The 57,122-nt window shown below is 64.8% G+C and carries 50 protein-coding genes, 1 tRNA gene and 1 rRNA gene (1 of these 52 running past the window's edge); 36 read left to right on the forward strand and 16 right to left on the reverse strand.

Going from position 1 to position 57,122, the window contains the following annotated elements; all coding sequences use genetic code 11:
* A 5S ribosomal RNA gene (rrf, locus tag CAG41_RS03650) occupies positions 1–89 on the forward strand; the annotation flags it as partial.
* Between the two features lie 577 nt (positions 90–666).
* Here rrf and CAG41_RS03655 read toward each other — a convergent pair.
* Positions 667–751 (reverse strand) — tRNA-Leu (locus CAG41_RS03655).
* A gap of 108 nt (positions 752–859) precedes the next feature.
* On the opposite strand from CAG41_RS03655, the gene queA reads away from it, so the two are divergent.
* The 6 genes from queA to CAG41_RS03685 all read left to right on the forward strand — a co-directional run bounded on the left by queA (position 860) and on the right by CAG41_RS03685 (position 6,945).
* A complete protein-coding gene (queA, locus tag CAG41_RS03660) occupies positions 860–1,909 on the forward strand; it encodes a tRNA preQ1(34) S-adenosylmethionine ribosyltransferase-isomerase QueA (RefSeq protein WP_085655963.1) in 1,050 nt (349 codons plus the stop codon).
* A 14-nt stretch (positions 1,910–1,923) separates the two neighbouring features.
* On the forward strand, positions 1,924–3,039 hold the full coding sequence (tgt, locus tag CAG41_RS03665) for a tRNA guanosine(34) transglycosylase Tgt (RefSeq protein WP_170930080.1): 1,116 nt from the start codon (positions 1,924–1,926) through the stop codon (positions 3,037–3,039).
* Positions 3,040–3,084: 45 nt separating this feature from the next.
* A complete protein-coding gene (gene yajC / locus CAG41_RS03670) occupies positions 3,085–3,420 on the forward strand; it encodes a preprotein translocase subunit YajC (RefSeq protein WP_085586631.1) in 336 nt (111 codons plus the stop codon).
* A 63-nt stretch (positions 3,421–3,483) separates the two neighbouring features.
* Positions 3,484–5,352 carry a protein translocase subunit SecD gene (gene secD, locus CAG41_RS03675; RefSeq protein ID WP_085586632.1) on the forward strand — a complete coding sequence of 623 codons (1,869 nt, stop codon included), beginning with the start codon at positions 3,484–3,486 and terminating at the stop codon, positions 5,350–5,352.
* 9 nt (positions 5,353–5,361) lie between these two features.
* Complete coding sequence (gene secF / locus CAG41_RS03680; protein WP_085586633.1) at positions 5,362–6,276, forward strand: protein translocase subunit SecF; 915 nt, start codon at positions 5,362–5,364, stop codon at positions 6,274–6,276.
* 120 nt (positions 6,277–6,396) lie between these two features.
* Positions 6,397–6,945 (forward strand): glycine zipper 2TM domain-containing protein, encoded by a 549-nt coding sequence (locus CAG41_RS03685; protein ID WP_085706713.1) that lies wholly within the window; start codon positions 6,397–6,399, stop codon positions 6,943–6,945.
* Between the two features lie 188 nt (positions 6,946–7,133).
* Here CAG41_RS03685 and suhB read toward each other — a convergent pair whose 3' ends face one another.
* On the reverse strand, positions 7,134–7,952 hold the full coding sequence (suhB, locus tag CAG41_RS03690; RefSeq protein ID WP_085586635.1) for an inositol-phosphate phosphatase: 819 nt from the start codon (positions 7,950–7,952) through the stop codon (positions 7,134–7,136).
* Between the two features lie 145 nt (positions 7,953–8,097).
* Between suhB and trmJ the strand changes: the two genes are divergently transcribed.
* From trmJ to CAG41_RS03795, 21 genes are all read left to right on the forward strand, one after another.
* Positions 8,098–8,868 carry a tRNA (cytosine(32)/uridine(32)-2'-O)-methyltransferase TrmJ gene (trmJ, locus tag CAG41_RS03695; protein WP_085586636.1) on the forward strand — a complete coding sequence of 257 codons (771 nt, stop codon included), beginning with the start codon at positions 8,098–8,100 and terminating at the stop codon, positions 8,866–8,868.
* Between the two features lie 2 nt (positions 8,869–8,870).
* Positions 8,871–9,647 carry a serine O-acetyltransferase gene (gene cysE, locus CAG41_RS03700; RefSeq protein WP_085641064.1) on the forward strand — a complete coding sequence of 259 codons (777 nt, stop codon included), beginning with the start codon at positions 8,871–8,873 and terminating at the stop codon, positions 9,645–9,647.
* A gap of 215 nt (positions 9,648–9,862) precedes the next feature.
* Positions 9,863–10,354, forward strand: a complete 492-nt coding sequence (gene iscR / locus CAG41_RS03705) for a Fe-S cluster assembly transcriptional regulator IscR (RefSeq protein ID WP_007956690.1) — start codon at positions 9,863–9,865, stop codon at positions 10,352–10,354.
* A gap of 50 nt (positions 10,355–10,404) precedes the next feature.
* Positions 10,405–11,619 carry an IscS subfamily cysteine desulfurase gene (locus tag CAG41_RS03710; RefSeq protein ID WP_085586638.1) on the forward strand — a complete coding sequence of 405 codons (1,215 nt, stop codon included), beginning with the start codon at positions 10,405–10,407 and terminating at the stop codon, positions 11,617–11,619.
* Between the two features lie 83 nt (positions 11,620–11,702).
* Positions 11,703–12,089: a Fe-S cluster assembly scaffold IscU gene (gene iscU, locus CAG41_RS03715; RefSeq protein ID WP_002552476.1), complete on the forward strand. Its 387-nt coding sequence runs from the start codon at positions 11,703–11,705 to the stop codon at positions 12,087–12,089.
* A gap of 31 nt (positions 12,090–12,120) precedes the next feature.
* Positions 12,121–12,444, forward strand: a complete 324-nt coding sequence (gene iscA / locus CAG41_RS03720) for an iron-sulfur cluster assembly protein IscA (protein ID WP_085586639.1) — start codon at positions 12,121–12,123, stop codon at positions 12,442–12,444.
* 8 nt (positions 12,445–12,452) lie between these two features.
* On the forward strand, positions 12,453–12,974 hold the full coding sequence (gene hscB, locus CAG41_RS03725; protein ID WP_085586640.1) for a co-chaperone HscB: 522 nt from the start codon (positions 12,453–12,455) through the stop codon (positions 12,972–12,974).
* A gap of 51 nt (positions 12,975–13,025) precedes the next feature.
* Entirely contained in the window at positions 13,026–14,891 is a 1,866-nt protein-coding gene (gene hscA, locus CAG41_RS03730) for a Fe-S protein assembly chaperone HscA (RefSeq protein ID WP_085706714.1), read from the forward strand.
* Positions 14,891–15,232: an ISC system 2Fe-2S type ferredoxin gene (fdx, locus tag CAG41_RS03735; protein WP_085641068.1), complete on the forward strand. Its 342-nt coding sequence runs from the start codon at positions 14,891–14,893 to the stop codon at positions 15,230–15,232. The genes hscA and fdx overlap by 1 nt, the downstream gene beginning before the upstream one ends.
* A 14-nt stretch (positions 15,233–15,246) precedes the next feature.
* Positions 15,247–15,447 (forward strand): Fe-S cluster assembly protein IscX, encoded by a 201-nt coding sequence (gene iscX / locus CAG41_RS03740; RefSeq protein ID WP_085641070.1) that lies wholly within the window; start codon positions 15,247–15,249, stop codon positions 15,445–15,447.
* 88 nt (positions 15,448–15,535) lie between these two features.
* A complete protein-coding gene (ndk, locus tag CAG41_RS03745) occupies positions 15,536–15,961 on the forward strand; it encodes a nucleoside-diphosphate kinase (RefSeq protein ID WP_003227894.1) in 426 nt (141 codons plus the stop codon).
* 29 nt (positions 15,962–15,990) lie between these two features.
* Positions 15,991–17,139: a 23S rRNA (adenine(2503)-C(2))-methyltransferase RlmN gene (gene rlmN, locus CAG41_RS03750; protein ID WP_085586644.1), complete on the forward strand. Its 1,149-nt coding sequence runs from the start codon at positions 15,991–15,993 to the stop codon at positions 17,137–17,139.
* Positions 17,140–17,151: 12 nt separating this feature from the next.
* Complete coding sequence (pilW, locus tag CAG41_RS03755; protein WP_085586645.1) at positions 17,152–17,910, forward strand: type IV pilus biogenesis/stability protein PilW; 759 nt, start codon at positions 17,152–17,154, stop codon at positions 17,908–17,910.
* Positions 17,910–18,968, forward strand: coding sequence for a RodZ family helix-turn-helix domain-containing protein (locus CAG41_RS03760; protein WP_085634019.1), 1,059 nt, complete (start codon positions 17,910–17,912; stop codon positions 18,966–18,968). The genes pilW and CAG41_RS03760 overlap by 1 nt, the downstream gene beginning before the upstream one ends.
* Positions 18,969–18,971: 3 nt before the next feature.
* Positions 18,972–20,081, forward strand: coding sequence for a flavodoxin-dependent (E)-4-hydroxy-3-methylbut-2-enyl-diphosphate synthase (gene ispG / locus CAG41_RS03765; RefSeq protein ID WP_007956680.1), 1,110 nt, complete (start codon positions 18,972–18,974; stop codon positions 20,079–20,081).
* Positions 20,082–20,103: 22 nt separating this feature from the next.
* The gene (gene hisS, locus CAG41_RS03770) at positions 20,104–21,393 is read left to right on the forward strand and encodes a histidine--tRNA ligase (protein ID WP_085586647.1); all 1,290 of its coding nucleotides are present in this window, start codon (positions 20,104–20,106) and stop codon (positions 21,391–21,393) included.
* A gap of 41 nt (positions 21,394–21,434) precedes the next feature.
* A complete protein-coding gene (locus CAG41_RS03775) occupies positions 21,435–22,076 on the forward strand; it encodes a tetratricopeptide repeat protein (RefSeq protein ID WP_085586648.1) in 642 nt (213 codons plus the stop codon).
* Positions 22,069–23,220, forward strand: coding sequence for an outer membrane protein assembly factor BamB (bamB, locus tag CAG41_RS03780; RefSeq protein ID WP_085586649.1), 1,152 nt, complete (start codon positions 22,069–22,071; stop codon positions 23,218–23,220). The genes CAG41_RS03775 and bamB overlap by 8 nt, the downstream gene beginning before the upstream one ends.
* A 194-nt stretch (positions 23,221–23,414) precedes the next feature.
* Positions 23,415–24,887, forward strand: a complete 1,473-nt coding sequence (der, locus tag CAG41_RS03785; RefSeq protein ID WP_085586650.1) for a ribosome biogenesis GTPase Der — start codon at positions 23,415–23,417, stop codon at positions 24,885–24,887.
* A 134-nt stretch (positions 24,888–25,021) separates the two neighbouring features.
* A complete protein-coding gene (locus CAG41_RS03790) occupies positions 25,022–26,170 on the forward strand; it encodes a pyridoxal phosphate-dependent aminotransferase (protein ID WP_085586651.1) in 1,149 nt (382 codons plus the stop codon).
* Positions 26,158–26,949: an amidohydrolase gene (locus CAG41_RS03795; RefSeq protein ID WP_085586669.1), complete on the forward strand. Its 792-nt coding sequence runs from the start codon at positions 26,158–26,160 to the stop codon at positions 26,947–26,949. The genes CAG41_RS03790 and CAG41_RS03795 overlap by 13 nt, the downstream gene beginning before the upstream one ends.
* Before the next feature lie 80 nt (positions 26,950–27,029).
* Here CAG41_RS03795 and leuA read toward each other — a convergent pair whose 3' ends face one another.
* From leuA to CAG41_RS03820, 4 genes are all read right to left on the reverse strand, one after another.
* The gene (gene leuA, locus CAG41_RS03800; RefSeq protein WP_085586652.1) at positions 27,030–28,709 is read right to left on the reverse strand and encodes a 2-isopropylmalate synthase; all 1,680 of its coding nucleotides are present in this window, start codon (positions 28,707–28,709) and stop codon (positions 27,030–27,032) included.
* Between the two features lie 486 nt (positions 28,710–29,195).
* Positions 29,196–30,017: a peptidoglycan DD-metalloendopeptidase family protein gene (locus CAG41_RS03810; RefSeq protein ID WP_085586653.1), complete on the reverse strand. Its 822-nt coding sequence runs from the start codon at positions 30,015–30,017 to the stop codon at positions 29,196–29,198.
* Between the two features lie 3 nt (positions 30,018–30,020).
* Positions 30,021–31,400: an exodeoxyribonuclease VII large subunit gene (gene xseA / locus CAG41_RS03815; protein WP_085586654.1), complete on the reverse strand. Its 1,380-nt coding sequence runs from the start codon at positions 31,398–31,400 to the stop codon at positions 30,021–30,023.
* Positions 31,401–31,480: 80 nt separating this feature from the next.
* Positions 31,481–32,413: a LysR family transcriptional regulator gene (locus CAG41_RS03820; RefSeq protein WP_085655965.1), complete on the reverse strand. Its 933-nt coding sequence runs from the start codon at positions 32,411–32,413 to the stop codon at positions 31,481–31,483.
* A gap of 101 nt (positions 32,414–32,514) precedes the next feature.
* Here CAG41_RS03820 and CAG41_RS03825 point away from each other — a divergent pair, with 101 nt between their 5' ends.
* From CAG41_RS03825 to guaA, 4 genes are all read left to right on the forward strand, one after another.
* Positions 32,515–33,282 (forward strand): sulfite exporter TauE/SafE family protein, encoded by a 768-nt coding sequence (locus CAG41_RS03825; protein WP_085586656.1) that lies wholly within the window; start codon positions 32,515–32,517, stop codon positions 33,280–33,282.
* 163 nt (positions 33,283–33,445) lie between these two features.
* Complete coding sequence (locus CAG41_RS03830) at positions 33,446–33,994, forward strand: sugar ABC transporter ATPase (RefSeq protein WP_085586657.1); 549 nt, start codon at positions 33,446–33,448, stop codon at positions 33,992–33,994.
* Positions 33,995–34,109: 115 nt separating this feature from the next.
* Positions 34,110–35,579: an IMP dehydrogenase gene (gene guaB / locus CAG41_RS03835; RefSeq protein ID WP_085586658.1), complete on the forward strand. Its 1,470-nt coding sequence runs from the start codon at positions 34,110–34,112 to the stop codon at positions 35,577–35,579.
* Between the two features lie 96 nt (positions 35,580–35,675).
* Positions 35,676–37,253 carry a glutamine-hydrolyzing GMP synthase gene (guaA, locus tag CAG41_RS03840; protein WP_085586659.1) on the forward strand — a complete coding sequence of 526 codons (1,578 nt, stop codon included), beginning with the start codon at positions 35,676–35,678 and terminating at the stop codon, positions 37,251–37,253.
* A 94-nt stretch (positions 37,254–37,347) separates the two neighbouring features.
* Here the strand turns inward: guaA and CAG41_RS03845 are convergent, their stop codons facing one another.
* On the reverse strand, positions 37,348–41,973 hold the full coding sequence (locus CAG41_RS03845; protein WP_085706715.1) for a membrane-targeted effector domain-containing toxin: 4,626 nt from the start codon (positions 41,971–41,973) through the stop codon (positions 37,348–37,350).
* 184 nt (positions 41,974–42,157) lie between these two features.
* On the opposite strand from CAG41_RS03845, the gene CAG41_RS03850 reads away from it, so the two are divergent.
* Positions 42,158–43,534 carry a multicopper oxidase family protein gene (locus CAG41_RS03850; RefSeq protein WP_085586661.1) on the forward strand — a complete coding sequence of 459 codons (1,377 nt, stop codon included), beginning with the start codon at positions 42,158–42,160 and terminating at the stop codon, positions 43,532–43,534.
* Positions 43,534–44,031: a tRNA adenosine(34) deaminase TadA gene (tadA, locus tag CAG41_RS03855; protein WP_085586662.1), complete on the forward strand. Its 498-nt coding sequence runs from the start codon at positions 43,534–43,536 to the stop codon at positions 44,029–44,031. Before CAG41_RS03850 ends, tadA begins: the two co-directional genes overlap by 1 nt.
* A 153-nt stretch (positions 44,032–44,184) precedes the next feature.
* Here the strand turns inward: tadA and cmoB are convergent, their stop codons facing one another.
* From cmoB to CAG41_RS03890, 7 genes are all read right to left on the reverse strand, one after another.
* Positions 44,185–45,141, reverse strand: coding sequence for a tRNA 5-methoxyuridine(34)/uridine 5-oxyacetic acid(34) synthase CmoB (gene cmoB / locus CAG41_RS03860; protein WP_085634022.1), 957 nt, complete (start codon positions 45,139–45,141; stop codon positions 44,185–44,187).
* On the reverse strand, positions 45,138–45,845 hold the full coding sequence (gene cmoA / locus CAG41_RS03865; protein WP_225927287.1) for a carboxy-S-adenosyl-L-methionine synthase CmoA: 708 nt from the start codon (positions 45,843–45,845) through the stop codon (positions 45,138–45,140). The genes cmoB and cmoA overlap by 4 nt, the downstream gene beginning before the upstream one ends.
* A gap of 222 nt (positions 45,846–46,067) precedes the next feature.
* Positions 46,068–46,703, reverse strand: a complete 636-nt coding sequence (locus tag CAG41_RS03870) for a lysoplasmalogenase (RefSeq protein WP_085706716.1) — start codon at positions 46,701–46,703, stop codon at positions 46,068–46,070.
* 1 nt (position 46,704) lies between these two features.
* On the reverse strand, positions 46,705–47,097 hold the full coding sequence (locus CAG41_RS03875; RefSeq protein ID WP_085586666.1) for a protease inhibitor I42 family protein: 393 nt from the start codon (positions 47,095–47,097) through the stop codon (positions 46,705–46,707).
* Positions 47,098–47,451: 354 nt separating this feature from the next.
* Entirely contained in the window at positions 47,452–49,869 is a 2,418-nt protein-coding gene (lon, locus tag CAG41_RS03880) for an endopeptidase La (protein ID WP_085634025.1), read from the reverse strand.
* A gap of 782 nt (positions 49,870–50,651) precedes the next feature.
* Positions 50,652–53,063, reverse strand: coding sequence for a glucose/quinate/shikimate family membrane-bound PQQ-dependent dehydrogenase (locus tag CAG41_RS03885; RefSeq protein WP_085580114.1), 2,412 nt, complete (start codon positions 53,061–53,063; stop codon positions 50,652–50,654).
* A gap of 173 nt (positions 53,064–53,236) precedes the next feature.
* Positions 53,237–54,598, reverse strand: coding sequence for a carbohydrate porin (locus CAG41_RS03890; protein ID WP_085580116.1), 1,362 nt, complete (start codon positions 54,596–54,598; stop codon positions 53,237–53,239).
* Between the two features lie 278 nt (positions 54,599–54,876).
* Between CAG41_RS03890 and CAG41_RS03895 the strand changes: the two genes are divergently transcribed.
* Entirely contained in the window at positions 54,877–55,107 is a 231-nt protein-coding gene (locus tag CAG41_RS03895) for a VF530 family DNA-binding protein (RefSeq protein WP_085580118.1), read from the forward strand.
* A gap of 1 nt (position 55,108) precedes the next feature.
* Positions 55,109–55,759, forward strand: a complete 651-nt coding sequence (locus CAG41_RS03900) for a Pr6Pr family membrane protein (RefSeq protein WP_085580120.1) — start codon at positions 55,109–55,111, stop codon at positions 55,757–55,759.
* Between the two features lie 155 nt (positions 55,760–55,914).
* Here CAG41_RS03900 and CAG41_RS03905 read toward each other — a convergent pair whose 3' ends face one another.
* Together CAG41_RS03905 and CAG41_RS03910 are read right to left on the reverse strand one after the other, a co-directional pair.
* Positions 55,915–56,697 carry a siderophore-interacting protein gene (locus CAG41_RS03905; RefSeq protein WP_085636512.1) on the reverse strand — a complete coding sequence of 261 codons (783 nt, stop codon included), beginning with the start codon at positions 56,695–56,697 and terminating at the stop codon, positions 55,915–55,917.
* Positions 56,694–57,122, reverse strand: the 3' portion of a protein-coding gene (locus CAG41_RS03910) for a PadR family transcriptional regulator (protein WP_085580124.1). It continues 147 nt past the right edge of the window; 429 of the gene's 576 nt are visible here — the last part of the coding sequence; its start codon lies off the right edge, out of view — the gene reads right to left on this strand; its stop codon occupies positions 56,694–56,696. The genes CAG41_RS03905 and CAG41_RS03910 overlap by 4 nt, the downstream gene beginning before the upstream one ends.

The following is a 57,122-nucleotide window of genomic DNA, read 5'->3' on the forward strand; positions in this document are numbered from 1 at the left end:
CCTGATCCCATCCCGAACTCAGAAGTGAAACGATGCATCGCCGATGGTAGTGTGGGGTTTCCCCATGTGAGAGTAGGTCATCGTCAAGATTAAATTCCGGAACCCCAACTGCGAAAGCGGTTGGGGTTTTGTTTTGCCCGCAGGAAAGTTCCTACGTCGAGTTTCCTGGTGGGGGGGCACTCGCAGGGGGCATGGCTGATGATTGCCGTGCAGAAGAGGGGTGTGGGGCTGTTCAGGATGGCCTCTCGCAAACGCAAGCGATTGTTTGCGCCCCACTGCAATGGTGGCAGCACGTGGCTGTGATGACCGCAGAGAGAGGCTGTGCCGCGCCCTGGAGGCGCCCAGCGACGGGCATTGGTACGTTGCACTCCCCATGCCTTGCCTCGGCTTGATCGCCGCGCAGCGCGGACCTGGTCGAGCTGGCGCCGTGCAATTGATCATGCCGCAGTGGCGATGACGAGTTTCTTGCCATTGCTGATGGCGGGACATTGCTCGCCACTATCCGGAAACGGGCAGTGGCAGCGCCCAATGCATGGGCGCATGCCTGATCAGATTCGCGATCGGTGGGGGAAGGGGTGAGAGATAAACCCCAAAAACAAAAAAGCCCGCTGTTAGCGGGCTCTAGAGATGTTACGTAGACGTTGGTAGTCGTCTATGTGTTGCATATGGTGCCCCGAGGGAGACTCGAACTCCCACTCCTTTCGAAAACGGATTTTGAATCCGCCGCGTCTACCAATTCCGCCATCAGGGCTTAATGGCGGCGAAGTATAGAGAGGCGACTACCGTTGGTCAATCACGTTTCATGGTCAATTTTTGATATTTCCGCTAGACTTTCCGGCCCTGCCAGACGAACCCCATCATGCGTGTTGCTGACTTTACCTTCGAGCTTCCTGATTCGCTGATCGCCCGCCATCCGTTGGCCGAGCGACGCGGTAGCCGGCTGTTGACCCTGGACGGGGTCAGCGGTGCCCTGGCACACCGTCAATTCACTGATTTGCTTGAGCATTTGCGCCCTGGCGATCTGATGGTGTTCAACAATACCCGGGTGATTCCGGCGCGGTTGTTCGGGCAGAAGGCGTCCGGCGGCAAGCTGGAGATCCTCATCGAACGGGTGCTCGACACGCACCGCGTGCTGGCCCATGTGCGCTCCAGCAAGTCGCCCAAGCCGGGTTCGAAGATCCTCATCGAGGGTGGCGGCGAGGCCGAGATGCTGGCCCGTCACGACGCGCTGTTCGAGCTGGGGTTCGCCGAAGAGGTGCTGCCGTTGCTCGACCGCGTCGGGCACATGCCGTTGCCTCCTTATATTGACCGTCCTGACGAAGGCGCCGACCGCGAGCGTTACCAGACCGTGTACGCCGAGCGCCTCGGCGCGGTGGCGGCACCGACCGCCGGCCTGCATTTCGACCAGACCCTGATGGAGGCGATCGCCGCCAAGGGCGTCGAGACCGCGTTCGTCACGCTGCACGTCGGCGCGGGCACGTTCCAGCCGGTGCGGGTCGAGAAGATCGAAGACCATCACATGCACAGCGAATGGCTGGAAGTCGGCCAGGACGTGGTCGATGCCGTCGCCGCCTGCCGTGCGCGGGGTGGGCGGGTGATCGCGGTGGGCACCACCAGCGTGCGTTCGCTGGAGAGCGCCGCCCGCGACGGCGTGCTCAAGCCGTTCAGCGGCGACACCGACATCTTCATCTACCCGGGCCGGCCGTTCCATGTGGTCGACGCCTTGGTCACCAACTTCCATTTGCCCGAATCCACGCTGTTGATGCTGGTTTCGGCGTTCGCCGGTTATCCGGAGACCATGGCGGCCTACAAGGCTGCGGTCGACAACGGTTACCGCTTTTTCAGCTACGGTGATGCGATGTTCATCACCCGCAACCCCGCTCCACGCGGCCCAGAGGAAACAGTATGAGTCGCACCTGTCGCATGTCGTTCGAGTTGCTCGCCACCGACGGCAAGGCCCGCCGTGGCCGCCTGACCTTCCCGCGCGGCACCGTCGAGACCCCGGCGTTCATGCCGGTGGGCACCTACGGCACCGTCAAGGGCATGTTGCCGCGGGACATCGAGGCGATCGGCGCAGAGATCATCCTGGGCAACACCTTCCACCTGTGGCTGCGTCCGGGCATGGAAGTGATCAAGAAGCACGGCGACCTGCATGACTTCATGCAGTGGAAAGGCCCGATCCTGACCGACTCCGGCGGCTTCCAGGTGTTCAGCCTCGGCGCCATGCGCAAGATCAAGGAGGAGGGCGTGACCTTCGCCTCTCCGGTCGACGGCGCCAAGGTGTTCATGGGGCCGGAAGAATCGATGCAGGTCCAGCGCGACCTGGGTTCCGACATCGTGATGATCTTCGACGAATGCACCCCATACCCGGCCGACGAAGACGTCGCGCGGGTGTCCATGGAGCTGTCCCTGCGCTGGGCCCAGCGTTCGAAGAACGCCCACGGCGACAACACGGCGGCGCTGTTCGGCATCGTCCAGGGCGGCATGCACCAGGATCTGCGCATGCGCTCGCTCGAAGGCCTGGACAAGATCGGCTTCGACGGCCTGGCCATCGGCGGCCTGTCGGTGGGCGAGCCCAAGCACGAAATGATCAAGGTGCTGGACTACCTGCCTGGCCAGATGCCTGCTGACAAACCTCGTTACCTTATGGGCGTTGGCAAACCGGAAGATCTGGTTGAGGGTGTGCGCCGCGGGGTGGACATGTTCGATTGCGTGATGCCGACCCGCAATGCCCGCAACGGGCATCTGTTCATCGACACCGGTGTGCTGAAGATCCGTAACGCGTTCCATCGCCATGATGATTCGCCGCTGGATCCGACCTGCGATTGCTACACCTGCCGGAACTTCTCCCGCGCTTATCTGCACCACTTGGACAAATGCGGCGAAATGCTCGGCAGCATGCTCAATACCATCCACAATTTGCGCCATTATCAGGTGCTGATGGCTGGTTTGCGCGAGGCTATTCAACAGGGTACATTGGCCGCCTTCGTCGAGGCCTTCTATGCCAAGCGCGGGCTTCCCGTACCGCCTTTGGACTGAGTTTCCTGACCCCAAGATTCAACATTTTTGCAACTGGAGTGCTAAATGAGCTTTTTTATCTCTAACGCCATGGCCGACGCGGCTGCACCGGCTGCGGCGCCTGTCGGCGGCGGCTTCGAGTGGATTTTCCTGGTCGGTTTCCTGGTCATCTTCTACCTGATGATCTGGCGTCCGCAGGCCAAACGCGCCAAAGAGCAGAAAAACCTGCTGAGCAGCCTGCAGAAGGGCGACGAAGTGGTCACCACCGGCGGCATCGCCGGCAAGATCACCAAAGTGGCCGATGACTTCGTGGTGCTGGAAGTGTCCGACACCGTGGAAATGAAGTTCCAGAAGGGCGCGATCGCCGCCACGCTGCCAAAAGGCACGCTCAAGGCGATCTAAAGTTTCAACTTCCACTCAATCGACGGGGCGCGCAAGGCGCCCCGCGTCATAGCGGGCGGCGTGATGCTGAACAAATATCCTCTGTGGAAATACATTCTGATCCTGGCGGTGCTGGCGATCGGTCTGATTTATTCCGCTCCCAATCTGTACCCCGATGACCCGGCCATCCAGATCAGCGGCGCCAGCACGGCCCTGCAGGTCAACCAGGCCGACCTGGACCGTGCGGGTACTGCGCTCAAGGAATCCGGGATCGCCGTCAAGGCCGCGAGCCTGTCTGCCAACGGCAAGGGCGGCCTGATCCGCCTGACCAAGGCTGAAGACCAGCTGCCGGCCAAGGACGTGGTGCGCAAGGCATTGGGTGACGACTACGTCGTCGCGCTGAACCTGGCCCAGACCACGCCGCAGTGGCTGCGCAACCTGGCCGCGCACCCGATGAAGCTGGGTCTCGACCTGTCCGGCGGTGTGCACTTCCTGCTGGAAGTGGACATGGACAAAGCCATCGACGCTCGCCTGAAAATCTACGAAGGCGAAGTCAAGAGCCTGCTGCGCAAAGAGAAGCTGCGCTACCGCAGCCTGCCGCAACTGGGTGGCGCCATCCAGCTGGGCTTCAGCGACGATGCGTCCCGCGAACAGGCCCGTGCGCTGATCCGCAAGAGCTTCAACGATTTCGACATTGTTCCGGCCGACCTCAACGGCCAGCCGGTGCTGCGTCTGGCGATGACCCCGGCCAAGCTGGTGGAAATCCGCGAATACTCCATCAAGCAGAACCTGACCACGGTGCGTAACCGCGTCAACGAGCTGGGTGTCGCCGAACCGATCGTCCAGCGCCAGGGCGCCAACCGTATCGTGGTTGAGCTGCCGGGCGTGCAGGACACCGCCGAAGCCAAGCGGATCCTGGGCAAGACGGCCAACCTTGAGTTCCGCCTGGCCGCCGAGCCGGGTGCCTCCAAGGCCACCTCCGAGACCTTCGAGTTCCGCGAGGGCAAGCGTCCTCCGGCGCAGATCGAGCGCAGCCTGATCATCACCGGTGACCAGGTGACCGACGCCAAGGCCGGTTTCGGCGAGCACGGCACCCCTGAAGTGAACATCCGCCTGGACGGTCACGGCGGCGAGCTGATGAGCCGTGCGACCCGCAGCAACGTCGGTCGCAGCATGGCGGTGATCTTCATCGAGCAGCGTCCGGTCACCACCTACACCAAGCAGGTGGTCGACGGCGTCGAGAAAGACGTGGCGGTGCAGTCGTTCAAGGAAGAGAAGAAGATCATCAGCCTGGCGACCATCCAGTCGCCGCTGGGCGCGCAGTTCCGCATCACCGGCCTGAACGGCCAGGGCGAGTCCTCCGAACTGGCGCTGCTGCTGCGCGCCGGCGGCCTGGCGGCGCCGATGTACTTTGCCGAAGAACGCACCATCGGCCCGAGCCTGGGTGCGGACAACATCACCAAAGGCATCGACGCTTCGCTGTGGGGCATGCTGTTCGTCTCGCTGTTCATCATCGCCATCTACCGCTTCTTCGGTCTGATCGCCACGGTCGCGCTGGCCGTGAACATGGTGATGCTGCTGGCGCTGATGTCGCTGCTGGGCGCGACGCTGACCCTGCCGGGCATCGCCGGCATCGTGTTGACCATGGGCATGGCGGTCGACGCCAACGTGCTGATCTTCTCGCGGATCCGCGAAGAGATCGCCGCCGGCATGACCGTGCAGCGCGCCATCAACGAAGGCTTCGGCCGGGCGTTCACCGCGATCCTCGACGCCAACCTGACCACCCTGCTGGTCGGCGGCATCCTCTTCGCCATGGGCACCGGCCCGGTGAAGGGCTTCGCGGTGACCATGTCCCTCGGGATCTTTACCTCGATGTTCACGGCCATCATGGTGACCCGCGCGATGGTCAACCTGATCTTCGGCGGTCGTGACTTCAAGAAGTTGTGGATTTAAGGGGCTGCCATGTTACGTACTATCAACTTCATGGGCGTTCGCAACTTCGCGTTCGGCGTCACATTGTTCCTGACGGCCCTGGCCTTGTTCAGCGTGTTCCACAAGGGCATGAACTGGGGTCTGGACTTCACCGGCGGTACGCTCATCGAGCTGACCTACGAGCGTCCGGCCGACGTCACCAAGGTGCGCGAGCAACTGACGACGGCCGGTTACCACGAGGCCGTCGTGCAGAACTTCGGCGCGACCACCGACCTGCTGGTGCGCATGCCGGGTGAAGACCCGCAGTTGGGCCATCAGGTGGCCGAGGCGCTGCAGAAGGTCGGCGGCGAGAACCCGGCGACCGTCAAGCGCGTCGAGTTCGTGGGCCCGCAGGTGGGCGAGGAGCTGCGTGACCAGGGCGGCCTGGGCATGCTGCTGGCGTTGGGCGGCATCCTGCTCTACCTGGCTTTCCGCTTTCAGTGGAAATTCGCGGTGGGCGCCATCGTTTCGCTGATCCACGACGTGATCGTGACCATCGGCATCCTGTCGTTCTTCCAGATCACCTTCGACCTGACGGTGCTGGCGGCGGTGCTGGCGATCATCGGCTACTCGCTCAACGACACCATCGTGGTGTTCGACCGGGTTCGCGAGAACTTCCGTGTGCTGCGCAAGGCCAACCTGATCGAGAACATCAACATCTCGACCACCCAGACCCTGCTGCGCACCATGGCGACCTCGATCTCGACGTTGCTGGCGATCGCGGCGCTGCTGTTCTTCGGCGGCGACAACCTGTTCGGCTTCTCCATCGCCCTGTTCATCGGTGTTCTGGCGGGTACCTACTCGTCGATCTACATCGCCAACGTGGTGCTGATCTGGCTGAACCTGACCAGCGAAGACCTGATCCCTCCGGCCAACACCGACAAGGAAATCGACGACCGTCCTTGAGGCCGGCTTCTCCTGACGGTGTCACCCGAAAAAGGCGCGAGTTGAACTCGCGCCTTTTTTCATGCTCCAAGGCTGGGAGAAGCGCGGGCACGCCCCGCATGTGATGGTCAGGAGGTTCATGTGAACAAGTCGTTGCTGGTTGGTGCGGTATTGGGTGCTGTCGGTGTGACCGCCGGGGGTGCTGTTGCTACCTACAGCCTGGTGAAAAGCGGCCCTGAGTACGCGCAAGTGCTGGCTGTCGAGCCGGTCAAGACGCAGATCAAGACTCCACGTGAAGTGTGCAAGGACGTCGCCGTGACCCGTCAGGCGCCGGTGAAGGATCAGCATCAGATCGCCGGTACGGTGGTCGGTGCGCTGGCCGGCGGCCTTTTGGGCAACCAGATCGGCGGCGGCACGGGCAAGAAGATCGCCACGGTGGCCGGTGCGGTCGGCGGCGGTTACGCCGGCAACAAGGTGCAGGAGGGCATGCAGGAGCGTGACACCTACACCACGACGCAGACACGCTGCAACACCGTGAATGACATCAGCGACAAGGTCGTCGGCTACGACGTTCGTTATTCGCTGGACGGTAAGGAAGGTAAAGTGCGGATGGACCGGGATCCGGGCAACCAGATTCCGGTGGACAAGGAAGGCAAGCTGATCCTGTCCCAGGCCCAACCCGGGCAGTGATCAAACATGAAAAAGCACCCTGCGGGGTGCTTTTTTGTGCCTGTCGTTCGGCGTACGACTTGGGGGCTTGGCTGACTCCATCGCCAGCAGGCAGGCTCCCACATGGACTGTGGTGGCTGCCGAAAGCGTGCCAATCACAGGCATAAAAAAAGCACCCCGAAGGGTGCTTTTTTCGTATTGCGCAGCGCTTAACGCTTCATCGAGGCCGGCAGGTGCGGCTGGATGGCGGTCAGCACGGCCTTGAAGCATTTGGTGTTGCCGGCGACGACGTGGCCTTTCTCCAGGAAGTCGTGACCGCCGGTGAAGTCGCTCACCAGGCCGCCCGCTTCCTGAATCAGCAGGGCGCCGGCTGCCATGTCCCACTCGGACAGGCCCGATTCCCAGAACGCGTCGAAACGGCCGGCGGCCACGTAGGCCAGATCCAGGCTCGCCGAACCTGCGCGACGGATGCCGGCGGTCTGGCCCACCAGGGCGCGGAACATGCCCAGGTAGTTGTCCAGGTTGTCCATCTGGTCGTCACGGAACGGGAAACCGGTGCCCAGCAGGGCGCCGTCCAGGCTGGTGCGGCCGCTGACGCGCAGGCGACGGCCGTTCAGTTGGGCGCCACGGCCACGGCTGGCGGTGAACTCTTCCTGACGGACCGGATCCAGGACAACGGCGTGTTCCAGGCGGCCACGGTATTTGCAGGCGATGCTGACCGCGAAGTGAGGGATGCCGCGCAGGAAGTTGGTGGTGCCGTCCAGCGGATCGATGATCCACAGGTACTCTTCGCCTTCGATGCCGGAGCCAGCGTGCATGCCGGTCTCTTCACCCATGATCGAATGATTCGGGTAGGCCTTGCGCAGGGCGTCGATGATTTTCTGTTCGGCGGCGCGGTCCACCTCGGACACGTAGTCCTTGGCGTCTTTTTCGTCGACCTTGATGGTATCCAGGCGCTCGATGGAGCGGAAGATCAGTTCACTGGCGCTGCGGGCGGCGCGCAGCGCGATATTCAGCATGGGCTGCATGGATGTGTCACCTAAGGTTGTTAAAGAAAGCCGCGCATTCTATCAGAAGTTTTCTTCAGGTGAAGGTCGCTGTTCGCATTCATGGCTTAACGGTAGGCTGTTCTGTAAGATTTGCACCCCTTTCCCGAGTCCGAGAGCCTGCGCCGTGCTGCAAAACATTCGTGTCGTCCTGGTCAACACCAGCCATCCGGGCAACATCGGCGGGACCGCGCGCGCCATGAAGAACATGGGGCTTTCGCGGCTGGTGCTGGTGGAGCCCCGGGTGTTTCCGCACCACGAAGCCGATGCCCGCGCCTCGGGCGCCGGCGACATCCTTGAAAACGCGCAAGTCGTCGCCACCTTGGAAGACGCGCTGGTCGGCTGCAACCTGGTGCTGGGCACCAGCGCCCGTGACCGGCGGATCCCGTGGCCGTTGCTCGATCCTCGCGAATGCGGCGCAAAAGTGGTCGAGGAAGCCGGGCAGGGCGCGGAAATCGCCTTGGTGTTCGGGCGCGAGGACTCCGGCCTGACCAACGAAGAGCTGCAGCGATGTCACTACCACGTGCACATCCCCTCCGATCCGGAGTTCAGCTCGCTGAACCTCGGGGCGGCGGTGCAGGTGTTGAGCTATGAAGTGCGTATGGCGTGGCTGGCGGCGCAGGGCCAGCCGAGCAAGTTCGAGAAGGAAGAGGTGGCCTCCGTCAAAAGCAATGAGCTGGCGACCATGGATGAGCTGGAGCGGTTCTATGAGCACCTGGAACAGACCCTGGTGGCCATCGAGTTCCTCGATCCTGAGAAGCCGCGGCACTTGATGGCGCGCCTGCGCCGGTTGTACGGACGCAGCTCGGTCAGCCGGGCGGAAATGAATATTTTGCGTGGCATCCTCACGGAAACCCAGAAAGCGGCCCGTGGCGAGCTCCTTAAACGGAAGGAATGATGATGTTCGAACGTTTGCGTGAAGATATCCAGAGCGTATTCCACCGAGACCCGGCGGCGCGTAACGCTTTTGAGGTTCTGACCTGCTACCCCGGCATGCACGCGATCTGGATCCATCGGCTGTCGGCGATGCTGTGGCGCGCGGAGCTGAAATGGCTGGCGCGACTGGTGTCGAACTTCGGCCGCTGGCTGACCGGGATCGAGATCCATCCGGGGGCGAAGGTCGGTCGCCGCTTCTTCATCGACCACGGCATGGGCATCGTGATCGGTGAAACGGCCGAGATCGGCGACGACGTGACTCTGTACCAGGGCGTGACCCTCGGCGGCACCAGTTGGAACAAGGGCAAGCGTCACCCGACGCTGGGCGACGGCGTGGTGGTCGGGGCCGGCGCGAAAGTGCTCGGGCCGTTCACCGTGGGCGCCGGCGCCAAGGTCGGCTCCAATGCGGTGGTCACCAAGGAAGTGCCGCCGGGCGCGACCGTGGTGGGCATTCCGGGGCGGATCATCGTCAAGTCCGATGACGAGCAGGACGCCAAGCGTAAGGCGATGGCCGAGAAAATCGGCTTCGATGCCTATGGCGTCAGCGGCGACATGCCGGATCCGGTGGCCCGGGCCATCGGTCAGTTGCTCGATCACCTGCAGGCGGTGGACGGGCGGCTGGAGGGCATGTGCGGCGCACTGAAGGATCTGGGCAGCAATTACTGTGCGAAAGATCTGCCTGAGCTGCGCGAAGAAGACTTCGCCTGCGTCAAGGGCAAGGAAGACACCACGGCGGGCTGAGGCCTGCCCGAGGGGCGGCGCGAGCGGCGCCGGCCTTCGGGTGTCGTGATCAGGCAACGGCGCAGCGCTGGCCGGTGTGCCATTAAGCCGCAGACCCTGCTATCATGCGCGCGCTCTTTGCGGGTAAACCCGACTAAAGCACTAGGTCTTATAGTTGACTTAAATGCTCGGGAATTGCATACTCCCGCCCATTCCGAACTCCGTGGTAATTGTCCATGCGACTGACTACAAAAGGCCGATACGCCGTGACCGCCATGCTTGACCTGGCGTTGCACGCGCAGCACGGGCCCGTGTCCCTGGCCGATATCTCCGAGCGCCAAGGCATTTCCCTGTCCTATCTCGAACAGCTGTTCGCCAAGCTGCGCCGCAGCAACCTGGTGTCCAGCGTCCGTGGTCCGGGCGGCGGTTACCAGCTGTCCCGCGACATGCAGGGCATCCAGGTCGCTCAGGTGATCGATGCGGTCAACGAATCGGTCGATGCGACCAAATGCCAGGGCCAGGGCGATTGCCATTCCGGCGACACCTGCCTGACCCATCACCTGTGGTGCGACCTCAGCCTGCAGATCCACGAATTTCTCAGCGGTATCAGCTTGGCCGACCTCGTAACTCGCCGTGAGGTGCAGGAAGTGGCCCAGCGCCAGGATCAGCGTCGTTGCAATGGCAAGGCGCCGCGCCTGGACAAGATTGAAGCGTCCGCCGTCGAATGACAGCCAGAGAGCCAGCGGTACGCCAGCCAGCCTGATTTAGGAGATAGTCCATGAAATTGCCGATTTACCTTGATTACTCTGCGACCACCCCGGTCGATCCGCGCGTTGCGCAAAAGATGAGTGAATGCCTGCTGGTCGACGGGAACTTCGGTAACCCGGCGTCCCGCTCCCACGTGTTCGGCTGGAAGGCCGAAGAAGCCGTGGAGAACGCCCGTCGTCAGGTGGCCGACCTGGTCAACGCCGACCCGCGCGAAATCGTCTGGACCTCCGGTGCCACCGAGTCCGACAACCTGGCAATCAAGGGTGCGGCACATTTCTACGCCTCCAAGGGCAAGCACCTGATCACCACCAAGATCGAACACAAGGCCGTCCTCGACACCATGCGCCAACTGGAGCGCGAAGGTTTCGAAGTGACCTACATCGAGCCTCGTGAAGACGGTCTGGTCACCCCGGAAATGGTCGAAGCCGCCCTGCGCGAAGACACCATCCTGGTGTCGGTGATGCACGTGAACAACGAGATCGGCACGATCAACGACATCGCTGCCATCGGCGAACTGACCCGTTCCAAAGGCATCCTGTTCCACGTCGACGCCGCTCAGTCCACCGGCAAGGTCGAGATCGACCTGCAGAAGCTGAAAGTCGACATGATGTCGTTCTCCGCCCACAAGACCTACGGCCCTAAAGGCATCGGCGCGCTGTACGTCAGCCGCAAGCCGCGCGTGCGCATCGAAGCGACCATGCACGGCGGCGGTCACGAGCGCGGCATGCGCTCCGGCACCCTGGCGACCCACCAGATCGTCGGCATGGGCGAAGCCTTCCGCGTGGCCAAGGAAGACATGGCCGCCGAGAACGTGCGGATCAAGGCCCTGAGCGACCGCTTCTACAAGCAGGTCGAGCACCTGGAAGAGCTGTACGTCAACGGCAGCCTGACCGCCCGCGTTCCGCACAACCTGAACCTGAGCTTCAACTATGTCGAAGGCGAGTCGCTGATCATGGCGCTCAAGGACCTGGCGGTATCGTCCGGTTCGGCCTGCACCTCGGCGTCGCTGGAGCCTTCGTACGTGCTGCGCGCCCTGGGCCGCAACGACGAACTGGCGCACAGCTCGATCCGCTTCACCTTCGGCCGCTTCACCACCGAAGAAGAGATCGACTACGCCGCGCAGAAGGTCTGCGAGGCCGTCACCAAGCTGCGCGCCCTGTCGCCGCTGTGGGACATGTACAAAGACGGTGTCGACATTTCGAAGATCGAGTGGGCGGCACACTGATTTCAAGTCGCCGCGAACCAGCCCTGCGGCCAGAGGCGGCAGGGCCCAAAGAGCGACTCTCTGATGAGTGAGGATTAAGCATCATGGCTTACAGCGAAAAGGTCATCGACCACTACGAAAACCCGCGCAACGTCGGCAAGATGAACGCCGAAGACCCGGATGTCGGCACCGGCATGGTCGGCGCCCCGGCGTGCGGCGACGTGATGCGCCTGCAGATCAAGGTCAACGAGCAGGGCGTGATCGAAGACGCCAAGTTCAAGACCTACGGCTGCGGTTCGGCGATCGCTTCCAGCTCCCTGGCCACCGAGTGGATGAAGGGCAAGACCCTGGACGAAGCCGAAACCATCAAGAACACCCAACTGGCTGAAGAACTGGCCCTGCCGCCGGTGAAGATCCACTGCTCCGTGCTCGCCGAGGACGCCATCAAGGCGGCCGTGCGCGACTACAAGCAGAAGAAAGGTTTGCTCTAACAGCACACATCGCAAGATGTAAGGAGTCTCGATGGCCATCAGCATGACAGAAGCCGCCGCCAAGCACGTGCGCCGTTCCCTGGACGGTCGCGGCAAGGGCGAAGGGATCCGCTTGGGCGTCCGTACCACGGGCTGCTCGGGGCTGGCCTATGTGCTGGAATTCGTCGATGCCCTGGGCGAAGACGACCAGGTGTTCGAAAGCCATGGCGAAAAGGTGATCATCGATCCCAAGAGCCTGGCGTACCTGGACGGCACCGAACTCGATTTCGTCAAGGAAGGGTTGAACGAAGGCTTCAAGTTCAACAACCCCAACGTGCGCGGTGAGTGTGGCTGCGGCGAAAGCTTCAACGTCTGAGGCCGCTCGTGGGTATTCCTTGTCATTTCGCCCTGTTTGACCTGCAACCGGATTTCCGCCTGGATCTCGAGCAGCTGGCCACGCGCTACCGCGAGCTGGCGCGCGGGGTTCACCCTGACCGCTTCGCCGACGCCTCCGAGCGCGAGCAGCGGTTGGCGCTTGAGCAGTCCGCCCGGCTCAACGAGGCGTACCAGACCCTCAAGAGCCCCCCGCAACGCGCGCGTTACCTGCTTACCATGAGCGGGCGTGAGCTGCCGCTGGAGGTCACGGTGCACGATCCGGAGTTCCTGCTGCAGCAGATGGAGCTGCGCGAGGAGCTCGAGGATCTGCAGGACAGCGCCGACCTGGACGGTGTCGCCGCCTTCAAGCGCCGGCTGAAGGCCGCCCAGGACCGATTGAACGAAAGCTTCGCAGCCTGCTGGAACGACGCGGCGCAACGCGAGCAGGCCGAACGCCTGATGCGGCGCATGCAGTTCCTCGACAAGCTCTCCTACGAAGTGCGCCAGTTAGAAGAGCGCCTCGACGATTAACCCAGTGCCGCTCCGGTCGCACGCCTGATATACAGATAAGTCCTGATCACGATGGCCCTACTGCAGATCGCCGAACCCGGCCAAAGTCCTCAACCGCACCAGCGCCGTCTGGCTGTGGGGATCGACTTGGGCACTACCAATTCGCTGGTCGCTGCGTTGCGCAGTGGTCTTTCCGAGCCGCTGGCCGACGCCCAAGGGCAGGTGATCCTGCCGTCCGCCGTGCGTTATCACGCCGACCGCGTCGAAGTCGGCGAGTCGGCCAAGCTGGCCGCGTCCTCCGATCCCCTGAACACCGTGCTGTCGGTCAAGCGTCTGATGGGGCGCGGCCTGTCCGACGTCAAGCAACTGGGCGAGCAACTGCCGTACCGCTTCGTCGGCGGCGAGTCGCACATGCCGTTCATCGACACGGTCCAGGGGCCGAAAAGCCCGGTCGAAGTCTCCGCCGACATCCTGAAGGTGCTGCGTCAGCGCGCTGAAGCGACGCTGGGCGGCGAGCTGGTCGGCGCGGTGATCACGGTGCCGGCCTATTTCGATGATGCTCAGCGCCAGGCCACCAAGGATGCGGCGAAGTTCGCCGGCCTGAACGTGCTGCGCCTGCTCAACGAGCCGACCGCGGCCGCTGTGGCCTATGGCCTGGATCAGCACGCCGAAGGCCTGGTCGCGATCTACGACCTGGGCGGCGGTACGTTCGATATTTCGATTCTGCGCCTGACCGGCGGAGTCTTCGAAGTGCTGGCCACCGGTGGCGACAGCGCCCTGGGCGGCGATGACTTCGACCACGCCGTCGCCGGCTGGATCATCGAGGGCGCCGGCCTGTCCGCCGATCTCGATCCGGGCGCGCAACGCAACCTGCTGCAGACCGCCTGCGCGGCCAAGGAAGCGTTGACCGACGCCGCTGCCGTCGAGGTCGTCTACGGCGACTGGAAGGCGCAGCTGACCCGCGAAGCGTTCGACGCATTGATCGAGCCGATGGTCGCCCGCAGCCTCAAGGCCTGCCGCCGCGCGGTGCGTGACTCGGGCATTGAGCTTGAAGACGTCCATGCCGTGGTCATGGTCGGCGGTTCGACCCGTGTGCCGCGTGTGCGCGAAGCCGTCGCCGAAGCCTTCGGCCGTCAGCCGCTGACCTCCATCGACCCGGATCAAGTGGTGGCCATCGGGGCCGCGATCCAGGCCGACACCCTGGCCGGCAACAAGCGTGACGGCGGCGAACTGCTGCTGCTCGACGTGATTCCGCTGTCCCTGGGGCTGGAAACCATGGGCGGGCTGATGGAGAAGGTGATTCCGCGCAACACCACCATCCCGGTCGCCCGCGCCCAGGACTTCACCACCTACAAGGACGGCCAGTCGGCCATGGCGATCCATGTGCTGCAGGGCGAGCGCGAGCTGATCAGCGATTGCCGCTCCCTGGCGCGCTTCGAACTGCGCGGGATCCCGGCGATGGTGGCTGGCGCGGCGAAGATCCGCGTGACCTTCCAGGTCGATGCCGATGGCCTGCTCAGCGTCTCCGCCCGTGAGTTGGGCTCGGGCGTCGAGGCCAGCATCCAGGTCAAGCCGTCCTATGGCCTGACCGACGGCGAAATCGCCAAGATGCTCAAGGATTCGTTCCAGCACGCCAACGACGACAAGGTCGCCCGTGTCCTGCGCGAGCAGCAGGTCGACGCCCAGCGTCTGGTCGAGGCGGTGCAGGCTGCCCTGGACGCCGACGGCGAGCGCCTGCTGGACGCCGAAGAACGCATGGTCATCGACCTGCAGGTGCAGGAACTGACCGAACTGATGAAAGGTACCGATGGCTTCGCCATCGAGCAGCAGACCAAGCGTCTGTCGCAAGTGACCGACGCCTTTGCCGCCCGCCGCCTGGATTCGACGGTGAAAGCCGCGCTGGCGGGGCGCAACCTGAATGAAATCGAGGATAACTGATGCCGCAGGTCATTTTTCTGCCACACGAGAAGTTCTGCCCTGATGGCATGGTGGTCGAGGCCGAGCCCGGCACGTCCATTCTCGAACTGGCCCACGAGCACCACATCGAGATGGAAAGCGCCTGCGGCGGCGTTTGCGCCTGCACCACCTGTCACTGCATCATTCGCGAGGGATTCGACTCGCTGGAAGAGGCCGACGAGCTGGAAGAGGACTTCCTCGACCGGGCCTGGGGCCTGGAAGCGCAGTCGCGCCTGGCCTGCCAGGCCATCGTCGGCGAGGAAGACCTGACCGTCGAAATCCCGAAATATTCGCTTAACCATGCGGCCGAAGCGCCGCACTGACTGGTAAGACTGTCATGAGCTACGGCTGGAATGATGTTCAACGCATTGCAGAGGAGCTGGCCGAGGCCCATCCGGGCGTCGATCCGTACTCTGTCAATTTCGTCGACTTGAAAGAATGGATCATGGCGCTGCCGGATTTCGACAACAACTCGGGCCGTGTGGGCGAGAAAGTGTTGGAAGCGGTTCAGAAGCTCTGGGCCGACGAGTTAGACTGATCGTCCTCGCAGGTTAGGCAATACCCAAGAACCCGCGTATAATTCGCGGGTTTAATTTTTCGCAAATTACTGTTTCTGGAGTTACACCATGGCTGTTCAACGTACTTTCTCCATCATCAAGCCTGACGCCGTTGCAAAAGGCGCTGCCGGCGAAATCGTTACCCGTTTCGAAAAGGCCGGTCTGAAAGTGGTTGCCTCGAAAATGAAGCAACTGTCCAAAGCCGAAGCCGAAGGCTTCTACGCTGAGCACAAAGAGCGCGGTTTCTTCGGTGACCTGGTTGCTTTCATGATCTCCGGTCCAGTGGTCGTTCAGGTTCTGGAAGGCGAAAACGCCATCGCTCGCAACCGTGAGCTGATGGGCGCCACCAACCCTAAAGAAGCTGCTGCCGGCACCATCCGCGCTGACTTCGCCGAGTCGATCGACGCCAACGCCGTTCACGGTTCGGACTCCGAAGCCGCTGCCGCTCGCGAAATCTCGTACTTCTTCGCAGCTACCGAAGTAACCACTCGCTAAGCATCGGCTTAAAGAGTGAAGGTGAATCCATGACGACATCGACTGCTAAAACCAACCTGCTGGGTCTGACCCAGCCGGAAATGGAAAAATTCTTCGACTCAATCGGGGAGAAGCGTTTCCGTGCCGGTCAGGTTATGAAATGGATTCACCACTTTGGCGTGGATGATTTCGATGCCATGACGAACGTCGGCAAGGCCTTGCGCGAAAAGCTCAAGGCCGTTGCCGAAATTCGTGGTCCCGAAGTGGTCAGCGAGGACATCTCCAGCGACGGCACCCGCAAGTGGGTGGTGCGCGTGGCGTCCGGCAGCTGCGTCGAGACCGTGTACATTCCCCAGGGCAAGCGCGGCACCCTCTGCGTTTCGTCCCAGGCAGGCTGTGCCCTGGACTGCAGTTTCTGCTCCACCGGCAAGCAAGGCTTCAACAGCAACCTCACCGCCGCCGAAGTCATCGGCCAGGTGTGGATCGCGAACAAATCCTTCGGCAGCGTTCCGGCCACCATCGACCGCGCCATCACCAACGTGGTGATGATGGGCATGGGCGAACCGCTGCTGAACTTCGACAACGTCGTGGCCGCCATGCATCTGATGATGGATGACCTGGGCTACGGGATCTCCAAGCGCCGCGTGACCCTGTCCACGTCGGGTGTGGTGCCGATGATCGATGAGCTGGCCAAGCACATCGACGTGTCCCTGGCGTTGTCCCTGCACGCACCGAACGACGCTCTGCGTAACCAGTTGGTGCCGATCAACAAGAAATACCCGCTCAAGATGCTGCTCGACTCCTGTGTGCGCTACATGTCCGCCCTCGGCGAGAAGCGTGTGCTGACCATCGAGTACACCTTGCTCAAGGACGTCAACGACAAGCTCGAGCATGCGGTCGAGATGATCGAGCTGCTCAAGGACATCCCCTGCAAGATCAACCTGATCCCGTTCAACCCCTTCCCGCATTCCGGGTACGAGCGGCCGAGCAACAACGCCATCCGCCGGTTCCAGGATCAGCTTCACCACGCAGGCTTCAACGTCACCGTGCGCACCACCCGTGGTGAGGACATCGACGCCGCCTGCGGTCAATTGGTAGGACAGGTGCTGGATCGCACCCGTCGCAGCGAACGCTACATCGCGGTGCGCGAATTGAGCGCCGACGGCGATCTGGCGCAGAACGCCGCGAACACTCACTAAGAGAGGATCTCTATGTCCCTGCGCTTCGCGCTGCTGTTGCTGTTGGCCAGCCTCTGTGCTGGCTGTGTCCTGTCGGGCGACTACAACCCGATGAAGACCAGCAAGGGCCGCGACGAGGCGCGGGCTGCCTACGTGCAGTTGGGGCTGGGTTATTTGCAACAGGGTATGACCGAGCGGGCCAAGGTGCCGCTGAAGAAGGCCCTGGAGCTGGACGGTTCGGATGCCGACGCCAATGCCGCCCTGGCGCTGGTGTTCCAGGCCGAGCTGGAGCCCCAGCTGGCCGACGAGCACTTTCGCAAGGCGCTGTCCGCCCGTCCCGCCGATGCCCGGATCCTCAACAACTACGGCAGTTTTCTCTACGAGCAGCAGCGTTACAAGGACGCCTACGAGCGATTTGAACAGGCAGCCGCCGATACCCTGTATCCTGAGCGTTCCCGGGTCTTCGAGAACCTCGGCATGACCGCGGCGAAGCTCGGCCAGCGCGACCTGGCGCAGCAACAGCTGGAAAAGGCGCTGCGCCTGAACCGTCAACAGCCGCGCGCGTTGCTGGAAATGGCTGAGTTGTCCTTCGAAGACAGGCATTATGTGCCCGCGCGAGACTATTACGACCGTTACAGCCAGTTGTCCGAGCAGAACGCACGCAGCCTGCTGCTCGGCGTGCGCCTGGCGAAAGTGTTTGAAGATCGCGACAAGGCCGCCAGTTACGGCCTGCAACTAAAACGACTCTATCCCGGTACGCCGGAATATCAGCAATACCTGTCGGAGCAATGATGAAAGCGGCGCATCCCGAAGTTGTAGCAGCGACTCGCGTTAACCCCGGTGAGACCTTGCGCCAGGCCCGCGAAAGCAATGGCTGGTCGCTGGCCGAAGTGGCCCTCAAGCTCAACCTCACCGTGACTTCCCTGAGCAACCTGGAGGCCGGTGCGTTCGACAAGCTGCCGGGGCATACCTTCGCTCGCGGCTACATTCGCGCCTACGCCAAATTGCTCGGCATGGATCAGGCTGTCCTGGTCCAGCAGTTCGACCAGTCCACCGGCACCGACTCCCAGGGCAGCAACGTGCACAGCCTGGGGCGGATCGAGGAGCCGGTGCGGGTTTCCCACACCATCTTGCGCATCGTCAGCCTGTTGCTGCTGATCGCGGTCATCGGCGGTGGTTTCGTCTGGTGGCAAGACCAGACCTCGCTGCGCACCAAGGATCTGATCGGCCTGGCGCCGGAGCACGTCGAAGTCGAAGGCGCCGACGGCACCACCCAGATCCACCCGATCGACGAGCCTGAAGACCAGGCCGTCGAAGAGGGCCAGGCCGAGGCTTCCGCCCCGCTGGCGCTGCCGCAGGGCGAAACCGCCGCTGAAACCGCCGCAGAAGCGACCGGCACCGAAGCGGCCGCTGCGCAGACTGCGCCGGCAGCGCCTGCCCCGACTGCAACGCCTGCCGCCCCGGTTCACACGCCGGCACCTGTCGTCGCCGCGCCTGCCCCTGTTGCTCCGGCCGCCCCTGCGCCAGCCGTTGTCGCCCCGGCGGCTCCGGTCGTCCAGGCGCCTGCGCCGGTTGCGGCACCAGCCGCCCCGGCCGCCCCGGTGGCCGGCCAGGGCCAGGTTCAGGTGCAGTTCACCGCCGATTGCTGGACACAGGTCACCGACGGCAGCGGCAAGGTGCTGTTCAGCGGGCTGAAGCGCAAGGGCGACAGCCTGTCGGTCGCCGGCAAGCCTCCGTTCGCGGTGCGCCTGGGCTATGCCCGCGGCGCTCAGGTCAGCTACAACGGCCAGGCGGTCGATGTGGCTCCGTTCACCAGTGGCGAGACCGCTCGCCTGAAGTTGGGTCAATAAGTCATGCACGGCGAATCTCCAATCAAACGGCGCGAATCGCGCAAGATCTGGGTCGGCAACGTGCCGGTGGGCGGCGATGCGCCCATCGCTGTGCAGAGCATGACCAACAGCGACACCAATGACGTCGCCGCCACCGTCGCCCAGATCAACCGTCTGGAAGCCGCTGGCGTCGACATCGTGCGGGTGTCGGTGCCGGACATGGACGCCGCCGAGGCGTTCGGCAAGATCAAGCAACTGGTCAAGGTGCCGCTGGTGGCGGACATCCACTTCGACTACAAGATCGCGCTGCGAGTGGCCGAGCTGGGCGTCGATTGCCTGCGGATCAACCCGGGCAACATCGGTCGCGAAGACCGCGTGCGTGCGGTGGTCGACGCGGCCCGCGACCGCGGCATCCCGATCCGCATCGGCGTCAACGCCGGCTCCCTGGAAAAGGACCTGCAGAAGAAGTACGGCGAGCCGACCCCGGCCGCGCTGGTCGAATCCGCCCTGCGCCACGTCGAGCACCTCGAGCGCCTGAACTTCCAGGACTTCAAGGTCAGCGTGAAGGCCTCCGACGTGTTCATGGCCGTCGAAGCCTACCGCCTGCTGGCCAAGGAAATCGTCCAGCCGCTGCACCTGGGCATCACCGAAGCCGGTGGATTGCGCTCGGGCACGGTGAAATCCGCCGTGGGCCTCGGTATGCTGCTCGCCGAAGGGATCGGCGATACCATCCGCATCTCGCTGGCGGCCGACCCGGTCGAGGAAGTGAAAGTCGGTTACGACATCCTCAAGTCCTTGCATTTGCGTTCCCGAGGCATCAACTTCATCGCCTGCCCGAGCTGCTCGCGGCAGAACTTCGACGTGGTCAAGACCATGAACGAGCTGGAAGGGCGCCTCGAAGACCTGCTGGTGCCGCTGGATGTCGCGGTGATCGGCTGCGTGGTCAACGGCCCAGGCGAAGCCAAGGAAGCCCATATCGGCTTGACCGGCGGCACGCCCAACCTGATTTACATCGACGGCAAGCCGTCGCAGAAACTGACGAACGACAATCTGGTGGACGAGCTGGAAAAGCTGATCCGCGAGAAGGCGGCCGAGAAGGTCGAAGCCGACGCAGCGGTCATCGCGCGCGGCTGATCGAACGAATTAAGGAATCTTTGTGAGCAAGTCTCTGCAAGCCATCCGTGGCATGAACGACATCCTGCCCGAGCAGACCCCGGTATGGCGCTATTTCGAAGGCACCGTTTCGCGTCTGCTGGACAACTACGGCTACCGCCAGATCCGCATGCCGATCGTCGAGTTCACCGAGCTGTTCAAACGCTCGATCGGCGAAGTGACCGACATCGTCGAAAAAGAGATGTACACCTTCGAGGACCGTAACGGCGACTCCCTGACCCTGCGTCCGGAAGGCACCGCCGCCTGCGTGCGCGCTGTGCTCGAGCACGGCATCACCGGGGGCGGCCAGGTGCAGAAGCTGTGGTACATCGGCCCGATGTTCCGTCACGAGCGTCCGCAGAAAGGCCGTTACCGCCAGTTCCACCAGATCGGCCTGGAAGTGTTCAACCTCGACGGCCCGGACATCGACGCCGAACTGATCGTGCTGACCTGGCGCCTGTGGGGCGAGCTGGGCATCCGCGATGCGGTCAAGCTTGAGCTCAACAGCCTGGGCACCAGCGAGTCCCGCGCCCGTTACCGCGATGCGCTGGTCGAGTACCTCTCGGCGCACCACGACAAACTGGACGAAGACAGCCAGCGCCGCCTCAAGACCAACCCGCTGCGCGTGCTCGACACCAAGAACGCCGACACCCAGGCCGTGCTGGTCGGTGCGCCGAAGATGGCGGACTACCTGGACGACGAATCCCGCGCGCACTTCGAAGGCCTGAAGGCCCGTCTGGATGCCGTCGGCATTCCGTACGTGCTCAATCCGAAGCTGGTCCGCGGTCTCGACTACTACAGCAAGACCGTGTTCGAGTGGGTCACCGACAAGCTGGGCGCCCAGGGCACCGTGTGCGCGGGCGGCCGTTACGACGGCCTGGTCGAGCAGATGGGCGGCAAGCCGACCGCAGGCGTCGGTTTCGCCATGGGCATCGAGCGTCTGGTGCTGCTGCTGGAAACCCTGGAGCAGATCCCGGAAGAGATTTCCCGCCAGGTGGACGTCTACCTCTGCGCCTTCGGCGAAGAGGCCGAACTGGCCGGTCTGGCCCTGGCCGAGCGCGTGCGTGACGCGCTGCCGAACCTGCGTCTGCAGGTCAACGCCGGCGCCGGCAGCTTCAAGAGCCAGTTCAAGAAGGCCGACAAGAGCGGCGCGCTGTTCGCGCTGATCCTCGGCGACGACGAAATGGCCCAGCGCACCGTCGGCGTCAAACCCCTGCGTGGCCAGGGCGAACAACAAAACATCGGCTGGGACGCGCTCGCTGCGCACCTGGCCACCTGCGTCGTGCAGGGTTGAAGCTGTCAAACAGCCGAATTAGCGATCAAAGGAGTATTGGGGTGTCGAGTACCGAAGACGAACAGTTGGCGGATTTGAAGGACTGGTGGGCACGCAACGGCAAACCTCTGGTCACCGGCGGCCTGTTGGCGCTGGTCATCGTGTTCGGCTGGCAGGCTTTTCACAAGTACCAGAGCAACCAGGCGCAAGGCGCTTCGGTGCTCTATCAGCAATTGCTGGAAACCACGCTGACCCCTGACGGCAAGCCTGACGCCGCCCGCGTCACGGATCTGGCCGGCAAGCTCAACAGCGAATTCGGCGGCAGCGCCTATGCGCAGTACGGCAGCCTGTTCGTGGCCAAGGTGGCCGTCGACAGCGGCAAGCTGGACGACGCGGCGACCGAGCTCAAGGCCATCATCGACAAGCCGGCCAACCCGGCGCTGGGCGAAATCGCCCGTCAGCGCATGGCGCAGGTGCTGGGTGCGCAGAACAAGGCCGACGAAGCCCTGAAGCTGCTCGAAGGCGACGCCGACAAGGCGTTCCTCGCCACCCGCGAAGAACTCAAGGGCGACCTGCTGGTGCAGCTGGGCCGTACCGACGAAGCGAACGCGGCGTATCAAAAGGCCAAGGCGGCGCTGTCGGACGAGGCAGCGGTCGGTGGCCTTCAAATCAAGCTGGACGACCTGGCCAAAGGGGATGCGTGACGTGATCGGTTGGAAGCATGCAGCAGTGCTGGCTCTGGCCATTCTGGCCGCGGGTTGCAGCAGCAACAGCAAAAAGGAACTGCCACCGGCCGAACTGACCGACTTCAAAGAGGAAGTGGTCCTGCACAAGCAGTGGAGCCGCTCGATCGGTGACGGTCAGGGCGAAACCTACAACATGCTGGTGCCGGCGATCGACGGCGACAGCATCTACGCCGCCGACGTGACCGGCATCGTGATGGGCCTGGACCGCAGCAACGGCGACGTGAAGTGGAAAAAGGACCTTGAGCTGCCGGTGTCCGGCGCCGTGGGCGTGGGTTACGGCCTGGTGCTGATCGGCACGCTGCGTGGTGAAGTCGTCGCGCTCGACGCCATCAACGGCGAAGAGAAGTGGCGTTCACGGGTCAACAGCGAAGTCCTCGCGCCGCCGGCCAACAACGGCGACGTGGTGGTGGTGCAGACCCAGGACGACCGTCTGATCGGCCTGGACGCGTCCACCGGCAACCAGCGCTGGGTATATGACAGCACCCCGGCCGTGCTGACCCTGCGCGGCACCAGCGCGCCGATCGTCACCAACCGCCTGGCGGTGGCTGGCCTGTCGACCGGCAAGGTGGTCGCGGTGGATATCTCCAACGGCGTGCCGGTGTGGGAGCAGCGCATCGCGATCCCGCAGGGCCGTTCCGAACTGGAGCGTGTGGTCGACATCGACGGCGGCCTGCTGCTGTCCGGCGGCACCCTGTACGTCGCCAGCTACCAGGGCCGCGTCGCGGCGCTGGACCTGGAGAGCGGCCGTCAGCTGTGGCAGCGCGACGCGTCGAGCTACGCGGGCCTTGCCCAAGGCTTCGGCAGCGTCTACGTGAGCCTGTCCTCGGGCACCGTCGAAGGCGTCGACGAGCGTTCCACCACCGCGCTGTGGAGCAACGATTCGCTGGCCCGCCGTCAACTGTCGGCCCCGGAAGTGTTCTCCAGCTACGTGGCGGTCGGTGACCTGGAAGGTTACCTGCACCTGCTGAGCCAGGTGGACGGCCGTTTCGTGGGCCGTGAGCGCATCGACAGCGACGGCCTGCGCGCACGTCCGCTGGTGGTGGGCGATACGATCTACGTGTATGGCAACAGCGGCAAACTGGAAGCCCTGACCATCAAGTAACAACTATGCTTGGGGAGTTCCCCAAGCGGCTTCACCTGTGGGAGCGGGCTTGCCCGCGAAGGGCGTCAACGATGACGCGTGCCGCTTTTGCGGTGCGTTTCTTCGCCGACAGCCCCCCGCAGAGCAGCCCCGAGCACCAGCCGCTGCCACGCAGCGGCTTTTGTATTTTCTGAAATAACGCAGTGGAGAGCCGCATGGTTCCCGTAATCGCCCTGGTGGGCCGACCGAACGTCGGCAAGTCCACCTTGTTCAACCGCCTGACCCGGACCCGCGACGCCATCGTCGGCGACCTGTCCGGTCTGACCCGTGATCGCCAGTACGGTGAGGCCAAGTGGCAAGGGCGCTCCTACATTCTGATCGACACCGGCGGCATCTCCGGTGACGAGTACGGCATGGACGAAAAGATGGCCGAGCAGTCGCTGCTGGCCATCGAAGAAGCGGATGTCGTCCTGTTCCTGGTGGACGCCAAGGCCGGCTTCACCGCCGCCGACCAGATGATCGCCGAGCACCTGCGCAAGCGTAACAAGCGTTCCTTCGTGGTCGCCAACAAGGTCGACAACATCGACCCGGAAATGGCCCGCGCCGAATTCGCCCCGATGGGCATGGGCGACGCCATCCCGATCGCCGGTGCCCACGGCCGCGGCATCACCCAGCTGCTGGAGATCGCCCTGGGCGACTTCCCCAAGGATGATGACGAGCCGCAGGAAGGCGAAGAGGACGAAGAGGTCGCCGAAGGCGAGGAAGCCAAGCGCATTCCTGGCCCGAGCGAGAAGGACGGCATCAAGATCGCCATCATCGGTCGCCCGAACGTCGGCAAGTCGACCCTGGTCAACCGCATGCTCGGCGAAGAGCGCGTGATCGTCTACGACCAGCCCGGCACCACCCGCGACAGCATCTACATTCCCTTCGAGCGCAATGAAGAGAAGTACACGCTGATCGACACCGCCGGTGTGCGCAAGCGCGGCAAGATCCACGAGGAAGTCGAGAAGTTCTCCGTGGTGAAGACCCTGCAGGCGATCAAGGACGCCAACGTGGTGATCTTCGTGATGGACGCCCGCGAAGGCGTGGTCGACCACGACCTCAACCTGCTGGGCTTCGCCCTCGAGGCGGGCCGTGCGATGGTGATCGCGCTCAACAAGTGGGACGGCATGACCCCGGGCGAGCGTGACTACGTGAAGACCGAGCTGGAACGCCGGCTGTTCTTCGTCGACTTCGCCGACATCCACTTCATCTCGGCGCTGCACGGCACCGGCGTGGGCAACCTCTACGGTTCGGTGCAGAACTCGTTCAAGTCGGCGGTCACCCGCTGGCCGACCAGCCGCCTGACCCAGATCCTCGAAGACGCGGTCAGCGAGCACCAGCCGCCAATGGTCAACGGTCGCCGGATCAAGCTGCGCTATGCCCACCTGGGCGGTGCGAACCCGCCGCTGATCGTGATCCACGGCAACCAGATCGAGAAAGTGCCGAAGTCGTACGTGCGCTACCTGGAGAACACCTACCGCCGTGTGCTGAAGCTGGTCGGTACGCCGATCCGCATCGAGTTCAAGGGCGGCGAGAACCCGTACGAAGGCAACAAGAACACGCTGACCGACCGCCAGGTCAACAAGAAGCGTCGCTTGATGTCGCACCACAAGAAAGCCGAGAAGAAGCGCCGCGACAAGCGCTGATCCAAGGCTTGCGGCTCCCCTTGGGGAGTTCCGGGAAGGGCGCCGTTTGGCGCCCTTTTTCATGGGCGGCGGATGGGCTATCCTCGGGCACTCCCGCGCCGACGTCAGAGCCGGGTGCAGAGCAGGGAACCTTGATGATCACCAGCAAGCTGCCGAATGTCGGCATCACCATCTTCACGCAGATGTCTCAGCTCGCGGCGCAGACCGGAGCGATCAACCTGTCCCAGGGTTTTCCCGATTTCGACGGCCCCGAGGCGCTGCGCGATGCCGTCGGGCGGCACATCGCCAGCGGCCATAACCAGTATTCGCCGATGACCGGCCTGCCGGCGCTGCGCCAGCAGATCGCGGCGAAGATCGCCCGCAGCTACGGCGCCAGCGTGGATGCCGACAACGAAGTGACGGTCACCCCCGGCGCGACCCAGGCGATCTTCTGCGCCATCCAGGCGGTCATCCGCAGCGGCGATGAAGTCATCGTGTTCGACCCGGCCTACGACAGCTACGAGCCGGCGGTGGAGCTGGCCGGCGGCCGTTGCGTGCACGTGCAGCTCGCCCTGGACGATTTCGCCATCGATTTCGACCGGCTCAGCGCCGCCATCGGCCCGCGCACGCGGATGATCATCCTCAACACCCCGCACAACCCCAGCGGAGCCCTGATCAGCCGCGCCGAGCTCGACCGGTTGGCCGAACTGATCCGCGACCGCGACATCTATGTGATCAGCGACGAAGTCTACGAGCACCTGGTGTACGACGGCGTGGCCCACGTCAGCGTGCTGGCCCACGAAGAGCTGTATCAGCGTGCGTTCGTGGTCAGCTCGTTCGGCAAGACCTATCACGTCACCGGCTGGAAGACCGGCTACGTCGTGGCGCCGCCGGCCCTGAGCGCCGAGCTGCGCAAGGTGCACCAGTACGTCAGCTTCTGCGGGGTCACGCCTTTGCAGTACGCCTTGGCCGACTACATGGCCGCGCACCCTGAGCACGTCGAAGAACTGCCGGCGTTCTACCAGGCCAAGCGCGACCTGTTCTGCGATCTGCTGGCGCCTTCGCGGTTCCGGTTCACCCGGGTGGCCGGCACCTATTTCCAACTGGTCGACTACTCGCAGATCCGTCCCGACCTGAACGACGTCGAGATGGCGATGTGGATGACCCGCGAGCATGGCGTGGCCAGCATCCCGGTGTCGGTGTTCTGCCAGCATCCACCGCAAGGCCAGCGCCTGGTGCGCCTGTGCTTCGCCAAACGCGAGGAGACGCTGCGCGAAGCGGCGGCAAAACTATGCGTGATCTGAGTGCGTTGCCGAATCTTGATGTGGCGTTGATCCAGACCAGCCTGGCCTGGCACGACCGGCAGGCCAACTTGGAGCATTTCGAGGTGCTGCTGGAGCAGGCCCGTGGGGCTGACCTGGTGATCCTGCCGGAGATGTTCACCACCGGGTTCTCCATGGCGTCCGAGACGCTGGCCGAAGCCGAGAACGGTCCGACCAGCAAATGGCTGCGGGCCCAGGCGGCGAAGCTGGAGGCCGTGGTCACCGGCAGCGTGATCATCCAGGCCGCCGACGGCAGCCACCGCAACCGCTTGCTGTGGGCGCGGCCGGACGGCGAGGTGCTGCATTACGACAAGCGCCATCTGTTCCGCATGGCCGGCGAGCACAACCACTACACGCCGGGCGAGCGGCAGGTGCAGTTCGAGCTCAAGGGCTGGCGCGTGCGCCCGCTGATCTGCTACGACCTGCGTTTCCCGGTGTGGAGCCGCGACGCCCAGGACACCGACCTGCTGCTGTACACCGCCAACTGGCCGGGTGCCCGTCGGCAGCACTGGAACCGCCTGCTGCCGGCGCGGGCCATCGAGAACCTGTGCTACGTGGCGGCGGTCAACCGCATCGGCACCGACGGCAAGGGTTTCGCCTACACCGGCGACAGCCAGGTGCTGGACTTCCAGGGCGAAACCCTGCTGGCGGCGGGGGAGGCGGACGGCGTGTTCCGGGTCGTGCTGGAGGCGGCGCCGCTGTCCGCCTACCGTGAGCGCTTCCCGGCGAACCTGGATGCGGACACGTTCGAGTTCACGTGAGGTGGCCAACGTAAAACCATCCGGCAAAAAGAAAGGCCCCAGGGTTCACACCCTGGGGCCTTTTGCATGGCGGCGGCCGGTTATGCGGCTTTCGCTTCCGGCTGGCTCAGGGAGCGGTTCAGCGCGCTGAACAGGGCCTTGAAGCTGGCGGTGGTGATGTTTTCATCGATGCCCACGCCGTGCACCGCACGTTCGCCGTTCACCCGCAGCTCGATGTAGGCCGCTGCCTTGGCGTTGGTGCCCGCGCCGATGGCGTGTTCGTTGTAGTCCATGATCTCCACCGGAATCGGCAGGCCGGCCACCAGCGCTTCGAGCGCGCCGTTGCCCTTGCCGCGCCAGTGCAGGTTGGTCTCGCCCTGGCCCTTGCTCGCCACTTCCACTTCGACGGCGCTGTGGCCGTTCTCTTCCTGCAGGCGATGGCTGACCAGCGCGTACGGGGTGTTGGCCTGCAGGTACTCGGTGTGGAGCAGCGCGTGGATCTGCTGGGCGGTCATCTCCAGGCCCAGGCGGTCGGTCTCGCGCTGCACGACCTGGCTGAACTCGATCTGCATGCGGCGCGGCAGGCTGATGCCGTATTCCTGCTCCAGCAGGTAGGCGATGCCGCCCTTGCCCGACTGGCTGTTGACGCGGATCACCGCCTCGTAGCTGCGGCCGATGTCGGCCGGGTCGATCGGCAGGTACGGCACTTCCCACAGGGCGTCGGATTTCTGCTGGGCGAAGCCCTTGCGGATCGCGTCCTGGTGGGAGCCGGAGAACGCGGTGTGCACCAGGTCGCCGACGTACGGGTGACGCGGGTGCACCTGGATCTGGTTGCACTCCTCGACGACCTTGCGCACGCCGTCGATGTCGGAGAAGTCCAGCTCAGGGTCGACGCCCTGGGTGTACATGTTCAGGGCCACGGTGACGAGGTCGACGTTGCCGGTGCGCTCGCCGTTGCCGAACAGGCAGCCTTCGACGCGGTCGGCGCCGGCCATCAGGCCCAGCTCGGTGGCGGCCACGCCGGTGCCGCGGTCGTTGTGGGTGTGCAGGCTGATGATCACGCTGTCACGGCGATTGATGTGACGGCCGAACCACTCGATCTGGTCGGCGTACACGTTCGGGGTCGCGCACTCGACGGTGGCCGGCAGGTTGAGGATCATCTTGCGCTCAGGCGTCGGGTTCCAGACCTCGATCACCGCGTCGCAGACTTCCTTGGCGAACTCAAGCTCGGTGGCGCTGAAGGTTTCCGGCGAGTACTCGAACGTCCACTCGGTTTCCGGCTGCTGCGCGGCGTACTTGACGAACAGCTTGGCGGCGTTGACCGCGATGGCCTTGATGCCGTCCTTGTCCTGGTTGAACACGATGCGGCGGAACGACGGCGAGGTGGCGTTGTACAGGTGAACGATGGCTTTCTTCGCCCCGCGCAGGGACTCGAAGGTGCGCTCGATCAGGTCTTCGCGGCCCTGGGTGAGCACCTGGATGGTGGTGTCGTCCGGGATGTGGCCGTCTTCGATCAGGGTGCGCACGAAGTCGAAGTCGGTCTGCGAGGCGGCCGGGAACGAGGCCTCGATTTCCTTCACGCCCACTTGCACGAGGGTTTTCCAGAAGCGCAGCTTTTTCGCCGAGTCCATCGGTTCGATCAGCGACTGGTTGCCGTCACGCAGGTCGGAGCTGCACCAGATCGGCGCGGCGTCGATGGTCTTCGACGGCCAGGTGCGGTCCGGCAGGTTGATCACGGGAAATGCGCGGTATTTCGAAGACGGGTCTTTGAGCATGCTCATCGGGAAATTCCTTATTGTCTGGGCCGAAAAGAGGCGGCCTGCCGGTGGAACGAATGTTCGGAGAGAAGCAGAGACGAGGCGCAGCGATTCAGCCCGGCAGTCGTGCGCTGACGAGGCACAGGCTGCGGTGCTGGCGAAGCTGAATAAGGGTGTGAGAGGTTTTCATGTCCTCAACCCTAACCGCGAGGGGGGAGGATGGCAAGCAGTCGGAAAAATTTGAGAGGAATACTCGGAAAACGGGGATTCGCGAGATTTTATTGTGCTGGGTGGCGCTGAATTTCTGAATGATTGCGCACTGTTTTGGGTCGGCGCAATTGGCGGATACGGGCTTGTGGGGATGAAAAGCGCCGGTCTTTCCGGGGTGTTGCGCTGATGTTCAGGTCGCCATCGCCAGCAGGCCGGCACCCACAAGGGACTGTGCCATGGCACGGATTTCCCGTGGGAGCCAGCCTGCTGGCGATGAGGGCGGTCGCTGCGAGCGCCGGCTCAGGGCTGGAACGCGCCGATGAAGATCGCCGGATCCACTCGCGCATCGTTCAGGCTGACGTTCCAGTGCATGTGCGGCCCGGTCGCCCGGCCGGTGGCGCCGACCTTGCCCACGACGGCCCCGCGGGCCAGTTGCTGGCCGTTGGTCACGTCGATCTTCGACATGTGGCAGAACATGCTGATGAAGCCCTGGCCATGGTCGACGAACACCGTGTTGCCGTTAAAGAAGTAATTGCCGATCAGGATCACCTTGCCCGCCGCCGGGGTCTTGATCGGGGTGCCGGCCGGCACCGCGAAATCCAGGCCCGCATGGGGGTTGCGCTCTTCGCCGTTGAAGAAGCGGCGCACGCCGAACTTGCTCGACAGCGGACCGTTGACGGGTTTGTCCAGCAGCAGGTTGCTCGGCGTGTTCGGGCTGAAGCTGCGGTAGGCCTTGATCTGTTCGGCCAGTTCGCCCTCGATGCGTTTGAGGTTGGCCGGGTTCGGGTTGACCTGCTGGGTGTTCTTCAGGGTGATGTGCTGTTCCGGGTATTTCTTGCTGCCCACCGTGAAGTTCAGGCTGCGGCCGGCGCTGTTGACCTGCTGCACGCCCGGCTTGACCGTCAGCGGTACGCCGACGATGGCCAGCCAGTTGTTCTGTTCCTTGACCACCAGCACCGGTTTTCCCTGGTACGTGGCTTTGGGCGCCTGGGCGGCGCTGCCCAGGTCGATCACCGCCACGCCGCCCGGCACCGGTTTGTTCAAAAGCCTTGTGATGTAGCTGTCGGCGTGGGCGTTGAAGGTCAGGCACAGCAACAGCAGCGGAGCGAGGAAGCGCGGCATGGATCAGTCCAGTAAAGAAAGGGTGACAGGCGTCAGGTGATTGTCCTCGACGCGCACGTGCAGTTCGCCTTCGCCGAGCCTGGCCTTGAGGCGTTGGCCGTTCTGCGTCTGCGCGGCGCTGCGGATCGCGTTGCCGCGCTCGTCCAGCAGGATGCTGTAGCCCCGGCCGAGCGTGGCCAGCGGGCTGACCACGTGCAGGGTCTGCATCTGGCTATGCAGCTGCTGGCGCCGGCTCTTCAGGCCTTCGCGCATGGCCCGGGGCAGGCGTTCGGCGAGGCTGTCCAGGCGCTGGCGCAGCAGGGCCAGCTGGCGTCCCGGGTGTTGTCCGGCGAGGCGAGTCTCCAGGCGCAGCAGGCGTTCGCGGCGGGTGTTCAAATGGCGCTCGAAGGCCCGGCGCAGGCGCATGTCCAGGTCGTCCAGGCGTTGGGCCTGCTGGCGCAGGCGTTCGCCGGGATGGCGCAGGCGGCGGGTCATGCCTTCCAGGCGCAAGCGGTCGCGCATCAGCCGGTCGCGCATGCGCATCACCAGGCGCCGGTGCAGGCTTTCGACCTGGCGGATCAGGTGCCCGGAATCCGGGGCGAGCAGTTCGGCGGCGGCGGAGGGCGTGGGCGCGCGCACGTCGGCCACGAAGTCGCTGATCGACACGTCGGTCTCATGGCCGACGGCGCTGACGATCGGCGTCACGCAGGCATCCACGGCGCGTGCCACGGCTTCTTCGTTGAAGCACCAGAGGTCTTCCAGCGAACCGCCGCCCCGGGCCAGGATCAACGCGTCGAAGCCCCGGGCGTCCGCCAGCTTCAGGGCGCGGACGATCTGCGCGGTGGCCTCGCGGCCCTGCACGGCGGTGGGGACCAGCGTCAGTTGCACTTGAGGCGCGCGGCGGCGGAACACGCTGATGATGTCGCGGATCACCGCGCCGGTCGGCGAACTGATGATGCCGATGCGCTGCGGGTGCGCCGGCAGCGGCACTTTGCGTTCGGCGCTGAACAGGCCTTCGGCGCTGAGCTTTTCCTTCAGCGCGTCGAAGGCCAGGCGCAGGGCGCCGTCGCCCGCCGGCTCCACGGTATCGAGGATCAGCTGATAGTCGCCGCGGCCCTCGAACAGCGAGACCTTGCCGCGCACCTTGACCGCCAGGCCGTCCTTCAGCGCCTGGCGCACCCGCGCCGCGTTCTGGCGGAACAGCGCGCAGCGCACCTGGGCGCCGCTGTCCTTGAGGGTGAAATACACGTGGCCGGACGCCGGACGGGCCAGGTTGGAGATTTCGCCTTCGACCCAGATGTTGCTGAACACATCTTCGAGCAGCACGCGGGCGCGGCCGTTGAGCTGGGTGACGGTCAGGACTTCGCGGTCAAGGCCGAGCCTTGCAAAGGGATCTTTAATCATGGGGCGCAGTGTAAAGGCATTCGGTGGCGATTCTCCATGACTGCGCCCAAATCCCTTGTGGGGGCGATTGTTGCGCCCGGCTATACGGTGTCCTCTCTGGTGCCATCGCCAGCAGGCTGGCTCCCGCAGGATGCGGTGAAGGTTTCGATGAAGCGTCGGATCAGCGGTGGCGGATCCTGCCGGCAGGCCAGGGCGACGGTGCTTCGGCAGCCGGGGTCGGCCAAGGGCAGGAAGCGCACGCCCGGCGGGGCGATGGCCTGCATCGACTCCGGCAGCAGGGCGATGCCGAACCCGGCCTGGATCAGCTGCAGTTGCGTGGTCTTGCGCGACATCACCCGAGCCGCTTTCGGGAAAAAACCGTGGCGCATGCACAGGTCCGCACATAAATAGCTGAGCCCGCCGCGTTGCGGATGCGGGATCGAAATGAATGGCTCGTCCTTCAATTGCGCCAGGTCGATGGCCGAACCACTCTTGACCAGCCGATGGGTGTCCGGCGCCGCCAGCAGCAGGCGTTCGGTGAACAGCGGCAGCACCTGGACGCCTTCGCGCTGGCGCAGCACCGGCAAACGCAGCAGGCCGACATCGAGGCGGCCCTCGGCGAGTTCCTCAAGCTGCGCTTCGGAGGAGAGCTTGCCGATGTCCAGCGATACGCCGGGCAGTTGCCCGAGGAACACGCCGATGTCGTTGAGCAGCCCACCGCTGAGCGCAACGGTGCTGGAATGGCTCAGGCGCACCGTGCCGCGCCGGCCGGTGCCGACCTCGGTGGCCAGGGCGCTGGCCTTGTCTAGTTCGGCGAGCAGGTTGCGGGCCCGGGGCAGGAAGGCTTCGCCCGCCGCCGTGAGCCGGGGCTGGCGGGCGGTGCGTTCGAACAGCGGGGTGTGCAGGCGCTGCTCCATGTCCTTTATTTGCCGGCTCAGCGCCGATTGGGCGATGAACAGGCGTTCGGCGGCGGCGCTGAAGCTGCCGCAGTCGGCGATTTCCACGAAATAGCGCAGTTGACGGGTGGAGAGCACGAGGTATGCCTTTTCGAGATGGCTGGGTGGCTCAAGCGATATTAGTCGCAAGTCTCGCCGCTGGCTAAAGTCATCCCGGACTGACATGAGGAGGCGGACGGATGAGTGTGGCGGCGTTGTTGAGCGAATGGTCGTGGGGTGTCGGGGGCTGGGCCGCCATCGGCGCGGGGGTGGCGCTGGCGTATGTGGTCTTCGGCATCGCCGGTTTCGGCACGGCGCTGGTGGCGGGGCCGATCCTGATCCTGTTTATGCCGCTGTCCAAGATCGTGCCGTTGCTGGTGCTGCTCGACTTCGTCGCCGCGTTCGGCAATCTGTTGCCGTCGCGGCGGGAGGTGGCGAAACCGGAACTGCTGCGACTGCTGCCGTGCATGGCGGTGGGGTGCACGCTGGGGGTGATTTTCCTGCTCAACCTCAAGTCCGACCTGCTGTTGCTGATGATGGGGCTGTTCATCAGCGCGTATGCGGTCTACAGCCTGTGGATCAAGGCCCGGCCGACGCGGCTGGCCGCCGGCTGGGCGCTGCCGATGGGCACGGTGGGCGGGCTTTTCGGCGCGCTGTTCGGCAGCGGCGGGTTTCTGTATGCGATCTACCTCAACAGCCGGTTGCCCAAGGACGCCGCGCGGGCCACGCAGAGTGCGCTGATCAGTTGCAGCACGGTGGTGCGCTTGAGCCTGTTCGCCGTCGCCGGGGTGTATGCCGAGCTACCCTTGCTGATGCTCGCGCTGTGCCTGATGCCGGCCATGGCGTTGGGCTTGTGGTCCGGGCGGCGGCTGACCGCGCGCCTGTCCCGCGAGGCGTTCGTGCGGCTGGTGACCTGGCTGGTGCTGGCCAGCGGGGTTGCGCTGATCGGGCGTTACCTGGGCACTTGACCGCAGCGCGTCAGGGATTAAGCTGCCGGCCGCACTTCCTTGTGGGAGCGAGCCTGCTCGCGATAGCGCCCATTCAGTCGACACATCGCTGACTGGTGCGACGCCATCGCGAGCAGGCTCGCTCCTACAGGATGATCAACCGTATCCGCAGCAGGCTGGGCCCATGAACTCGCAAAGCATCCTCGTCCCGAAAATCTCCACCTTGCCGGTGCACGAGCCCCGCGCCCGGGCCATCTTGCGCTGGCTGGTGCGCAAGAACATCGTCGAGGAACAGTTGAGCACCTGCGCACGCACCGGCAACCGCATGGGCCATGCGATCGCCGAAGGCGCCCGCGAGGTGGTGCTGCATCCGGAGGCGCTGCCGTTCGGCGAGCCGGTCAACGGCCTGGAGATCATCGTCAAGCGCTGCATCTATACGCCGGCCAAGGGCTTCCTCGAAGAGGCCGGCTGCGCCGAGTGCCGCCAGGAGGTGGGCGAAGCGCTGTTCGAAAGCCTGGAAGACTGGATGCCCAACCGCACCGACAACTTCACCTGCCCCGAGTGCGGGCACGAAGACGACATCAACGGCTTTCTGTTCCTGCAGCCCTGCGCGTTCTCCAACCTGGGTTTCATCTTCAACAACTGGCTGGAGGCGGGGTTCAAGCAGAGCTTCATCGACGAATTCGCCGACTGGCTGGATCAGCCGGTGAGCTGGGTCAAAGTGGAGCTCTAGGCCCCGGGCTTTCCGTACATCAGCAACATTGATGTCAGGCGAGTTTTGCATTGAGCCCGGCGGGGTGTCTGAGTATAATGGCGCGCTTCCATTTTCCCGCCCGGGAGCCCCCGCGATGCTGCGTATCAGCCAAGAAGCTCTGACCTTCGACGACATTCTCCTAGTGCCCGGTTATTCCGAGGTGCTTCCCAACGAAGTCAGCCTGAAGACCCGCCTTACCCGTGGCATCGAGCTGAACATTCCTCTGGTTTCCGCCGCCATGGACACCGTCACTGAAGCCCGTCTGGCCATCGCCATGGCTCAGGAAGGCGGCATTGGCATCATCCACAAGAACATGACCATCGAGCAGCAGGCCGCCGAAGTGCGCAAGGTCAAGAAGTTCGAGGCCGGCGTGGTCAAGGATCCGATCACCATCGAGGCCGACGCCACCGTGCGTGACCTGTTCGAACTGACCCGCCAGCACAACATCTCCGGCGTGCCGGTGCTGCACGACGGCGACCTGGTCGGCATCGTCACCTCCCGCGACGTGCGCTTCGAGAACCGTCTGGACGTCAGCGTGCGCGAAGTGATGACGCCCAAAGAGCGTCTGGTCACCGTCCGCGAAGGCGCCGACAAGAACGAAGTCCGCGAGCTGCTGCACAAGCACCGCCTGGAAAAAGTCCTGATCGTCGACGACAAGTTCGCCCTCAAGGGCATGATGACCGTCAAGGACATCGAGAAGGCCAAGGCCTACCCGCTGGCCAGCAAGGACGACCAGGGTCGCCTGCGCGTCGGCGCGGCGGTCGGCACCGGCAAGGACACCGGCGAGCGTGTCGCCGCCCTGGTCAACGCCGGCGTTGACGTGGTGGTGGTCGACACCGCCCACGGTCATTCCAAAGGCGTGATCGACCGCGTTCGCTGGGTCAAGGAAAACTTCCCTGAAGTGCAGGTGATCGGCGGCAACATCGCCACCGGCGCCGCCGCCAAGGCCCTGGCCGAAGCCGGCGCCGACGCGGTCAAGGTCGGCATCGGCCCTGGCTCGATCTGCACCACCCGCATCGTCGCCGGTGTCGGCGTTCCGCAGATCAGCGCCATCGCCAACGTGGCCGCCGCCCTTGAAGGCACCGGCGTTCCGTTGATCGCCGACGGCGGCATCCGTTTCTCCGGCGACCTGTCCAAGGCCATCGTGGCCGGCGCGTCCTGCGTGATGATGGGCTCGATGTTCGCCGGTACCGAAGAGGCGCCGGGCGAGATCGAACTGTTCCAGGGCCGTTCCTACAAGGCTTACCGCGGCATGGGTTCGCTGGGCGCGATGGCCCAGGCCCAGGGTTCCTCCGACCGCTACTTCCAGGACTCCTCTGCCGGCGCCGAGAAACTGGTTCCGGAAGGCATCGAAGGCCGCGTGCCGTACAAGGGCACCCTGACCGCGATCATCCACCAGTTGATGGGCGGCCTGCGCTCCTCGATGGGCTACACCGGCAGCGCCAACATCGAAGAGATGCGCACCAAGCCTGAGTTCGTGCGGATCACCGGCGCCGGCATGGCCGAATCCCATGTCCACGACGTGCAGATCACCAAGGAAGCGCCAAACTACCGCGTAGGTTGAGCCTTCAAAATCGCTAAGCAACCGGGGCTGTTCATTCAGCCCCGAGTTGTTTCTGAATCACGACTGTTACTGATTGACTTAAGACGAGACTGAATCATGGCCCTCGATATTCACGCTCACCGCATCCTGATCCTCGACTTCGGTTCCCAGTACACCCAACTGATCGCCCGCCGCGTGCGCGAGATCGGCGTGTACTGCGAACTGCACCCGTTCGACATGGACGAAGATGCGATCCGCGAATTCGCCCCGAAGGGTGTCATCCTCGCCGGCGGCCCCGAGTCCGTGCACGTCGCCGACAGCCCACGCTGCCCGCAGGCCGTCTTCGACCTGGGCGTGCCGGTCTTCGGCATCTGCTACGGCATGCAGACCATGGCCGAGCAACTGGGCGGCAAGGTCGAAGGCTCCGAACTGCGTGAGTTCGGCTACGCCCGTGTCGACGTGGTCGGCAAGAGCCGCCTGCTCGACGGCATCGAAGACCACATTGACGCCGACGGCCTGTTCGGCCTCGACGTGTGGATGAGCCACGGCGACAAGGTCACCAAGATGCCGGAAGACTTCCACATCCTGGCCAGCACCCCGAGCTGCCCGATCGCCGGCATGTTCAACGACGAGCGCGCCTACTACGGCGTGCAGTTCCACCCGGAAGTGACCCACACCAAGCAGGGCGGCCGCATCCTGTCGCGCTTCGTCCTTGACATCTGCGGTTGCGAAGCCCTGTGGACGCCGTCGAAGATCGCCGAAGACGCCATCGCCAACATCCGTGCCCAGGTCGGCACCGACAACGTGCTGCTGGGCCTGTCCGGCGGCGTCGATTCCTCGGTAGTCGCCGCGCTGCTGCACAAGGCCATCGGCGACCAGCTGACCTGCGTGTTCGTCGACAACGGCCTGCTGCGCCTGCACGAAGGCGACCAGGTGATGGCCATGTTCGCCGAGAACATGGGCGTCAAGGTGATCCGCGCCAACGCCGAAGACCAGTTCCTGAACAACCTGGCCGGCGAAGCCGACCCTGAGAAGAAGCGCAAGATCATCGGCCGCACCTTCATCGACGTGTTCGATGCCGAGTCCTGCAAGCTGAACAACATCAAGTACCTCGCCCAGGGCACCATCTACCCGGACGTGATCGAGTCGGCCGGCGCCAAGAGCGGCAAGGCCCACGTGATCAAGTCGCACCACAACGTGGGCGGCCTGCCGGAAGAGATGAACCTGAAGCTGGTCGAGCCGCTGCGCGAACTGTTCAAGGACGAAGTCCGCCGTCTGGGCCTGGAGCTGGGCCTGCCGTACGACATGGTCTACCGTCACCCGTTCCCGGGCCCGGGCCTGGGCGTGCGCATCCTCGGCGAAGTGAAGAAGGAATACGCGGACCTGCTGCGCCGCGCCGACCACATCTTCATCGAGGAACTGCGCAAGGCCGACTGGTATCACAAGGTCAGCCAGGCGTTCGTGGTGTTCCAGCCGGTGAAATCGGTGGGCGTGGTCGGCGACGGCCGCCGTTACGCGTGGGTCGTGGCCCTGCGTGCCGTCGAGACCATCGACTTCATGACCGCCCGTTGGGCGCACCTGCCGTACGAGCTGCTGGAAACCGTTTCCGGCCGCATCATCAACGAGATCGAAGGCATCTCCCGCGTCACCTACGACGTGTCGAGCAAGCCGCCAGCCACCATCGAGTGGGAATGATCACGAACGGGCCCGTCAACCCAGGCCCGTTGCTGTGGCATCCGAAAGCCCCCGGTCGCAAGACCGGGGGCTTTTTTTCGGCTGGCGGGAAGGTTCAGTGCGGCAAGCGGCCCTCAAGGAGCATGCCCATCTCGCTGAGGCTCCAGGACAATTCTTCGAGGCTGGCGAACGCTACCTGATCGATGCCCACCCACACCGGGCGATGGATCCGCAAGGTGCCGTCAGCGAGACGTTCGACCGGCGTGTGAACGATCTTTCCTTCCCGGTTGCGGTGGATCAATGTCACGCCGTCTTCGGTTTTCTGGAAGGTGTACTGGCCGCGCCGCATCAGCATCCGTTCGATGTCCGCCGGCGTTCTTTCGACGGAAGGCTGCGGCGACTTCAAACTCAGATCGGCATAGAGCGTGTCGAATGCCCCCTGTTGTGGCCTGTCTTGATGCACATAGCCTCTGCCGATGCGGATGCCGCGGTCGATCTCGATCGTTGCCGGCGCATCGAGCGGCACTTCTTCGATGCGCAAGCCGATGCCGCCCTGCAGTTCGCTGATGCCGACCACGCCACGGAAGGTGTTGGTGTTTTCCTGGCCGGTGAGGACAACCCACTTGCCCGCTTCGTTGAGCTTTTGGTCGGCCTGCATGACGGTATGCGTAAGGTAGTTCTTGATGCCTTGTTCCTGCAGCTGCGTAAACGGTGCCTCGGGAAAGCGGTAGCTGGCCAGGCAGTCCGTCGCCTGAACCCGGATGCCGTTGAGGCGCGCGACCTTGACCGTTTCCAACGGCGTATGCACGCCCGATGGATCATTTTGCAGCTGCCGCAGAACGGTTTCGAGATCCGGGGACATCTCGCCTGTGCGGAAAAACGCATTCAGGTCGCCTTGGCTGAAGTCGTTGAGCAGGCGGTGGAAGTACAGGGTCCTGACCCCCTTGCGCGACAGGGTCGGCATGTTTTCGATGAGAAAACGCAGGCTGGCGATCCGGTCCTGACCTTCGCCGATGACCAGGCCGGGCACTGCGTCGAATACGTGTTCGATCAGGCTTGAGGCCGAAGTCGTGGGGATTGCGTCGACTGCGGGACGGGCGGGCAACTCACGGTAAAGGTCTCGGCGTCCAAAGAATTGATCGGTATCCCGTGCCAGCTTGCGCCGCAGGTCCGTGACGTATTCGTCATAGGAGGTGATTCCTCTAATGCTGCCATCGGGCAACCTGCTGACTTTGATGTGCGTCTCCGGCTTGCCCAGCGCCACATTCCTGAGGCCGTAACGGATGGGCGATTCGTAGCCGGTGGCAGGAGCGCGCAACGGTGCAGGCGCAGGCGCAGGTGCAGGTGCAGGTGCAGGCGCAGGCGCAGGCGCGGCCTCAGTCCTGATCCGAGACATGCCCTTGAGGTTGTTGCCACCGCCCTTCAGGCCACCCGTTGGAGCCAGTTCCCATTCGCCTTGGGCGTTCAGGCGCACCGGCAGGGTGCCGGAAAACGCGTTCGGGCGTTCAGGGTTGATGATGGCCCAGGTGCCGGGGCCGTTGACGTCGGGTTCGAAGCGCACGTAGTAGGCGGTGCCGTCGAGGCTGATGGCCGTCGCAGGGTCGCCGTCGAGCCGATAGATGCCCTGGAACTTGCCGGGCCCGGTGTCAGGCCTTCGAGCTTCAAGCAGATCATTGGCTTGCCAGCGTGCGAGTTTGTCCTGGATCTGGGCCAGGCCGGGCTCGACCGGCAGCGCAGCGGGTTCGGCCGGCAACGGCCACCCCATGGGCCGAAGGCCTCGCTCCATCAGGGCCTGCTTGAGCTCATCGCAATGGTCGGCCGTGATGAAGTCGTACTCGGGCCGCATCGGCACCTGCAGACTGATCCTGCCGCCGGGTGTCGTACGCACGACGCTGTCCGCCATGTGGCCCGCTTCGTTGCGGTAGACCACCAGAATGCTGTTGCGGTAGCGCTGGAAGGTGAACATGCCGGGCTCGGGCAACAGGGCGCGCAGATTCTGCGGTGTGCGGTAGGCCCACGGGGTCGGCATCTGCACGCGCCAGGTGCCCTGGATCTGGGCCTGCACGGCATCCATGTCGCCTCCGTCCAGCGGTTCCTCGACGGGTGAGCCGGGGTAGTCGGCGTATTCGACGACCACCCCGGGGTCGGTGCCGATGGGCGCCTCAAGGCCTGGCGGCACGTCGTCGAAACGCAGGCTCAGGGCGTCTGCCTGTTCGCTGATGCCCTGGTGGCCCCTGAAGGTGGTTATGTGTTCCCGATCCACCAACGCCACCCACCTGGCCGGGCCTTTGACGGCTTCGTTGAAGCGGATGACCTGGCCGGCGAAGAAGCTCCTGGCCATCGGCAGACCCGGTTCCGAGCCGAACGCGGAGCGGTTGATGTGGTAGGTGGTGGACAGGTCGAGCGCCTGCACCCGGATCTTTGCGGCATTGGCGGCCTTCACCACCTCTGTCAGCGTGAAGCGGCCATCGGGGTCGTTGCCGGCCATGAAGTCGAGCTTGCGCAGGTATTCTTCCAGTTCGGCAGGCATCTGGCCGGTGCGGGCGAATGTATCCAGCGCCGTCTGGTTGACGTTGGCCAGCAGTTGCTGGGTGTAGAGCGTCTTCACGCCGCGCCGGGCGAGGGCCGGCATGTTCTCGATCAGGAACTGCTTGCTGCCGATGCCGCCTTGCGTTTCGCCGATGACCAACCCCGGCTTCCGGGCGAAGGCAGCGTCGAGCAGGTCGCCGGGTGAGTCGAAGGCCGCCGCCGTGGCGACGGGCAGGCGCGGCGTGACAGGATTGGCCGCATACCAGGTGCGGGCGTCGCTGATCAGGTTGTCGCGTGCGGTTTCCTGGCTCAGTTCGAAGCGGCTCAAGGTGCGCGTCCGGCCGAAGGCATCGGTGACCGGCCTGACATCGTCCGCGCCGCCCAGGGCCCAGGCGCGCATGTCCGGGGCGTCGATTTCGGTGACCAGGGTGCCGGGCAGTTGTGCCCATTGCTGCGCGGCGGAGGTGCTGGCGTGCGGCAGATCCATGCCGCCCTTGAGCCCGAGCTGCGGAAGGGTTTCCCATTGGCCGGCGGCGTTCAAGCGTACGGGAATCGAACGGACGAAGGCATTCGGCCGGGCGGGGTCGATGATGGCCCAGTGGCCGGTGCCGCTCGCCGAGGTTTCGTAGCGCACGTAGTAGTTGCCGTCGCCGAGGCGGATGGCCCGTGACGGGTCGGACGGCAGGCTGTGGATGCCCTGGTACTTGCCCGGTTCGCGGCTCAGCGTCGTGTCGTCGAGGGTAAGGCCGATTCGGTAGGATGCCGGGATGCCAGACACAGGCCGCGGGGGCTCGACGGCTTGAGCATCCGCCGGAGGGGGCGGTGGCTTGGGTGTGCGTGCCGGCTGCGTCGCTTCCTGCAGTTCTGCCATTTCCCTGGCCTCGGCCGCTTCGATGTCGGGGCCGACTTCTTCCAGTGAGCCAGGGCCGGCGAGGGCGGCCAGGTTCAGCAGCAGGTCGATGCCGCCGAGCACGGCCCCCAGGATGCCGGCCTTGCGCTCCTCGGACGTTTTGCCGTTGACCGCCTGATCGATGTTCAGCCCCATGTCGGCGATGCTCGCCCCGATCAACGGCAATGCGACCGGCCAGCCGACGATGGCCATGGGGGCGAAGACCCTCAGGCCGGCGCTGAGGTAACCGATCCAGAGTTTCTTGCGCAGGTCGGCGTTGGCGGTCAGCGTGAGTTCGGCTTCGATGAACAAGGCGTCGCGGGTCGATGTCTGCAGCCAGGTGAAGGTGTCGCCTTCGATGGCTTTGTCGTTCTGATTGATCAGGTGGTGGTCGTACCGGCTCCAAGTGCTGACCAGGCGGTTCATCAGGTCACTGATGTGGTCGGCGATCTCCTGTCGGTCGGCCAAGGGAAAATGCGTCATGAAGATCTGGCGGTCCTGCGGCTGGTTCATCCGTAGCAGCATCCAGAAATGCATGTCGGTGGCGGTTTCCAGCACGGTGAAGGCGCTGGCTTCGCCGGGCACATAAACGATCTGGCGACCCTTGGGCGCGACGAAACGCAGGATGTCGGTGGCGGTGAAGCCGGCGACGTCCAGCGTCCGGACCGTACCCGTTGTGGGGTGCGTCGATTGCAGCCACTGCAGCGTGACCGGCCAACTGACCGGGCCGAGCGCGGCCTGGGTGACGAAGCGGAAGTCTTCGTCGCTCAACAGACGCTTGTCCCGGGCCTGCACGGCCTTGAGCAGGAAGTTGCACTTGGCCAGGGTGCGGTAATCGCTGCCCGAGCGGTGCCAGAAAGTGCTCAGCCGATCCTTGTACCGAGTGCTGAAATCGATGCTCCAGAAGTCCTTCAATACTTCGTTGCCGTGGAGGCGGACTTCGTTGGTTTCGTTGAACGTGCCGGCGGTGGGGCCTGCGCTGTAGAAGCCCGCGTACACGTCGAGCAGGTCGGCGTTGTCCTGGTCGGCGACGCGGAAGCGCTGGATCACCAGTTGGGTGAGGGTCAGCGTCGAGGTCGGTTTGGCGTTGACGTGTTCCCAGCCGGTGAAGGTGCGGCCGTTGCTCTGGGCCGCATCGAAGCGGTGGAAGTACACCCGGTCGGGATCGAGGCCGGTGACGCCGTGCTTTTTCAGCAGGTCGCCGGCCACCTCGCGGGCGGTGTCCTGAAGGCTGGGGCAGTCGCCGATGACGCGGCGGGCGATGGCCTTGAGCGCGGCCTTGTCGGCGGCGTTGGGCAGCGGGCGGTGGTTGTCTGGGATCATGCTCTCTCACTCCTTGAGATACGGGCAGGGAGCATGACCCGTCCGGGCGGCGCAGGTGCGGTACATAGTTATCGCATTGCCGCTGCGGCGGCACGTCGCCCTTACTGTTTGCCAGTTGCGGGTGTATCGTATTCGCCTTTTGCGGGCCCGGTGCCTGCCGTCGATCCGTGAGGTAGCCCAGTTCATGTCCTTTACCCGTCGCCAAATCCTCGGTGGCCTGGCCGGTCTTGTTGTCGTTGGCGTCGGTGCGGGAGGGACGGCGCGCTACTGGCTGGGCAAGCGGGCGCAAGCCGATGCGGGGCACGACTATGAGCTGATCGCAGCGCCCCTGGACGTCGAACTGGTGGCCGGGCACAAGACCCAGGCCTGGGCCTTCGGCCCGTCGGCGCCGGGCACCGAACTGCGCGTGCGTCAGGGCGAGTGGCTGCGGGTGCGCTTCATCAACCGGCTGCCGGTGGCGACCACCATCCACTGGCACGGCATCCGCCTGCCGCTGGAAATGGACGGTGTGCCGTACGTCTCGCAATTGCCGGTGCTGCCGGGCGAATACTTCGACTACAAATTCCGTGTGCCGGATGCCGGCAGCTATTGGTATCACCCCCACGTCAGCAGCAGCGAAGAGCTCGGCCGCGGGCTGGTGGGGCCGCTGATCGTCGAGGAGCGCGAGCCGACCGGCTTCCGCTACGAAAAGACCCTGAGCCTGAAGAACTGGCACGTGGACGACGAGGGCAACTTCGTCGACTTCAGCATCCCCCGCGAAGCGGCCCGGGGCGGCACGGCGGGGCGCCTGTCGACCATCAACGGCGTGCCGTCGCCGGTGATAGAACTGCCCGCCGGCCAGATCACGCGGGTGCGCCTGCTCAACCTCGACAACACCCTGACCTACCGCATCAACATCCCCGGCGTCGAAGCGCAGATCTACGCGCTGGACGGCAACCCGGTGGCGCCGCGGCCGCTGGGCAAGGAATACTGGCTCGGCCCCGGCATGCGCATCTGCCTGGCGATCAAGGCCCCGGCGGCAGGCCAGGAGCTGTCGCTGCGCAACGGCCCGGTGCGGCTGGGCACCCTGCGTTCGGTGGCCAACGACGATGCGCCGACCGAGTGGCCGCCAGCGCTGCCCGTCAACCCGGTGGCCGAGCCGGACCTGGCCAAGGCCGAGAAACTCAACTTCAATTTCGAATGGGTCGGTTCCGTGTCGGTGAACGTCGACAACGGCAAGCCGCCGAGCCTGTGGCAGATCAACGGCAAGGCCTGGGACATCACCGACAAGACCTGCGCCGACCGGCCGATCGCCAGCCTGAAGCTGGGCCAGAGCTACATTTTCGAACTCAAGAACATGACCCAGTACCAGCACCCCATCCACCTGCACGGCATGAGCTTCAAGGTGATCGCCTCGAACCGGCGCAAGATCGTTCCGTACTTCACCGACACCTACCTGCTGGGCAAGAACGAGCGGGCGCAAGTGGCGCTGGTGGCGGATAACCCGGGGGTGTGGATGTTCCACTGCCATGTGATCGACCACATGGAAACCGGCCTGATGGCCGCCATCGAGGTGAAGTGATGCGCCAGATCCGCCCCGCGGCGATCATCGACCGCAGCCGCGACCGCGACTTCATGCGCGAAGCGCTGGCCCTGGCCGCGCAGGGCGCCGCCCTCGGCGAAGTGCCGGTGGGGGCGGTGCTGGTGCAGGACGGCGAGATCGTCGGCCGCGGCTTCAATTGCCCGATCAGCACCAGCGACCCCAGCGCCCATGCGGAAATGGTCGCCATCCGCGCCGCCGCCGAGGCGGCCGGCAACTACCGCCTGCCGGGCAGCACGCTCTATGTGACGCTGGAGCCGTGCAGCATGTGCGCCGGGCTGATCGTGCATTCGCGCATCGCGCGGGTGGTGTACGGCGCCCTGGAGCCCAAGGCCGGGATCGTGCAGAGCCAGGGGCAGTTCTTCACCCAGGGCTTTCTCAACCATCGGGTGCTGCATGAGGGCGGGGTGCTGGCGGAGGAGTGCGGGGCGGTGCTGACCGAATTCTTCAGGGCCCGGCGCGCCAAGTCTTCGGACTGAACGCCTGCTTCGTGTCTGCTTCCGTTCGGCGGCGTCCTGGCGGACGCCATCGCCAGCAGGCTGGCTCCCACAGGGTTTTGCGGTGAACACAGTGGCTGCATTCGGCCGAGTCCCCTTGTGGGAGCCAGCCTGCTGGCGATGGCGCCGGTCGATCTACTTGCGGGCGACGATCACCGCCCGCATCGGCGCCGGCAGCCCTTCGATCGTCTTGCTGTGGTCGTGCGGGTCGAGGAAGTCGCTCAGCGACTGGTACTTCATCCACTCGGTGCTGCGCTGTTCCGCCACGGTGGTGAAGCTCACGTCCACGCAACGCACGTCGCTGAAGCCGGCGCGGCGCAGCCACAGCTCCAGCGCCGGCACCGACGGCAGGAACCACACGTTGCGCATCTGCGCGTAGCGGTCTTCCGGCACCAGCACCTGGTGCCGGTCGCCTTCGACCACCAAGGTCTCCAGCACCAGTTCGCCGCCCTTGACCAGGCAATCCTTGAGCGCGAGCAGATGCTCGATCGGCGAGCGGCGGTGGTAGAACACGCCCATGGAAAACACCGTGTCGAAGCCTTCGAGGTTCGCCGGCAGGTCTTCGAACGGGAACGGCAGGTGCCAGGCGTTCGGCTGCGACAGGTAACGCTGCACCGCCTGGAACTGGCAGAAGAACAGCCAGTTCGGATCGACCCCGATCACGCTGTCGGCCCCGGCGCCGAGCATGCGCCACATGTAGTAGCCGTTGCCGCAGCCGACATCGAGGATGCGCTTGCCCGCAAGGTTCAGGTGCGGAGCGACCCGCGACCATTTCCAGTCCGAGCGCCACTCGGTGTCCACGTGCACGCCGAACAGGTCGAACGGCCCCTTGCGCCAGGGCGACAGGCCCATCAGCGCGGTGCGCATCTGCGCGCGGGTGGCGTCGTCGCAGTCGCTGTCCAGCGTCAGGCCGTCGAGCAGGTCGACTTCGCTCGGCTGGACCTGCGGCAGGGCGTCCAGCGCGCTTTGCCAGCGCTCCAGGTCGCCGTGGCCCTTTTCCATCTTCTTGTCGAGCTGCGCTTGCAGGGTATTGGCCCAGTCGGCCAGCGGCGTGCCGGCCAGACGGCGGGCGAGGGGAGACAGATCGATCATGGCAGGGCAATCAACGAGGCGAAGTTAAGGCATTGGAACCACGGCACGACTTTCGAGAATCCGGCGGCCAGCAGGCGTTCGCGGTGTTCTTCGAGGCTGTCGGGCTTCATGACGTTTTCGATGGCGCTGCGCTTCTGGGCGATCTCCAGTTCGCTGTAGCCGTTGGCGCGCTTGAACGCCACATGCAGGTCGGTGAGCAGCGCGTGTTCGTCGGCGTCGTTGAAGCGCAGCTTCTCGGACAGGATCAGCGCGCCGCCGGGCAGCAAGGCCTGGCGGATGCGGCCGAGCAGGGCCAGGCGCTGCTCTGGTGCGATGAACTGCAGGGTGAAGTTGAGCGCCACCACCGAGGCCGGCTTGAAGTCGAGCGCCAGGATGTCGGCTTCGATCACCTCGACCGGCAGCAACTCCTGGAACATCGAATCCTGGCCGTTGAGGTACTCGCGGCAGCGTTCGACCATCGCCGCCGAATTGTCCACGGCGATCACTCGGCAACCGTCGGTGCGCACATGGCGGCGCAGGGCCTGGGTCACGGCGCCGAGGGAGGCGCCCAGGTCATAGAGCACGCTGTGGGGCTGGGCGAACTGCGCGGCGAGCACGCCGAGGTTCTCGACGATGGTCGGGTAACCCGGCACCGAACGCTTGATCATGTCCGGGAACACCCGCACCACGTCCTCGTTGAAGGCGAAGTCAGGCACCTGGGCCATGGGCTGGGCGAAAATGCGGTCGGGTTCTTTGCTCACGGCGGTTCCGGCGGTTCGGTGGAAAAGGCCGGCATTTTAGCCAAATTGCTGCGGGGATGCGCGGGTTGGCTGATAAACGCCCGAACGGCGCTGCCAGCCTCGTGTCAGGCACATCGCTTTCGCGAGCGGGCTCGCTCCCCAGGGTGTTGCACCGTCCATGAGGGAGCCAGCCTGCGGGCGATGCGGTCAGCGCGGTTTTTGCGAGAACGCCGAGGCCGCGATGCCCCACTGGCCCAGCCAGTAGCTGAGGATGATGAGGTAGGGGGCGGCGTGGAACGGCGCGACGAAGCGGTTGATGCCGATCACGCTGTCGGAGAACACGAACGCCACGGCCCCCCCGGCGGCCAGCAGCGCCGAACGTTGCGGCACGCCGCTGCCCAGGCGGGCCAAGGCGCGCCAGAGCATGGCGCTGATGGCCGTGCCGTAGACGATCACCGGCACCAGCAACGGCCCCAGGCCGCTTGCGACCAGAATGCCCAGCAGCACCGCGCCCAAGGCCAGGGCGAGGATCAGCGGCAGCACGGCCAGGCGCCGGCAGTCGCTGAGGTAGGCTTTGAGGTAGGCCAGGTGCGCGACCAGGAACGCTCCGAGGCCGAACACGAACAGGTCGCCCGGCCAGGCCAGCAGCACGTCGCCCACCAGCGAGAAGATCAGGCCCAGGCTGATCCAGCGCCGGTAGTCGCCGGGCGGCGCGTCGTGCAGCCAGCCGAGCAGCGCCAGCACCGGCAGCGGCTTGACCAACAGGCAGAGCAGCGCCGCGTGGGTGCTCAGGCCGTAGAGGAAGGTCGCCGCGCCCATCAGCGCCAGGATCAGCCAGCCCATGTCAGTTGACCGAAATGGCGCAGTCGAAGGTTTCCACCGGCAGCACTTCCGGCGCCCACGGTTGCTGCGAGGTCAGGCGCAGGCGCCCGGTGCCGGTGGCGAAGGCCTGGAAGCGCCAGGTGGACAGGCCCGCCGCGCCGACCACGCCGGCGTCCTCGGGGTTGCTGTAGACCTCGGGGCTCAGGGCGCGCAGCACTCCGCCGGCGGAATCCTGGATGGCCCAGCGGTAGCCGGTGGTGGGGTTGCTGGGCAGGGTCACGATCAGGTTTTGCCCGTTGGCCAGCCGCACCGGGCATTCGCTTTGTTTCTCCACGGTCACGTTGGTTTTCGGTTGCGTGGCGCAGGCGGCCAGCAGGGCGAGACTCAGGGGGACGAACAGGCGAATGGGGGACATGGGGTGAGGGGCTCCGGCGTTCTCGACGAACGGCGAGCATAACTGAAGATGAGACAAAGTGTGACAACCTGGCGGGGCGAGGCTGTCAATTCCGGCCCCTTCGCGGGCAAGCCGAATCGTCGCACTGATCCAGGGTGCACACAGCGCCCCTGTAGGAGCCTGCCTGCTGGCGATGGCGCCGTGGAAGGCGCTGCCGGGGGCAAGGTACAACCTCCCCCCGCATGGTTCTGCGGCCATGCGCAGCCTTGGCTGACGTCATCGCCAGCAGGCTGGCTCCCACAGGATCTGCGGTCACGCAAAACCTGTGGGAGCTGGCTTGCCAGCGATAGCGGTAGTGCAGGCACTACATGATTATCAGAACAGCACTTTCGCCACATCCGCGAACCGCTTGGCGAAGTGCACGGTGATGCCTTCCTTGAGGTAGTCCGGCAGTTCCTCGAAGTTGCCCCGGTTGGCCTCCGGCAGGATCAGTTCGAAGAGCTTCTGCCGACGCGCCGCGATGACCTTTTCCCGCACCCCGCCGATCGGCAGCACGTGCCCGGTCAGGGTCAGTTCGCCGGTCATGGCCACGCCTTTCTTCGGCGGCTGGTTGCGTGCCAGGGAAAGCAGGGCGCTGGCCATGGTCACGCCGGCGCTCGGGCCGTCCTTGGGCGTCGCGCCTTCCGGCACGTGCAGGTGGACGAACGCCTCGTCGAAGAACTTCGGATCGCCGCCGAAGGATTTCAGGTGCGAGCTGACGTAGCTGTAGGCGATCTCGGCCGATTCCTTCATCACGTCGCCCAGTTGCCCGGTGAGCTTGAAGCCCCGGTTGAGGGTGTGGATGCGCGTCGCTTCGATCGGCAGGGTCGCGCCGCCCATGCTGGTCCAGGCCAGCCCCGTGATGACGCCGGTGCCGGACAGCACCTGCTCGTTGCGAAACACCGGATGGCCCAGCGAGGCTTCGAGGTCCTTGGGGCCCAGCTTGATGACGGCCTTCGGCTCGTCGATCAGTTTCATCACGGCCTTGCGCACCAGTTTGCCCATCTGCTTTTCCAGCTGGCGCACGCCGGCCTCGCGGGCGTAGCCGTCGATCAGGGCCTTGAGGGCCGCGTCGCTGATGCTCAGGCTGCCCTTGGACACGCCGGCCTTCTCCAGCAGCTTGGGCCACAGGTGGCGCTTGGCGATGGCGACCTTCTCTTCGGTGATGTAGCCCGACAGGCGAATCACTTCCATGCGGTCCAGCAGTGGTCCTGGGATCGAGTCCAGGGTGTTGGCGGTGCAGACGAACAGAACCTTGGACAGGTCCATCCGCAGGTCGAGGTAGTGGTCGAGGAATTCGACGTTCTGCTCAGGGTCGAGGGTCTCCAGCAGCGCCGAGGCCGGGTCGCCCTGGTAGCTCTGGCCCATCTTGTCGATCTCGTCGAGCATGATCACCGGGTTCATCACTTCGACGTCTTTCAGGGCCTGCACGAGCTTGCCCGGCTGCGCGCCGATGTAGGTGCGCCGGTGGCCCTTGATCTCGGCCTCGTCGCGCATGCCGCCGAGGCTGAAGCGGTAGAACGGCCGGCCCAGGGATTCGGCGATGGATTTGCCGACGCTGGTCTTGCCCACGCCCGGCGGCCCCACCAGCAGCACGATGGAACCGCTGATCTCGCCTTTGTAGGCGCCGACCGCGAGGAATTCGAGGATCCGGTCCTTGATGTCGTCGAGCCCGGCGTGGTGCTTGTCCAGCACCTTGCGCGCGTGCTTGAGGTCGAGCTTGTCCTCGCCGTACACGCCCCACGGCACCGAAGTGGTCCAGTCGAGGTAATTGCGGGTGACCGCGTATTCCGGCGAACCGGTCTCCAGGATCGACAGCTTGTTCATTTCCTCTTCGAGGCGCTTCTGCACCTGCGCCGGCAGCACCTTGCCTTCCAGGCGCTGCTCGAACTGTTCGAGGTCGGCGCTGCGGTCGTCCTTGGTCAGGCCCAGCTCCTGCTGGATGACCTTGAGCTGTTCCTTGAGGAAGAACTCGCGCTGGTGCTCGCCGATCTTGCGGTTCACCTCGGCGGAGATCTCTTTCTGCAGGCGCGCGACCTCGACTTCCTTGCGCAGCATCGGCAGGACTTTTTCCATGCGCTTGAGCATCGGCACGCAGTCGAGCACTTCCTGCAGTTCGGGGCCTGTGGCCGAGGTCAGGGCGGCGGCGAAGTCGGTCAGCGGCGAGGGGTCGTTGGGGCTGAAGCGGTTGAGGTAGTTCTTCAGCTCTTCGCTGTACAGCGGGTTGAGCGGCAGCAGTTCCTTGATCGCGTTGATCAGCGCCATGCCGTAGGCCTTGACCTCGTCGGTCGGCTCGGTGGGCTGGTGCGGGTATTCGACCTCTACCAGGTAGGGCGGGCGGTGGTGCTTGAGCCAGGTCTTGATGCGTACGCGGCTCAGGCCCTGGGCGACGAACTGCAGCTTGCCGTTCTCGCGGCTGGCGTGGTGCACCTTGACCAGGGTGCCGTATTCGGGGAGCGCCTTGGTGTTGAAGTGGCGCGGGTCTTCCTGGGGCGTGTCCATGAAGAACAGGGCAAGGGAGTGGTGCCCGGACTGGCTGACCAGGTCCAGGGTCTCGGCCCACGGCTCTTCGTTGACGATGACCGGCAGCACCTGCGCGGGGAAGAACGGACGGTTGTGGATCGGGATGACGTAGACCTTGTCCGGCAGGTTCTGGCCGGGCAGGGCCAGGCCCTTGCCGGTGGAGCGGTGTTCGATGTGTTCGGCTTCGGTGTAGTCGTCGGGGTTGTCCGGGAATTCTTGCTGGTCGCTCATGGGGCACCTGCGCAATGGGGTATGGGGCTTAGATGGGGCAGGGGGTGGGTGGTTTCAATGGGGTGGGATGTTTCTGGGTGTGTGTTCAGGGTTTTGACAGGTGCGGGGTTCGGATTGGCCTTGGCGCCTTTGGGCCGACCAGGTTGGGGGTGTTTGGTGTGTATATCCGTTTCTTCGGGTGTGGCGGCTGGCGGTTCCGCCCTTATGGCGGGTCACTTTTGGCAGACGCCGGAATGCCGGCCCAGCCCAAAGTAACCAAAAGGTCTGGCCCCGGCGTACGGCCCCTCGCTGAGGCTCGGGGGTTCCTTCGCTCCGGGATTCATCCGGGGGCATCGGCTACGGTTTGCTTCGCTGCACCTCCTTGCGATGTGTTTGGCTGCGCCAAACGGCGCTGCGCGCCCACCCCCGGATGAACCCCTCCGCTCAGCCTTCCGAAGGGGCCGGCAGATCAAGATCAAACGCTAGGCGAGCTGACACTCGGCCTTTTGAGAGGCGCGCGATGGCGGCCTGACAGCCGACCTGTTTCTGACTGCCCGACACAATTCCCTGTGGGAGCTGCGGTGCGACGACTCGACTTGCCAGCGATGACGGCCTACCAGCCGACCAATCCCTCCCAGACCACCTCAATCTTCTGTGGGAGCCAGCCTGCTGGCGATGACGGCCTGGCAGCCGACCAATCCCTACCTGGCACACCCACTCCCAAAAGGCTTGCAGTGTTCCGCCGCCAACAAAAAAGGCGATGCCCACACCGGGCATCGCCTTTTCCTTATTGCCGCTGACGCTTATTCGGACAGTTTGTAGGCAATCACATAGTCACCCATCTTGGTGCCCAGCGAGCCGTGGCCGCCGACCACCAGCAGGACGTATTGCTTGCCGTCCTTGCCGGTGTAGGTCATCGGGGTGGCTTGGCCGCCGGCCGGCAGGCGGGATTTCCACAGTTCTTTGCCGGTGTTGACGTCATAGGCGCGCAGGTACTGGTCCAGGGTGCCGCTGAGGAAGCCGACGCCGCCGGCGGTGACGATCGAGCCGCCCATGCTCGGCACGCCCAGGGTCAGGCCGATCGGCAGCGGCGAGCTGTCGCGGCTGGTGCCGTTCTTGCGTTTCCACACGACTTTGCCGGTGGTCAGGTCGATGCCGGCCACGTAGCCCCAGGCCGGGGCCTGGCACGGTACGCCGAACGGCGACATGAACGGGTGCATGATCACGGCGTACGGTGCGCCGGTGTTCGGCTGCACGCCGGCGGTCTCGCTTTCGCGCTTGCTGCCGGCGGCGACTTGGGCGCGCGGCACCATCTTCGAGACGAAGGCCATGTAGTTCGGGCTGGTGAACAGCATCTGGCGGACCGGATCCACCGAGACGCCGCCCCAGTTGAACACGCCCACGTTGCCCGGATACACCAGGCTGCCTTGCTCGGACGGCGGGGTGTACTGGCCTTCGTAGCGCAGTTCCTTGAACTGGATGCGGCACAGCATCTGGTCGAACGGGCTGGCGCCCCACATGGCTTTTTCGGTGAGTTCCGGGGCCAGCAGGTTCAGGTCCGAACGGGCCTGGGTCGGCGCGGTGCGGTCACCCTTCACGGCGCCCTGCGGCACCGGGATTTCGCGGATCGGGATGATCGGCGTGCCGTCGCGGCGGTCGAGGACGTACAGGCTGCCTTGCTTGGTCGGGGCGATCAGCGCAGGTTTCACGCCGTCGGCGGTTTTCATGTCCAGCAGGGTCGGCTGGCTGCCGACGTCCATGTCCCACAGGTCGTGGTGGGTGAACTGGTAGTTCCAGCGCACCTTGCCGGTGGCCAGGTCCAGCGCGACGACGCCGGCGCTGAACTTCTCGGCGCCCGGGGTGCGGTCGGCGCCCCACTGGTCAGGGGTCTGGTTGCCCAGCGGCAGGTAGACCATGCCGAGCTTCTCGTCGACGCTGGCCAGCGACCACATGTTGGCCGAGTTGCGGCTGTAGGTCTGGCCCGGCGCCAGCGGTTCGGTGGCGTCCGGGTTGTTGCTGTCCCAGTTCCACACCAGGTGGCCGTCGCGCACGTCGTAGGCGCGGATCACGCCGGACGGCTCGTTGGTCGATTCGTTGTCGGTGACGTGACCGCCCATGATCACCAGATCGCGAGAGATCGCGGCCGGCGAGGTGGCGTAGTAGCCGCCCGGGGTGAACGGGCCGATGCCCTGGGTCAGGTCGACCACGCCGTTTTTGCCGAAGCCTTCGCAGACCTTGCCGGTGTCGGCGTTGAGGGCGATCAGGCGGGCGTCGGCGGTCGGCAGGTACAGGCGGCGCGGGCAGGCCTGGGCAACGGCCTTGCCGGCCTCGGAGATGACGGCGGACGCTGCGCCTTCAGCCTTGGCGTAGGCGGCTTCGTCGTAGTACGACACGCCGCGGCAAGTCATGTGGGCGAAGCCTTTGAAGCCCACCGGGCTCTTGATCTGCGGGTCGAAACGCCAGATTTCCTTGCCGGTGTCCGGATCCAGCGCCAGCACCTTGCTGTGGGCGGTGCAGGCATAGAGCATGCCGTTGGCCTTGAGCGGGGTGTTTTCGTTGGTCAGTTCCACCGGATCGTCGGCGGTCGGCAGGTCGCCGGTGCGGATGCGCCAGGCTTCCTGCAGCTTGCCGACGTTGGCCGGGGTGATCTGCTTGAGCGGCGAATAGCGGTCGCCGAACTCGCTGCGGCCGTAGGCCTGCCAGTCGCCTTCAGGCATCTGCGGCGCGGTGCTGGTCATGTCGGCGGTGTCGCGGCCCAGTTCGCCCAGGGTTTCGCCCGGGTGGGTGAACTGGCTGGCCACGGCGCTGGCGCCGGCCAGGACGACGGCCACGCTCAGGGCGCCGGTGCCCAGCGGAGCGGGGCCATCCAGCAGCAGCGGACGGCGGAACCACGGCAGCAGCATGACCACGCCGAGGGCGAACCACAGCGCCAGGCGCGGCACCAGTTGCCACCAGTCCAGGCCGACTTCCCACAGGGCCCACGCGGTGCTGGCCAGCAGCACCACGGCGTACAGGCCCAGCGCCGCGCGGCGGGCGCGCAGCAGCAGGATGCCGGTGACCGCGATGCCGAGGCCCGCCAGCAGGTAGTACAGCGAACCGCCGAGCAGGCTCAGCTTGATCCCCCCGGCCAGCATGGCCAGGCCCATCAACAGAAGCAGAATGCCGAGCAGGCTCGGCAGCAGACGGCTTCGACTCGAGGCACCTTCAGTGCTCATAGTGTGATTCTCCGTGACGTTTCAAAGAGACCCGCGCTGTAGTCACTGTAGATGACGATCCGGCGCGGGCATGGTTCAGATAAATCTGTCGGGGTGATGCCTGTTCCTGCAGGAGCCGGCCTGCCGGCGATGGCGTCAGTGAGGACGGCTTCCACAGGTACTTTCCGTATTCCTCAGAACGACGACTGGATCTTGATCCCGCCGATCAGCGCGTCGTCGACCTTGTCCACGCCACCGGGGTGGCGGATGTACTGCAGGTTCGGGCGCACGGTCAGCCAGTTCGCCAGGTGCACGCCGTAATAGAGTTCGGCGCTGTATTCGGTGTCCTGGGGCGGCAGGAACGACGGGTCGTCGTAGTCGTAGACGGCGCGGGCCTGGTTGCTGGCCTCGGCGTTCTTGCGGTAGGCCGGGTTGACGTGCACGCGGGCCAAGGCGAAGCCGATGTCGTCCTTGGCGCGGGCGTCGAACAGGCCTTTGTAGACCAGGCCGGCCTGCACGTAGTTGTCGATGGCGTTGGTTTTCTTGTCGTGCATCGTGGCGTTGGCGAACAGGCTCAGGCCACGGCTGTTGTCGCTGGCGACGCTGGTGACCTGCTGCTGCGCGCCGAACCACACGCCGTGCTTGCTGGAGGCGCTGCGGTAGGCCTCGCCGCTCAGGGCCGCCGGCTGGCCGTTGCGGTCCTTGTAGGCGTCGGTGGCGTTGGCGCTGCTGTAGTAGTAGCCGGCGCGGTATTCGCCCGGCAGGCCCGCCAGCTTCGGCGTCCACACCAGTTCCACCGGCAGCACGGCGCCCTGGGTGCCGCTGCCGCTGAGCTTGAAGCCGTTGCCGCGGTCCAGGTTCGACGGGTTCTGCTCATAGGCACCCACCTGGGCGTACAGCTCCGGCGTCAGGTGATACTTGACCCGCAGCGCCCACTGGCTGACCGGCCAGTTGTACCAGATGCCGCCCACCCAGTTGCCGACCTGGGAGCCGCAGAACGCCAGGTTCTGGAAGTCGCAGGGGAAGCTGTTGAAGTCTTCGCCCTCGCCGAAGCGGCCGACCTTGATGTCGAGCTTGCGGTCGAAGAACTTCTGCTGATACCACATCTGCGTCAGGCGGGTGGTCTGGCCCCGGCCCCAGACTTCCTGGGCCGAGGTGAAGCCGCCCACGCGCGGGTCGTTGATGCGGTCGTTGCTGATGTTGTTGCCGCTGCGCTTGGTGATCGTCAGCTGAAATTCCGCGTCGTCCCAGCCGAGGATCTTTTGTAGGTCCAGGTGGGTGCCGAGGGCGAACTGGTCGCTGTAGCGCGCAGTGCGGTCGTGGTCGTAGCCGCCGTGCAGGTTGCTGCCCATCTCCCCGGTGTAGTCGAGCTTGAAGTCGTAGCCCTTCTGCGCGAGTTCGCTGCGGGTGCCGTTCCAGTCGCCGAGCATCCACGGCGAGTCACTGTCGAAGGCCGGAGCGGCCTGGGCGCAGGTGGCAAGGCCCAGGGCGGTGCAGCCGCCGAGCAGGCGGAGGGTTGAGACAGCGCTGTCTCTGAGGGGCGGAAAATCAGGCATGAAGAGGTCTTTCTTGATCGTTTTTGGGGATTGGAGGGGCCGCTACGATATGTCGCAGGCAGTGAAGCGATTCAGCGGCCGGGCGGCAGGATAATGTCCTGTTACAAAAACACAAAGCGCTTTTGCTGACATGGATCATTTCGGATTCGGTAACAGTCCGCTAAGGGCGCCCGGCCGGTGGCGCATCACCTACATTTAAGGAAGCCGCGCTTCCCCCAGCCCGAGCCCTCGGCTAAGGTGCGCGGCTTCTGCGTCTTCACTTCGCCCAAAGGCCCGGCATGAACGAACACAACCCCGATCCGCTGCACGGCGTGACCCTCGAACAGATCCTCACCGCGCTGGTGGCCCATTACGAATGGTCGGGGCTGGCCGAGCGCATCGACATCCGCTGCTTCAAGAGCGATCCGAGCATCAAGTCGAGCCTGACCTTCCTGCGCAAGACCCCGTGGGCCCGGGAAAAGGTCGAGCGCCTGTACGTGAAGCTGATGCGCACCAAGCGCCCGCTCTGACATGGACGCCGTGCTGCGGCGACGGTGGGTCACCCTGGCGGCCGTGCTCGGCTGGGGCGGCCTGGGCATTCAGCTGTACCTGATCCTGTTCGCGCGCTGGAGCGTCGGCGCCAGCCTGCTGGGCGGTATGGTGAGCTACTTCAGTTACTTCACGATCCTCACCAACACCCTGGCGGCGACGGTGCTGACCTGCGCGGTGACCCGCCGCGAGTCCGCCGCCCGGCGCTGGTTCCTGCAACCGTCCGTGTGCGGTGCGGTGGCGGTGAGCATCGCGGTGGTGGGGCTCGCCTACAGCCTTCTGCTGCGTCACCTGTGGCATCCGCAGGGTTGGCAGTTCATCGCCGATGAACTGTTGCATGACGTCATGCCTTTGGTGTTTCTGGCGTACTGGTGGTTTTGCGTGCCCAAGGGGACGCTGCGTCTGAAGCACCTGCCGCTGTGGCTGATCTACCCGCTGGGGTACTTCGCCTATGCGCTGTGGCGCGGGCATCTGCTGGGGGCGTATGCATATCCGTTCATCGATGTGGCGACGCTGGGTTATCCACAGGTGTTCATCAATGCCGGGGAGATTCTGGCGGGGTTTGTGCTGATCGCGTTGGCGGTGATCGGGATCGACCGCTGGAAGGGGCGGGGCTTGCGGGGCCTGGACTGACGCCATCGCCAGCAGGCTGGCTCCCACATTTGTTCTGCGGTGACCGCAAATGCTGCGTCCAACCGAGCTCCCTGCGGGAGCCAGCTTGCTGGCGATGACGACGGCACATCCGGCATCGATGTGTCAGGCAGACCGCCATCGCCAGCCGTTGGGCGTCACTCCGCTTCGGAGCCTTCGGCGCGCCAGTAGCCGACGGCCTTGACGAACTGCTCGTCCAGCCCGTGATCGTCGAGAAGCACCCGGCGGATCTGCCGTGAGACTTTGGTTTCCGTCGCGACCCAGGCGTACAGATTGTCCTTGGGCACCTGCAACTGACGCACGGTGGCCAGCAGGTTGTCCTTGCCGCCTTCGCGCAGCACCCAGATCACGTTGACCTGCGCCGGGCTTTCCAGCGTCTGCTGTTCCTTGCCGTTCTCCACCTCGACCACCACCAGGGCCTTGCGGTTGGCGGCCAGGCCTTCCAGGCGCCGGGCGATGGCGGGCAGGGCGGTTTCGTCGCCGATCAACAGGTAGCTGTCGAAGATGTCCGGCACGATCATCGAGCCGCGCGGGCCGCCGATGTGCAGGAACTGGCCGGGCTTGGCCTGCTCGGCCCAGGTCGAGGCGGGGCCGTCGCCGTGCAGGACGAAGTCGATGTCCAGTTCCAGCGAGTCGAGGTCGTAGCGGCGCGGGGTGTAGTCGCGCATTTCCGGCATCGGGCCGTCCTTGCCGGCGCCGAGCACCAGGGTCTCCAGCGCGGCCGCCTGTTCGGCATTCTGCGGGAACAGCAGCTTGACATGGTCGTCGGTGCCGAGGCTGACGAACCCGGCCAGTTCCGGGCCACCGAGGGTGATGCGGCGCATGCGCGGGGTCAGGTCGACCACCCGCAGCACTTGCAGGCGGCGGCGTTTGATTTCATGCATGACCCGGTGGATGGCGGGCGCGGTCACTTCAGTCATTCGGTTTTCTCCTGGACGGGTTGAACGGCCGGGCCGTCGACGATGGCCTTGGCGGTGTCGTTGAGCAGGGCGGCGACGCGGTGGATCTCTTCCGGGCTCCAGCGTCCGTGGTGCATTTGCAGGGCATGGCGCAGGTTGTGCACCGCTTCGTGGATCTGCGCCGGGCGGTCATGGCCGCGCAGCGAGCGTTTGCTGACATCGATGCGCACCCGCACGCCTTCAAGGGCGACGGCCTGATCGCTCAGGGACTGACGGCCGGCGTCGGTCACGCTGTAGCGTTTTTTCCCGCCTTCGGCGTCGCCCAGGATCAGTTCGCTTTCCTCCAGGAAGGTCAGGGTCGGATAGATCACGCCAGGGCTGGGGCTGTAAGCCCCGTCGAACATGCCTTCGATCTGTCGGATCAGGTCATAGCCGTGGCAGGGCTG

This window comes from Pseudomonas sp. B35(2017) (genome assembly GCF_002113645.1).
GTDB classification, from domain to species: Bacteria; Pseudomonadota; Gammaproteobacteria; order Pseudomonadales; family Pseudomonadaceae; genus Aquipseudomonas; species Aquipseudomonas ekonensis.

Bases quoted from the DNA above. Each gene is read 5' to 3' on its own strand.
- queA (WP_085655963.1), top strand. From the start codon at position 860: ATGCGTGTTGCTGACTTTACCTTCGAGCTTCCTGATTCGCTGATCGCC.
- cmoB (WP_085634022.1), bottom strand. From the start codon at position 45,141: ATGATCGATCTGTCTCCCCTCGCCCGCCGTCTGGCCGGCACGCCGCTG.
- iscX (WP_085641070.1), top strand. From the start codon at position 15,247: ATGAGCTACGGCTGGAATGATGTTCAACGCATTGCAGAGGAGCTGGCC.
- tgt (WP_170930080.1), top strand. From the start codon at position 1,924: ATGTCGTTCGAGTTGCTCGCCACCGACGGCAAGGCCCGCCGTGGCCGC.
- ispG (WP_007956680.1), top strand. From the start codon at position 18,972: ATGCACGGCGAATCTCCAATCAAACGGCGCGAATCGCGCAAGATCTGG.
- suhB (WP_085586635.1), bottom strand. From the start codon at position 7,952: ATGCAGCCCATGCTGAATATCGCGCTGCGCGCCGCCCGCAGCGCCAGT.
- fdx (WP_085641068.1), top strand. From the start codon at position 14,891: ATGCCGCAGGTCATTTTTCTGCCACACGAGAAGTTCTGCCCTGATGGC.
- CAG41_RS03795 (WP_085586669.1), top strand. From the start codon at position 26,158: ATGCGTGATCTGAGTGCGTTGCCGAATCTTGATGTGGCGTTGATCCAG.
- secF (WP_085586633.1), top strand. From the start codon at position 5,362: ATGTTACGTACTATCAACTTCATGGGCGTTCGCAACTTCGCGTTCGGC.
- CAG41_RS03830 (WP_085586657.1), top strand. From the start codon at position 33,446: ATGAACTCGCAAAGCATCCTCGTCCCGAAAATCTCCACCTTGCCGGTG.
- xseA (WP_085586654.1), bottom strand. From the start codon at position 31,400: ATGATTAAAGATCCCTTTGCAAGGCTCGGCCTTGACCGCGAAGTCCTG.
- CAG41_RS03850 (WP_085586661.1), top strand. From the start codon at position 42,158: ATGTCCTTTACCCGTCGCCAAATCCTCGGTGGCCTGGCCGGTCTTGTT.
- CAG41_RS03760 (WP_085634019.1), top strand. From the start codon at position 17,910: ATGAAAGCGGCGCATCCCGAAGTTGTAGCAGCGACTCGCGTTAACCCC.
- CAG41_RS03895 (WP_085580118.1), top strand. From the start codon at position 54,877: ATGAACGAACACAACCCCGATCCGCTGCACGGCGTGACCCTCGAACAG.
- cysE (WP_085641064.1), top strand. From the start codon at position 8,871: ATGTTCGAACGTTTGCGTGAAGATATCCAGAGCGTATTCCACCGAGAC.
- iscA (WP_085586639.1), top strand. From the start codon at position 12,121: ATGGCCATCAGCATGACAGAAGCCGCCGCCAAGCACGTGCGCCGTTCC.
- bamB (WP_085586649.1), top strand. From the start codon at position 22,069: ATGCGTGACGTGATCGGTTGGAAGCATGCAGCAGTGCTGGCTCTGGCC.
- secD (WP_085586632.1), top strand. From the start codon at position 3,484: ATGCTGAACAAATATCCTCTGTGGAAATACATTCTGATCCTGGCGGTG.
- guaA (WP_085586659.1), top strand. From the start codon at position 35,676: ATGGCCCTCGATATTCACGCTCACCGCATCCTGATCCTCGACTTCGGT.
- CAG41_RS03810 (WP_085586653.1), bottom strand. From the start codon at position 30,017: ATGCCGCGCTTCCTCGCTCCGCTGCTGTTGCTGTGCCTGACCTTCAAC.
- iscU (WP_002552476.1), top strand. From the start codon at position 11,703: ATGGCTTACAGCGAAAAGGTCATCGACCACTACGAAAACCCGCGCAAC.
- rlmN (WP_085586644.1), top strand. From the start codon at position 15,991: ATGACGACATCGACTGCTAAAACCAACCTGCTGGGTCTGACCCAGCCG.
- iscR (WP_007956690.1), top strand. From the start codon at position 9,863: ATGCGACTGACTACAAAAGGCCGATACGCCGTGACCGCCATGCTTGAC.
- CAG41_RS03710 (WP_085586638.1), top strand. From the start codon at position 10,405: ATGAAATTGCCGATTTACCTTGATTACTCTGCGACCACCCCGGTCGAT.
- leuA (WP_085586652.1), bottom strand. From the start codon at position 28,709: ATGAGCATGCTCAAAGACCCGTCTTCGAAATACCGCGCATTTCCCGTG.
- CAG41_RS03905 (WP_085636512.1), bottom strand. From the start codon at position 56,697: ATGACTGAAGTGACCGCGCCCGCCATCCACCGGGTCATGCATGAAATC.
- CAG41_RS03875 (WP_085586666.1), bottom strand. From the start codon at position 47,097: ATGTCCCCCATTCGCCTGTTCGTCCCCCTGAGTCTCGCCCTGCTGGCC.
- lon (WP_085634025.1), bottom strand. From the start codon at position 49,869: ATGAGCGACCAGCAAGAATTCCCGGACAACCCCGACGACTACACCGAA.
- yajC (WP_085586631.1), top strand. From the start codon at position 3,085: ATGAGCTTTTTTATCTCTAACGCCATGGCCGACGCGGCTGCACCGGCT.
- guaB (WP_085586658.1), top strand. From the start codon at position 34,110: ATGCTGCGTATCAGCCAAGAAGCTCTGACCTTCGACGACATTCTCCTA.
- CAG41_RS03900 (WP_085580120.1), top strand. From the start codon at position 55,109: ATGGACGCCGTGCTGCGGCGACGGTGGGTCACCCTGGCGGCCGTGCTC.
- CAG41_RS03790 (WP_085586651.1), top strand. From the start codon at position 25,022: ATGATCACCAGCAAGCTGCCGAATGTCGGCATCACCATCTTCACGCAG.
- pilW (WP_085586645.1), top strand. From the start codon at position 17,152: ATGTCCCTGCGCTTCGCGCTGCTGTTGCTGTTGGCCAGCCTCTGTGCT.
- CAG41_RS03890 (WP_085580116.1), bottom strand. From the start codon at position 54,598: ATGCCTGATTTTCCGCCCCTCAGAGACAGCGCTGTCTCAACCCTCCGC.
- ndk (WP_003227894.1), top strand. From the start codon at position 15,536: ATGGCTGTTCAACGTACTTTCTCCATCATCAAGCCTGACGCCGTTGCA.
- CAG41_RS03885 (WP_085580114.1), bottom strand. From the start codon at position 53,063: ATGAGCACTGAAGGTGCCTCGAGTCGAAGCCGTCTGCTGCCGAGCCTG.
- der (WP_085586650.1), top strand. From the start codon at position 23,415: ATGGTTCCCGTAATCGCCCTGGTGGGCCGACCGAACGTCGGCAAGTCC.
- CAG41_RS03825 (WP_085586656.1), top strand. From the start codon at position 32,515: ATGAGTGTGGCGGCGTTGTTGAGCGAATGGTCGTGGGGTGTCGGGGGC.
- hscA (WP_085706714.1), top strand. From the start codon at position 13,026: ATGGCCCTACTGCAGATCGCCGAACCCGGCCAAAGTCCTCAACCGCAC.
- cmoA (WP_225927287.1), bottom strand. From the start codon at position 45,845: ATGGCCCAGGTGCCTGACTTCGCCTTCAACGAGGACGTGGTGCGGGTG.
- CAG41_RS03845 (WP_085706715.1), bottom strand. From the start codon at position 41,973: ATGATCCCAGACAACCACCGCCCGCTGCCCAACGCCGCCGACAAGGCC.
- tadA (WP_085586662.1), top strand. From the start codon at position 43,534: ATGCGCCAGATCCGCCCCGCGGCGATCATCGACCGCAGCCGCGACCGC.
- CAG41_RS03870 (WP_085706716.1), bottom strand. From the start codon at position 46,703: ATGGGCTGGCTGATCCTGGCGCTGATGGGCGCGGCGACCTTCCTCTAC.